The organism is Nitrospinota bacterium (genome assembly GCA_016235255.1).
GTDB lineage: Bacteria > Nitrospinota_A > UBA7883 > UBA7883 > JACRLM01 > JACRLM01.
The window spans coordinates 1-52070 of the sequence record JACRLM010000062.1; the positions used below are offsets into that span (position 1 = coordinate 1).

Consider the following 52070-nt stretch of genomic DNA (forward strand, 5'->3'; position numbering starts at 1 on the left):
AATCCATTCTTCCCTTGCCAGTTTTCCCGTTACCGTTTACTCTTTTCATGTGACCTCCTTGCTTTCCGTTGTTTTCGTTCAAAAACATGGTAGCAGGTGAGGTCATACCTTCGTTTCAACTAAGTTTAGGACACTTTCGCTTCACGGATCTCGTGGAAACGGACAGCGCGCAAAAGACGTATGACCTGATCCTCGCCAACATGGGCCTTCCCGGAAAGAATACGGGCGTTGTTTTCTTCGATATGGCGGCCACCCAGAACCCGGGCCTTAGCCTGGACAAGAAGCTCCGGCGCAACGATAAAACGCATGACATCATCATAATCGCTTTTTCCGACCCGCGGGACCGCCGACAGGCGTCCTTGGCGGCGCAGACGGAAGCGGACGAGATAGTGCCAAAACCATTCTCCCCCTCCACCGTCCAGAACAAGCTTATGGAGGTGATGACCCGCAAGCTGGCGGACATACGCAAAGAGGTGGACGGCTATCTGTACAAGGTGGACCTGGCCATCGAAACACCTGAAACCAGCATCACCCAAAAGAAAAAGGCGGAATTTTTCGCGGGCGGGATTTTGAAACTGGCGGAACTTGCGCCATGGAGCCACCTGCCGGTGCTCGACCTTGGCAAGACGCTGTACAAATTCCGCATGTACACCGAGGCGGAGAAGATGGCCCGGAAAGTGATTTCCGTGGACTTCGGCTCGGCGGAAGCGCACCAGTTGCTTTCGCAGGCGCTAAAGGCGCTTGGCAAGATTCCCCAGTCCATAAAGGAACTGGAGCTTGCGTTGGCGCAAAAACCGAACTCCGCTGAACTGAAGCTTAAGCTCGGCGAAGCGTACCTCAAGGACGGCAAGCCTGAAAAGTCCATCCCGCTGCTTTCGCAGGCCGCGCAACATTTTGCCTCCCGCTTGGACAGCGAAAAAGAGGCCCGTGGACGCAACTTCCTTGGCCAGGCCAAGTTCGAGAAGGGCGAAGCGGCAAGCGACGGGGAGATGATAAACGACGGGATCGAGGACCTGGACAGGGCCACCAGGCTGGATCCGGGGCTTATTTCCGCCTATTACAACCTTGTGGTGGCGTACCAGAAGACCAACCGGCCCGCGGAGGCATACAAGGTGTTCGAGCGGATACAGTCCGTAGAACCGAGGGACGCGGAGGGCTGGGTGGAAATGGGAAAGACCTACCTGATGCGCCATGAGCCTGAAAAAGGGGTGTTCGCGTTCAAAAAAGCGGATTCGATGGGTGAAGGCAAATTTGAAATCTACGAGGAGGCAGCCACGGCCCTTTACCGGCACAAGCTGTACAAGGACGCGCTGGCCTATCTTGCTAAAGCCAAGCGGATCAATCCATCGGACAAATACGCTTACAACCTGTGCGGTGTGATATACCGGATCCTTGGCGAGCGGTTCGCCGCGGTGGACGAATATAAAATGGCCGCAAGCCTGGATCCCAGCGACGCGGCGATAATCTTCAACCTTGGCGTGGCCTATTTCAAGACAAGCCAGGAGGACCTTAGCCTGGAGTATTTCAGAAAGGCCAAGGAGCTCGATCCGAACCTGACCGAAGCGGACAAGTATCTTGATATCCTGGAGGCTGGACAGGAATAGCTTTTCCTTTTCAGCGTCTGAACATAAAGGCGGATCCGTAAATGGCCATCATCTCCGCCTCGCGCCGGACAGACATTCCCGCGTTCCACGGCGCATGGTTCATGGACAAAATCGGCAGGGGCTTTTGCCATGTGGCAAACCCGTTCAACGGCAAGGTGGAGAAAGTCCTTCTTGGACTGGGCGACGTGGACGCTTTCGTGTTCTGGTCGCGCAACTATGCGCCGATGCTCCGCAATCTTGAACGGCTGCGCGCCATGGGCCACCGTTTCTATTGCCAGTTCACCATAAACTGTTATCCGAGGTTTATCGATCCGGCGGCTCCTTCGCTTGCCAAGGCGGCCCGCACCGCCCATGCGCTTTGCCGGATGTTCGGCCCGGACACGGTGGTGTGGAGATACGATCCAGTGATGCTTACGTCCGGCGCCACATTCAAGTGGCATGAGCGCAATTACGCCGCCATTTCAAAAGCGCTGGAGGGGGCGGCGGACACTTGCGTGATATCGTTCATCGACTGGTACCGGAAACTGGACAGGAACCTGCTCCCGGCGCTTGATGCGGGCGGAGCGCAATTGCTTGATCCATCTCTGGATGAACTCAAAAGCCTTGCTTTGTCATTTGCCGGGACAGCGAAAAGTCATGGAATGCGGCTTGAGACTTGTTGCGAGCCGGATTTTGATCTGCCGCAAACGTCCTGCATAGACCGCAAACGATTGAGAGCCGTCACGGGAAAGGACTTTACCGATTTGAAGCTCCATCCCACGCGAAAAGGCTGCAATTGCGCCGTGTCAAAGGACATCGGGGCGTATGACACTTGTGTGATGGGATGCGCCTATTGCTATGCGAACAGGTCGCGCAAATCAAGCTTCAGGAATCTTAAGGAAATCCACACAGGCGATCTTTCCTTGTAACGCACATCTTAAGCGTCACTCTTTCCTCACCTCGCACAGCAATCCCCGCAGGCGGCACGCTCCAAAGGCCGGGTCATACGGGGGCTGGTCCGTGGTAAGGATATTGGCGTTGGATTCAAAGATTCCCCCCAGCGGATCGTCCGCCAGTTCCGGGAACCACCATCCATGCTCCACGTTCACAACATCGGGCCGTATATCATCCGTGACGGCCGCTTTCATCCTGATCTCACCGCGCGGCGAGGCGATAATCACCCAGTCTCCATCGGTTATACCCCTCGCCGCCGCCGCCTGCGGGCTCATCCGCGCAAGGGGATCGGGATGTTGCTTTCGCAGGCTTTCCACCTGCCTGCCGTCACTATGGAAAAACTCCCGCGTCCTGGCGCCGGTGACAAGGATCAGCGGATAACTCGCCGCCACGTCCGGGGAGGCTTCCGGGCTTTCTGGAGGCTCTTCATAAAATGGAAGATGATCGTAACCCATGCGCTTTAAAGCCGGGCAGGAAAGCTCCACTTTTCGCGAGGGGGTCCGAAAACCCTTCTCCTCGTATTTGCGGTATTTTATCGCGGGCGCCAGATACGGCCCGTTTTTCACAAGTTCGTTGAAAGTCATGCCGGTTGGCGCCAGTTGATGGTCGAATATCTGGCGGTATGTCATGCCGCATCCCGGCAGATCGAGCCGCTTCATAAGCTCATCCATTATCCATTCGTCCTGCATCGCCTCGCCTGTCTGCGTGATCTTAGGATGGGCGTACGCAAAGGTTTCCGCCACCAGCGGCATGCCGTTCAAATGTTCGATCTCTGTCCAGAACGCCGCCGGAAGCACATAGTCCGAAAGCGCCGCCGACGGGGTCATGAAAAGGTCCGTTGTCACAAGAAGCTCAAGCTTCATCAACGCGTCATAAACGCCACGGGTGTTGGCCACGGTGGCCATCGGATTGTTGCCGAACAACATCAGCGACTTCACCGGATAGGGGTTCCCCGTCCGCATGGCGTTAAACAGGCCGGGGATATGGGCGGAAGGCATGTATGCCCGCCATCCGCCAAGCAGTTTAAAGGTCTCCCCGCCGATACGCTTCTGCGCTGTCTGCTTTGGCAGTTTATCTTTAAGGGTGGGATATGGATTGAGTATGTTCATCCCCAGCAAGTCGCCGCCGGGCACATCCAGGTTTCCAGTGATGGCGCGCAGTATAGCGATTGCGCGCACGGTCTGGAGCGAGTTGGCGTTCTGCTCGATGCCCAGCCCCCATTCGATCACCCCCGGCTTTATGGTTGCGTAGGCTGTGGCCACTTTTGCGATATCTTCGGCGGAGACCCCGGTGATCTTTTCCGCCCATTCGGGGGTCATGTCCGCCACGCGGCCGCAAAGCTCGTCGAATCCCGAGCACCATTTGGAGACGAATTGCGCGTCGTGCAATTTGTCCCGGATGATCACATGGATCATCGCCAGCGCCAGCGCCGCGTCCGTGCCGGGGCGCACGGCAAGCCACGTTCCGCATTTTTTGCCCGTTTCGGAGCGCTGAGGATCTATCGCCACCGTGACGCATCCATCCCCCATGCCCCGTTGCACGGCCGGGGCCAACTCGCCGTCGGCGCTTGTGACAAGGGGATTGTGCGCCCAGAAAATTATCATCGCAGGTTTCGTGGCGCCGTAATAGTCCGGCGTCACAAAGCCGCCGTAGGTCATGTTGCTCACGGTTATCCGGGGTATGAAGCATTGGGCCAGCCCCGGTTCATACCAGTTGGGAGTCCCCAGCGCGTTGGCGAACCTGACGGTGTGCATGTAGTGGTGGCGGCCGGTCCCCTGCCCGATGGCCAGTGATTCGGCCCCCCATTGGCCTTTGATCCGGCCAAGCCTGTCGGCGATTTCGTCCAGCGCGGTTTCCCACGAGACCTGTTTCCATTTCCCCTCCCCCCTGGCTCCGGACCTTTTAAGCGGTGTTTTGAGGCGGGCGGGATGGTTGGCCATTTCCGCCGAGTGCACCCCCTTGACGCAAAGCCAGCCCCGGCTTATGGGGGATGAAGGGTCCCCCTTTATTTTTTCAACGGCCCCGTCCTTCACATGGACGATCACGCCGCATCCACCGTGGCAGGATCGGCAGACGCTTTTGACCTGAAGCATTACGACGGGGCGCCGGGCAGGCGGCCTTCAAGGAAGGGGACTTCGAACACCTTTTCATGGAAAATCGGGCCGTGGCCGAAATAGCCTCCTTCACCGAAAAGCTCTCCATGGTCTGCGGTGATGATGAAATGAGTGTCCGGCGGGCATTTTTTGTAAAGCGCGCCCAGAATCCCGTCTATATACTCCACGCACTGAACCTGCCTGTTTTTCAGGAACGCCATTTTTTCGCTGTCGAAGAACTCCACTTTTTCATCCCCGGAATCGTCCATATGCTTGAACACCCCATGGACGCCGTGGAGCACCGGAATCTGCTCCTTTGTGAGCATGTACGGATAATGGGTCTCCCCCAGGTTGAGGAAGTAAAACGACGGACGGGCCGGATCAAAGGTCATTTCGTTCACCATCCCGGCGAAGTCGTTATGGTTGTCCATAAGCTTGTATTCGTCGAAATGGGCCGAAATCGTCGTGAACTTGTTGAGCACCGGAAGCGAGACTTTGCCGACGGTTTTGTAACCGAGCTTTTTGAGCTTGCACGGCAATGAAAGCTCCGGGACGAACGACTTGAAGTCCAGGTCCTCCACCCCGAGCCTGTGGCGCCATTTGACGAAGTCTTCCTTATAGACCTCGGAGGCGAAGACCCCGGACGGGGATGTATGCGGGCTCATACCCATCAAAAGGACATAGTGCGACGGGGATGTCCAGGAAGCGAAGCTGTAGCGCCGCTCCCCTTTGCCGATAAGGTCCATATTCGGGGTCGCCGCCGCCGAGTAGGAATCGTAGCGGCAACTGTCCATGATTATGTAAACAAGGTTATTGGGCATCATCACCTTCCGTCGTTGAGTTTGAAACAGGATCGTCACAGGGCGATCCGGCCTTTGTAAGGAAAGATAACCCTTAATTATTGCCCCAGGCAAGGGGGAATAAGGCTGATATGAGAAAAAAACATGGCCGGATAGACAATTGTCCTCTCTTGTTGACGTAAACCGCAATATGCTGACAATGCAACAATTATCCCTTGGCTTACTGGCGCCGGAAAATGTAGAATAATGTAATCGAGGGGAATATTTCGGTGTTGGTGGCGTTTTCCTGGAGTCGGTGGTAAATGAGTTCGCTTACAAATGGCCGCGTTGCGTTTTCCGAGGATTCAGGCCTTGCGGCAATGGACGCGGCCAAAAGGGTGTTTGATCTTTTGTTCGCACCGGTAATTTTGCTGATCTGTCTTCCCATTTTCATCGTTGTGGCGGGCCTTATCCGCATGGGAAGCGACGGGCCGGTGTTTTTCCTGCAGAAACGCTCCGGGCGGAACGGCCGCAGGTTCCGGATGTACAAGTTCCGTACCATGGAAAGGCGCCCGGGGTGGTTCCAGAAAACACTGGCCAGCGACACGGACGGTCCCATGTTCAAGAAAAAAGATGATCCACGGGTCACCCCCATCGGCAAAGTGCTGCGGCGTTTGAGCCTGGACGAGATCCCCCAGCTTATCAATGTGTTAAAAGGGGACATGAGCCTTGTGGGGCCAAGGCCCCTTGCATGGAAGGAAATGGCGGGGCACGAACAGTGGCGCAACGTCAGGCTTTCGGTGCGTCCGGGGCTCACCGGGCTTTGGCAGGTGAAAGGGCGCGGGACCGGCCGTTTTGAAGACTGGGTGAAATACGATATGGAATATGTCGCCAACTGGTCGCTGGCGATGGACATAAAAATTCTGTTCATGACGGCGCAGGCCGTGATCAACAAGAGAGGGGCGCACTGATGATGGGGCCGCAGGTTCCCGTCCACGAGATGTTGGGCCACTGGGCCGCAGTCCATCCGGACAAGGACTTCATCTATCACCACGGGGGCAGCTACACATATTCTGATGTGGAAGGGCTTTCGCTGGGATTTTCATCGTTCCTTTCATGTCACGGCGTGGGCGGCGGCGACGTGGTGGCCATAATGTTACCGCGCGTTCCGGAGCTTGTGGCCGCGTTTGTGGGCGCCTGCCGCACAGGGGCTTTGCCAGCTCCCGTGAACTACCTGTTGGGAGAGGCGGGGGTGGCTGAGTTTCTGGAACGGGCCTCGCCGAAAGTGATAGTCACCAGCGGGAAACTTTCCGGGCTGCTTCCGGACGGAGCCACCGGCAAATCGCTGGTGGTGGTCATAGAAGGGAATATGGCCGGGGCCATCCCTTGGGAAAGGGCGGTGGAAGGGGTTTATGACGCGCGTCTCGGGGTGAGCGACCCTTCAGAGGTCTGTTACCTGAACTACACCACAGGCTCCACGGGAAATCCGAAGGGAGCGCTGGCCACACATTCGAACATATACTGGAACACGGCGTCATGCGTGGAGGCGTTTGGAATGACCCGGGAGGACGTGCATCTTTGCATGTTCGCATCCTTCGCCCATCCGCACGAGCTTTTCGCCCGGGCGTTGTGGACGGGGGGGTCGCTGGCGCTGTTGGAGGAGATAAGCCCCAAGGCCATATCCGGGATGATTTCAAAACGGAACGTCACTTGCGTGATGGGGCTTTCGCCGATGTACAGAATGATGGAAGAGAGCATTTCGGGAAGGAAATTCGCCTCGTTGCGGGTGGCGGAGAGCGGCGGAATGCTCACCGATCCCGGGATCAATAAAGGTTTCATGAAAAGGTTCGGCATCCCCGTCCTGTCGGTATGGGGAAGCACGGAGACGACAGGAGTTGCGCTGGCCAACACACCATCTGCATACAGGACGGACGGTTCCATCGGGCGGCCATGCCCGGGCTATGAAGTGGCGGTGATCGGGGAAGGCTCCGACGACGTGGACAACGGCGGCGTGGGAGAGCTTGCGGTGCGGGGCGGCGGTGTCGTCGGCGGTTACCTGGAGTCCGGCGGCGGGACGGCGGACGGCTGGTGGCGGACGGGGGACCTTGTGCGCCGTGGCGGCGATGGATATTACCACTTCGTTGAGCGCCGCAGCGGGATGATAAAAAGCGCCGGGCTGAAAGTTTATCCTACGCAGATAGAGCTCGCCTTGTGCGCCCATCCGGCGGTGTCGGCGGCGGCGGTGGTGCCTGTGGAGGACCGGCTACGGGGGCAGGTTCCCGCGGCGTTTGTGGAACTTCGCGCAGACAGTGTGGCCGGCGCGGAGGAAATATCGGAGTTTCTGCGCGGGCGGCTGGCGGCGTATATGATCCCGCGGCGGCTTGATATTGTGGACCGGCTTCCCAGGATAGGGAGCGGGAAAATAGACAAAAGAGGGGTCGTGCGCACATTTGTCAAGCCGCTGGAGGCGGCGGGATGACCTTTCAGGCGTTGACGGCCTTTGCCAAATGGGTCCCCCGGGCCGGATATGCCGTGTCACCGGAAGAGTCCAAAAGCTCCCTTGGCCGGGTTGGGAGCATGGTCTGGAAAGACCCGGTCTTCAGGTTCGTGGACACACCCGTTCCAACCCTTTCAGATGACGAAGTCCTGATCCGCGTCCACCGTTGCGGCGTGTGCGGGAGCGACACCCATGTATATGAAACAGACGCTTCCGGTTACATTCTCTTCTCGGGCCCGGTGCGGCTTCCCTGCGTCGTGGGGCACGAGTATTCCGGGGTGGTGGAGGCCGTGGGAGGCGCCGTCAAAAGCGTAAAGCCTGGCGCCCTTGTGGCGGCGGAGAGCGTGCTTTGGTGCGGCCGTTGCCTGGCTTGCCGCAGCGGGGCCGTCAACCAGTGCGAGAATGTGGAGCTTGCCGGGCTCACGGCTCCGGGGGCGATGGCCCGGTACGCCAAAGCCAAGGAATGGCATGTATGGAACATTGACAGCATAAAAGAACGTCATGGACTGGACAAGGCGCTGGACATGGGGGCGCTCATAGAGCCTGTGGGCTGCGCGTTCAACGGACTGTTCGTGGCGGGGGGAGGTTTCATGCCGGGAGCCGCGGTGGCGGTGTTCGGCCTTGGCCCCATCGGTCTTTCGGCGGTGGCGCTGGCGAAAATCGCCGGGGCATCGGTGACGCTCGGGTTTGACGTTGTGCAAGAGCGGCTGGAAATCGCCGCCGGGCTGGGGGCGGACATAGTTAAACTTTCCGGCGGATGCGATCCTGTCCAAGAGATAATGGCGGCCACCGGCGGACGCGGAGCCGAGGTGATGGTGGAGGCGGCCGGGGCGGGAAACGCCACTGTGCCTGTGATGGAGAAGGCGATGTCGCGCAACGGCAAGCTGATCTATCTGGGACGCGCCGCGCAAAGCGTCCCATTGGACGCCAACAGGCTTGTCACCGGCGCCGGGGCGTTCATAGGCGCCCGGGGGCATTCGGGATACGGCATATTCGGCTCCATAATAAAATTGATGGCCGCGGGAAAGCTTGACGTGGCCCGGATGATCACATCCCGGTTCCCGTTTGATAAATCGCTGGAGGCCATCAAGGCGTCCACTTCCCGCAAGGACGGGAAAATCATGGTGGAGATTTAAAGGATCGGCATGGAGTATCCGACGATCAAGGCCAGACTCCGGGCCAATGTTTGCTTGCCCGGAAGTTGTAACGCATGACCTTTTCAAGTGATTCCCCGGCGACTGTTATAGTCGGCGCGGGCATGTCGGGGCTGACCGCCGCCAGCGAACTGGCCAGGGCCGGGCGCCGCTGCCTGCTGCTTGAGTCCCAGGACGGGATCGGCGGCCTGTCGCGCACATACACCATCGACGAAATACCTTTCGACCTTGGTCCCCACGTGTTCTTCAACGATCCGGATTCGGAGGTGGGTGCGTTCACGAACAGACTTATCGCCGGCGAGCCGATGCTTCGCAGGCCGTACCGTTTCGGCATCGAGGCCAAGGGGCGGTACTGGTCTTTCCCCTTGAGCGCGCCGGAGCTGCTCCGTTATCCCTGGCGATACAAACGCCAGATACTATGGAACCGCCTTGTCAAACAAAGGCAGGCAGGGCTGCATCCGGAGAGCCTTGCCTCGTTCATGACCGGCAAAAGCGGGACCGCCTGCTATGACGATGTGTTCAGCCATCTGATCTACAAAAAGACCCTGCTTCCAGGTTCGCATCTGCATTTCCACTGGTGGCTGCGGGTGGATCGCACCGCGGACAACCGGCTTGAACCGCCGCCGGCGAACGTATTGAAACGAGGCCGGTTTTTCGAGCGCATGGCCCGCAAGCTCGCCCCATGGTACATATACCCAAAGGATGGATTCGAGCGCCTGCCGCAACTTTTATGGGAGCGCTACAGGCAGGCCGGGGGCGAGACCATTTTAAATTGCGGCCCGGTCACCCTGGATACGGACGGCCAGACCGTCAAGAGCGTCACCGTGCAGGGGAATACCATGCCTGTGCGGGAAGTGATCTGGACCGGCAACATAAACAGCCTGAATTCATTGCTGGGGGCCGCCGCGCCTAAACTTGACTATGTGGACATGGCGATCATCTGCCTGACTTATAACCAGCAGCGTCAGGCCCACAGGCCTTTCATCTACACATATCATACGGATCCGGAATACGTGTTCAATAGAATATACTATCCTTCGAATATATACGGCCACGCCCTCCCGGACGGGCGTGAAGGGCTTTGCCTGGAGCTTAACCTGGGCGAGGACATTAAAGGATCAAGTCCGGACGAGCTTATAAAACTGGCTGTGGCCAATATTGAAAAAATGGGGCTCCATCCCGGTAAGAGCCTGCGGGAGAGCCGGATTTTCATGATCAAGGACGCCTTGCCGGTGTACGGGCTGGACTACCAGGCTAAAATGGAGGAGGCGTACCGGAGCGTGCGCGTCCATAAAAACCTGTTGGCGGTGGGGCGGCAGGGGGGGTACTTTTTCTGCCTGTCCCCGGCGGCGGTGGGACAAGGGCTAAAGGCGGCCAAAGCGATCCTTGCGTCCGGCCAGCCGGCGGCAAGTGTGTAACCGATAAAGAGGACCATACTTATCATGAATGTGAATCTGGCCACGCTGGGCATGGACCGCAGCACGCATTTAAAAGTGCTCAAGAGGCATTTTCAGGCCTTTTTGCGCCACATGACCGGCCGCAAGCTTTTAAATTTCATCAAGACCGAGATCAACCTCAAGCGCAAATTGGACCTTCTGGACTCTTACCCGTATATCCTTAAAATCGAGTCCACCAACATCTGCAACGTAAGCTGCGCTTACTGCTATGACAACCGCTCCGCCCCGGCCCCGGGGCAGCGTCCATACGGGCGGATGGCCCCGGACGATTTTAAGCGCCTGATAGACGAGGTGGGCCAATATCTGTTCAAGATCAACCTGTACGGTTTTGGCGAGCCTTTCCTGTTTCCCGAAACGTATGAAATGATCAAGTACGCCAGCGAGCGCAACATCGGCGTCGGCGTATCGTCCAACCTGAATGTGGACGAGCCGGATTTCGCCAAGCGCGTTGTCGGCTCCGGGCTGGAGGTGCTCATCTTCTCGTGCCACGGAATCACCCAGGAGACCTATTCAAACTTCATGCGCAGGGGGAACATGGAGCTTGCCATGAAAAATCTGCGGGAGATCATAGCCGAGCGAAAGACGCAGGGAAAGCAGTACCCCATGCTCGACTGGCAGTATTGCGTGACGAAGTTCAACCAGGAAGAAGCCCCCCGTGCGGCCGCCATCGCCAAGGAAATGGGGGTGGACCAGATACGTTTCATCAGGCCCGATTTCCCGGAGGACGCGCCGGAGGAATGGTTCTCCGACCTTTTCCCCCGCAGGGCCCAGGAAGTGGCGCGAAAGGCTCCCGGCGGATGCTCATGGCCATACCGTTCGGCGTATATCAATTACGACGGGGGGATACTCCCTTGCTGCCGCGACGTGCGCAATACCGCCAACGATTTTGGCAACGTGCGCGCCGACGGCTTTGCCGCGGTGTGGAACAATCAGAAATACCGCGCCGCCCGCAAGATGATCGCCGATTCTTCGGGAGGAGCGGAAAAAATCATGTGCGCCACCTGCCCCGCCGTGCAGGCGTGCAAGGATTCCGCGGCGCTCAGCTAAAAGCGGTCAAGCGCACTGCCGCGGCCGATAAGGGCCGCCGTCAGTTGGCGGGGATTGAAATGCTCGTCGAACTGCTTTTCGAAGATCCCCTTAAGACTTCCTCAACCTGGGGGGCGAGAATGATGCCCCCCTCCACCTGGGTGAACGGCGAGAGAATCGTGGTTATGTACGCCATGCTTCTGCTGATGTCGGAAATGGTCGTGGGCGGAACGTACACAATGTCCCCGTTTAACATTGCCACATCCTGGGAAGAATCACCTTCAAGAACTTTCTTTAGGCTTAGCTTGTAGGCTTTCCCTTTCCGTACAACCAGCACTTCAGAAATGTTGGCGTCACGATTCACGCCGTTTGAACGGAGGATGGCCTGCAGAAGGGAAATCCTGTCGTCTATTTTTATCATTCCCGGCGTGTTGACCTCGCCGAGCACATATATTTTCTGGCTTCCGGCCTTGTTCACCGCCACCACTATCCGGGGGTTCACAATATAGGTGGCGTAAAGTTTTTCCAGCGTTTCCCTGGCCTCCGGCACGGTCAGCCCTTCCACCTTCACGTCGCCGATCAACGGCATGCCTATCTGGCCGTCCATCCTGACATACGTCGAGCTGAATGAAAGGTCGCTGTGCCTGTACACAAGAATGTTCAAATCATCGCCGGGCCCCAGCCTGAAGGAACTGTCTCCCTCGGGCGGAATTCCGGGTTTATTGGACGCGTTGCCGGGATTTTGCGCGCCATTCGCCGCAGGGTGTGTTCCGTCAGGGCCGGAGGCGCAGGATGATACCAGCCCGAAGCAAAGCAGGACCCAGAGCAAAACGATAGAATTTCTCATCGCGATAATAATAGGTTTAACAAAGCGATATATCAAGTTGTCCGTAATATGCACGCTCACACACGCGGAATTCCGGATAGCTCCAGCCATCCAAAGCCGATTCCGATTTTATATACTAAGGATTACTTTCACAAGCATTTTCCAAACAACCAGGCTGGGCGAATCGCCTTCATATCGCAGATAACAATATTCAAGCTGGCGCGGATAAGCCCGATTCGCCTCCACAGAACCCGAAAAACCGAAAAGAGGCTTGAATTTTAATGATTTTTAATTATCATGGTGATGCCAACTTTCCGAGGTTGACCGTGCTTTGGCGTCGGTGATTTTGGCGTAATTTGGTGGGAAATCCCGGATCGGAACCGGCCAAGGAGCGGTTTATGGCCGTGCAGGCAAATTGTTATGGGAGAAAGATTTTCCATCCTTAAATAGCCGTTATAAATATTTGAGTTTGCGGCCAGTGCAAGCTTTCACGCGGCCAAAGCCAACCCGGTTGACGGAAGATGCGCTAGACGGCTGACGGCCTGAAGACGGTATTCAACGGATTGTAATGGAGGCGAGGGGTTTGGAAATAAAGGAGCTGTTCGGCGCGCTGATAAGGAGAAAAAATACGTTTCTGGCGATATTATTTCTGACTTTTTTCACGATAGTCGGCGCATCGTTGATCATAATCACAAGCTATAAAACGACCTCGAAGGTGTTCTTGTGGAGGTCGCCAGCCTATTTCTCGATCTTGAACACAATGGGGGTGCCGGGCTCGGCCACCAGCAATTCGCTGGACGACACCGCACGGGCGGACTACCTTGCGCTTTCCACACTAAGGCCGGTGGCCGACCAGGTGATAAAGAAACTGGAGTTAAAACGCAACCGCATCCGGGCCGGCATTGTGAAGACTATCCCGTTCGCGGCCCGCATATTGGGGGCAATTGGCGTTGACTGGGCCAACGCCAAAAAGGACATGACCGCCGAGGACCTGATAGACTCATCCTTGTCCAGCTACATATTCCCGAGGCCCAACATTACGGTGGAACAGCACGAGGATTCCAACGTATTCGAGCTCAAGGCTTATTCGGAAGACCGCATCGAAGCGACGAACATAGCCAACCTGATGGCCGAAGCTTTCATCGACATGGAGAAAGAAAGGCTGAAAAGCGATTTTCTGGCGGCCCAGAAAACTCTTGAGGCGAATTTGGGATCAGCAAACCAGTTGTACGCCAGCGCCTTGAAAGATATGACCGATTTCAAGGAAAAGGAGGGAGTGATAAGCGTTGACTCCCAGACCAGCGCCGCCGTCCAGGCCATAGCAGACTTGAAGAAAAACCTGGACGACACAAAGGGGATGCTGGCCAGAACAAAGGCCTCTTTGGTAAATCTTGAGAAGCAATTCACCAAAATAATAAATGAGAACAAATCCGCCGAGGACTTTCTGGCGGGCGACACTCTGACGACCCTCAAACAGAGCCTGGTGGGGCTGTATTCCACACTCGCCGAGATAAAGACGAAATATACGGACCAGCATCCAGTGTACATCGAGACCGATGAAAAGATACAGGATCTCAGGGCCAGGATTGAAGCGGAGATGGAAAGGTCTCTGTCGGGAGCGCTGATAAGCGTTGATCCGAGCTACCGGGAAATTACCCAGAAAATAGTGACCGCGTATTCCGACGCGGCGGGCTATGAATCGCAGATTTCGGCCTATTCGCGATTGCTCAAAAAGCGCGAGGATGAGATGGCGATTCTCCCCTTCAAACAACAGAGATTTACTCAGTTGACGTCGGCGGTGACCACAGCCCAATCGGCCCTCGAATCCGTGCAGAAAGCCATCTATCTATTGGCCGTGGCGAAGAAAGCCTCGCTGTCGAACATTTACGTGGTGGAGCCGGCCATTGTGCCGGAGGAGGACGACTCCAGGCACCGTTCCCCGAATATGACCATCAACACGATCATCGCCATTTTCCTGTCCACCATTCTGGCGGTATGGGGCGCCCTGTTCGTGGAATATTTTGACGACTCCGTACGGACAGGGAGGGATTTTGCCGGCATCGAAGGAGTGGAGTTCCTGGGATCGGTGAAAAAGCTGGGCGCGAAAGCGGACAAGACAATCGCATCCTCCGGAATTGATCCGGACTTTCAGGAGTCTTTGCGCCTGATCCGGTCTCAAATAGCTTTCAAGGCCGATGGCGGCGATATCTGGAGTCTGGCCGTGTCCAGCGCTTCGCGCAAAGAGGGAAAAAGCCTTATCGCGGCGAACATCGCGATGGCATTGGCCATGGAAGGGAAGAATGTGGCGCTTGTGGACGGCAACTTCCGCGGGGAGGCTTTCGGAAGCTTTTTGAATGTCCCGCGCGGGACCGGTTTGCTTGATTGCCTGCAAGGGGGTGTTACGGCGGATAAAGTCCTTGTGTCCACGGAGACGAAAGGATTGATGGCGATTCCCTCTGGCGGCCAGCAAAAAGGGAAAGGCGCGCTGCTGGCCACGGGAAAAGTGAGGGAAATCCTCAATGGATTGGCCGGACAATTTGACGCGGTAATACTGGACGGGCCGTCACTTGATGCCTCCGCCGACGCAGTGTTCCTTGGAAGAGAGGCGGACGCGGTGGCGCTGGTGGTGGAAAGTGGAGCCAACAGCAATATCAAAATAAGGGACGCCATCGGTTCTTTCCGCAAGTCCGGAGCGAGAATAGCCGGAGCAGTCATAAACAAAACGCCGGATACCAGCGTAAAGGCGCAACTGGCCGGTCTTGCCGCACTTTTGCGCGATAAAATTTCCGGTTGGAAAAAAGATGGCGCCCCTGCATGAGGCGGCGCTAGACGCGGACAGTTTCCCAAGGCGGCTGGCCGCCGGCGCTTTTCCCGTGAACGCGGCGTTGGCCGTGTGCGGCGTCCTGATCGGCCTGTTTTGCGTCCTTGCCCCGCTCAACGTTGCATTGATGGTTCTTCCAGGCATGGCTTTGGTGGCGGCGGTGGCGCTCAAGCCGGAAGCGGGATATTACGTCTCCCTTGCCATGCTGCCGTTCGACCTGACGCAGATTTATCTTTATACCAGCGTCCACCATTACCTGTTCCTCATTTTTCCGTATATGTTCCCGCTTACGCTTACGGCGTGCGTCTGGGGCCTGTACTCGTTGTCCGGGCTGCGCCAGGCCGCGCCGCGCAACGCCATAACGGCCGTAATGCTCATGCTTATCACGTGCGAGGGGCTTTCCCTGATATGGGCTCCACGCACCAACCTGGGAATCCTGCTGCTCGTTTCGCTGTCCATAAACTATCTGTACTTTTCGCTGAGCCAGAAAGTGATCACTTCCCCCAAGGCGGTGGGTTACGCGCTAAACGCCCTGATAATCGCCGCATTCATAACCAGCGCCGGGGTGTTCGGCGCCCAGTGGTATGAATACAAGGCCAAATATTTTCTTGGCGACATGGGCGGGATTGCGCTTCACTTCGGAAAGCACGGCACCAGGCTGGCCGGCTTCGGGTCCGAGAACAACAGCGGCGGGCTTTGCGTCACAGGCGTATTCATGGTGATCGCAAGGATGTATATGAATGGCAAGCCGCGTCCATCTTTCCGGGAGCTGGGGCTGATCGTCCTGTTTGTGTCCGGAATGATATTGACCGCTTCTCGCGGTTCGTTGGTCGGTCTGGTCGCCGGGATTTCCCTGCTCCTGCTTCTAAACGAGGATTTAAGAGGACGGCTGTTCAGGCTTTCCGCCATTTTCGCGGCTATTCTGGGAATCATAGTTCTTTTGACGAAGCCGGGAATGATCGACAGGATGATCGTGGGCATCGGGCTTCCGAGCACCACTATTTTTTCGGAACAAAAAGTCAGCACCGGCGTCAGCGTGGCCGACGAGGGGGTCAGCGGACTGGACCAGCGCAAATACTGGTGGGGGAAAGCCTTGGCCAGGATGACAGAACAGCCTTTCAAACTCCTTTCCGGTCTTGGGATCGGCGGATTCATCCTTTATTCGGGCACCATTTACACGCACAGCCTGCTCCTTTCGTTCTTTTTCGACATAGGGCTTATGGGGGCGCTGATATTGACGGCCGCCCTGGCGATCCTGCTGACCAGCGTTGCGCGGACATTGAGGAACAAGGCTATTCCCCGCAACATAAGGCTTATGGTGATGGCGGTGGTGTGCGGTTTCTTCGCCGAAATCACGGTGCACGGCCTTATAGACTACGATTTCTTTTCATACACCGCCAGGCTTTTCTGGTTTAGATTGGGCTTGCTGGCCGCTGTGATAAACGTGGCGAACCAGATGGCGGCGGTGAACGGCGCAAAGGAGGCAAAGTGAGATCGGCCCGGTCCGTTTTTCATTTGTGCGCGGCGATTCTCCTTTTTCCGGGAGCCCACGCCGCTTCCGGCCAAGAGGATGCGCGCGCGGAGGTAAGCGCTTATATGGATCGCATAGGCCCCCGGCAGACCAATGCGCAAAACGCCGAGGAGCGCCACAACCTCATGGTCCAAATGGTCCAGCGGCTGATGCGCTCGGGCGTCAGGGCCGATGAAATCCTGCCGAGGGCCAAGGGGGAGGTGATATGGAGGTTGCTGCGGGACGGAGACAGACAGTCCGCCGCCAACGAGCTGGAAGGGGTGATAAGCGAGTTAAGAAGTAAGTACCAATACAGCGGTGAAGCCCCGGAAATAAAAGCGGCGGCTGATCGCGGAGCGGTAATGGCGCGCCAGCGGACCGCATTTAAACCTTCGCGCGAGTACGATGACGGTGGATTTTTGTGGGGGACCGAAGGGCTGTTCGATTTGAGCCAGCCGGGCTCCGGCGGCGGGGCGCAGGCGGAAATCATAAACACGGTGCTCCAGGTGAAATATGTGAAGGGCCGCTACAATCAGCGTGCGTTCACATCTGCTGATGGGGCGTTCACTCCCGAAGGATGCATGCCGTCACCCGCCAACTGCATAAGCAAAATAAACCTGGACGAGCTTGCCTCCATTTACAGGCTCAATAACTGGAGCATGGTCCCCATGCTTTCCGCCGACGACTCCATAGGCCAGATTACCGGCGACGATATCGCCCGTTTCGCCGATTTCGCCGATTGGTTCGTCTCCCGCTACAAGGACACGGCGCGGATAAAGTATGTGGAGATGGTAAATGATCCTACGCGATACTGGAAAGGTTCCACCGCCCAACTGTTGAAGCTTGCGAACATGTCATATGACCGCCTTAAGGCGAAGTATCCGGACATAATGGTCGGCTCGCCCGGCTTTGAGTACAGCTTCGATTCTCCCGATGATCCGGAGACAGCTAAAATGACCCAGATGGTGGAATATTTTCTGGACAGGAAAAACGGCGCCAAATTCGATTTCTGGGCTTTTCACGGTTATCCGGCGCTGTTGCGCGGGAAAAGCGTGATTGAGATTTATCCACCGACGAAAGTTCCTGTTTACAATAAATACGCCGGGGTCAGCGGAATAATGGAAATACGGAAGCGAATGGACGAGAACGGTTGGTTCGACCGGCTGATAATTGACACCGAGCATATCGGAGTGCGGCCTGGGCGCGAAAAGTATTCTGTGGAAGATAGCATGGTGGACGCGTCATACATGGCGCAACAGCTGATCCTGAAAAGGACCGTACGCCACAACGGAAGCCCCGCGCTAAACGGCATAATCACGATGAAGATATATAAAAAGGGGGACACACATGAACTGTGGTGGAATTCACTGGATGAAAAAGGAGAAGTCACGCCCGCCGTCGGTGGTGTGGGGCTGCTGATAAACAGGATCAGGGAATTCGTTCCATCGGAACATATAAGCGGTGAATACGGCGCGGACAACATCGCGTGGATCGAGAAGTTTGTTTCAAGGCAGGGCGGCAGGGAGCTTTATGTGTTTTTCAAGCCGTTCAAATCAGCGGAAGCGGACGGCCCGCCGGTGAGCGCCGAACAGGACAAGGGCCGCAAAGGAAAGATGAAAACCTCCATTTTCAGGATGGATGGCGGAAAAACGAGCTATTTGCTTAATCTGCCAGGCATTCCCAGGTCTATCAAGCTGACCCGGCTCAATGGAGACGAGCTTAAGCTGCAACCCGGTCTGGCCATTACTTTGACCGCGGAAAACGAACCTCAACTATTGGAGGTGAATTATTAAGTTGGCTGATGGCAATGGCGACCGCTTAAAAAAATTCCTGACGAACGCTTCGTTGGCCGTGGCGAGTATCATCCTGGTCCTTGCCGTCACAGAAGGCGCCCTGCGGAGCGCCAGGATATATAAGGATATCAGCAAGGGGCGCAAAGTGTGCCGCTTGAGCTCAAATCCCCGGATAGGCTTCGAATTTATTCCCGGATTCACATGGAAATGGTTGCACGTGAACTCCTACGGATTCCGCGGGCCTGACTTCGGCCAGATCAAGCCTGAAAATGTTTTCCGCATCGTCGTCCTTGGCGATTCCATCGCCGTGGCGCCTTACCTGCCGGAAGAACACCTTTTCGCGAATGTCCTCGCACGAAAACTCAATGGAAATGCGCCAAAGACCGTCCGATATGAAGTCCTCAACGCCGCCGTGGGCGGTTATGACACATGGCAGGAACTTGAAGTCTACAAGGAAAAAGTCCGCGCTCTCAAGCCCGACCTTGTGATACTCGGAATCTGCCAGAATGATTTTGTGAAAAACGGGAACCTGTCCACAGACTGGGCCGGTATCGTGCGAGGCGACCTGGACGTGGACGAGAGCGGCGAAAAGCTCGCCGCCGATATCATGATCTACAGAAAAATCAAGCAGGCCATAAGGACGCTGAACCTGGCGAATGCAAGCAAAGAAGATGCGGGGAGATACCTTGCGCAATTGGCCCCGACATTGTCGAAGTTGTGGAACGAGGGGGGCAAGCCGCTTGCCGAACTGTCCCTTGCGCTTAAAAACGACGGCGTCAAATCGCTTTTCGTAATATTCCCCTACAAGTTCCAGATGACGGAAAGCGGCCGCAGGTCATCGGATGAGCGATTCATGGAATTCTGCGAGCAGGCCAACCAGCCTTGCCTGGACCTTTTTGACGTGTATAGATCAAACAGCGATGATTTATACATAAAAAACGACCACATCCATCCGTCAGTTAAAGGACACGAAATAACGGCGGAGGCGATATACCGCAGGATTAAAGACGCCGGATTTATTGAATGATCTCAAGGCCAAGCAAAGTGTCGGATTGCATTGAAAATGCGGAGTTGCCGCTCCTTCTTGCCACGGCGGGTTGGGGCGCGTAAAATATATATTTTGCAGAGGTTTTAAATTAATGCGAGCGCTTCTTATCCGCCCGCCCTATTCGCGGCTGAAAAAGACCGGGCAGGCGCCATATTTCCCGCTTGGAATCGGATATATAGCCGCCACGCTGGAAAAGGCCGGCATAACGGCCGCTATTTACCATGCCGAAAATCCCAGGCTTCCCGAAGAGCGGATAATAGAGGACGAAGAGGCGGTTTTCTATCAGCGGTCGGCAAGCCAGAAAAGATATTTCGAGGCTTTGGACAACGACTCCCACCCCATATGGGAAGAGGTGCGGCAGACAATCAGGGATTTCAAACCCGATATTGTGGGGATATCGGTGCTGACCGTCGAAGTCGGCTCCGCCCTTAAAATCAGCGAAATCTGCAAGAAATATAACCCCTCGCTGCCGGTGGTGTGGGGGGGTGTGCACCCGACCTTCAATCCGGGCGACGCGTTCGTGAACGGGACGGTGGACTTTGTTGTGCGCGGGGAAGGGGAGGAGACCTTTCTGGAGCTATGCCGCAAGATCGAAAAAGGCGAGAAAGATTTTAGCGGAACTCATGGCGTGAGCTTCGTGAAGGAAGGGAAAATCGTACACAATCCCCCGCGCGCCCTGATCGAGGATGTGGACACGATACCGTTCCCCGCGTCGAACCTTATCCTGTATCCAGAATCGTTCGACTATAAATCGATGGGGAGCATGATCGCCTCCCGGGGATGCCCGTGGCGGTGCGCCTTTTGTTCGTCCAGGCTTTTCTGGGAGAAGAAGCTGCGGTTGCGTTCGCCGGAAAACATCATCGAAGAGATCAAGGCCATCAAGCAAAAGTACGGCGTCAATTACATCATGTTCTGGGACGATTCGTTCTCCGTCAGCAAGAAGGTGGCCATCAGGTATTGCAAGCAGATAGTTGAGAGCGGGCTGAATATAACGTGGCGCACGGCCACCCGGGCGGACCTTGTGGACGATGAGCTGCTTTACTGGATGAAAAGGGCCGGCTGCGTGAAGCTGGAAATAGGGGTGGAGACCGGAAGCCCCAGGATGCAAAAGCTCATAAAAAAGGATGTGGACAACGAGCTTGTGCGGCGCGCCTGCTCGATGATAAAGAAAAGCGGAATCGCGGTTGGCGCTTTCTTCATGGCCGGATTTCCGGAAGAGACACTCGATGACATGGAGCAGACCTTCGCCCTGATGAAGGACCTCAACCTTGAGGAAGTGGCGTTCAACATCGTCGATCCGATGCCGGGGAGCGACCTTTTGACAAGCGCCGTGAGCCTGGGGCTAGTGGACGCGGGGGCCGACTGGAGCAGGTTCCGTTTCTGGCCGGACAGGCATTTCATGGCGCATGTGCCGCCGGAGGCCTTTAACCAGAAGGCCAAGGAAATGGGCGCCTGGGTATATAAACACAATAACGATTTCTCGACAAAGTTCAGGAAGCTTAAAAGCCGTGTCTGGTTCTACATACGGCACGACCCGAAGACCCTGGCCATCAAGACGGCGCAGTATATCGGCCGGAGGATGCGGGTGCGAAAACTGAAAACCGGCGGCTATTAGGCGTTACGAAAAGCCGCGGATACGCGCAGGTCAGGACATCCGAGAAGTGACGCTGCGGATGTATTTGAATATCCGGGAAAAATCACCCCGAGCCAAAGCCCTGATCCCTTTGGAGACCACGATAAGCCCTTCTGTGATCCGGTAAAGCGAGGTATAAAGCCCTGAAAGCCAAGGTTTGTCCATTGTCTTGGCAAGCGGCTCCCATGCAAGCGCGTGGATGATCCACCGGGGGAACCGGGAGAAACCGGCCAGGTACATCAGCATGTTCACATACGTCCCCTTGGGGGTGTGCAGATGCTTGGAGAATATCTCCCTTATCTCATCCTCCTCGGTCTTTATTATGCCGTCCGCCTTGGCCCGGGCGTAAAGCTCGGTGCCGGGAAAGCAGACAAGCGACGCCCTCTTCAGCCAGAATGGCGCGGGAAGTTTCAGCACTGTCTTTAGCGTCTGGATATTGTCCGCCGGCGTCTCCCACGGATTGTCCAGGATCACGTGGTAGCACGGCGGCGATATGCGCCTGCCGTGGTTGTGGAATATTCTGGCCGCCTTGAGTATGGCCTCGTCGGAGGTCTTCCTTTTGTACAACGCCTTGGCGCTGTCCGCGGTGGACTGGATACCCATCTCCACGAACGCAAGTCCTGCGTCCAGCAACGCCTCAACTTTCTCCTCGTTCACCGTGGCGGGGCTTACCTGGATGTGGAACGGCATCCCGATGGTCTGCTTATAGACCTTTGAAAATTCCACCACCTCCTTTGTGGGGCGGGCGAGGAACGTGTCGTCGAAAAGGAATATGCTTTCCACGAAGGGAAGCTCCTTTTTCACCCACAGCAATTCTCCCATGATGTGGCCGATGCTCCGTTTGCGAAGGTAGCGCTGGCCGGTGTACAGGTCGGCCAGGGTCTTTTCCGCGCAGAAGGTGCAGTGATGCGGGCAGCCCCGGGTGGTCATGGTCTTGTACGACAGCGTCCTTTTGTACGAGTCGTTGAAAGAGCCCTCGATGTGCGGCTCCATGGGGAACGAGCGCTTGAGAATCTCCTTGGTCACCGGCTCGAGCTTGCAGGTGATATTGTTGTATATATAGTGGCCGTCCGTGCCGAAATCATACGGCGGAAAAATGTCCAGGTCCTGCGCCAATGGCCGCAACGAATTCCTGGTGATCCTGCCGTCCTTTTTGACCCAGAGGTTCTGTATGTCCGAATAGTCCCGCCCGGCCTCGATCCGTTCCACCAGTTCGAGCATGGCCTCTTCCCCCTCGCCGACGCATACGATGTCGGCGAAATTCAGGCAATCCTCCGGCATCACGGTGGGGTGTATCCCGCCCACGGCAATTGGGGCGCCACACCCTTTTTTCACGGCGGCGGCGATCTGCTTCCCCCGGTCCAGGTAGTGGCTCATGAACGAAATGCCGACTAGCCCCGCCCCGGAGCAAAGTTCCACCACAGTGTCCAGAATGGACTTCTCGTACTCATACCGGAACCCGGCCTTGTGCTTGTATTTTTCAACCCCGCCGGGGAGGAAAACAAGGCGGACATCCTTGCCCTTGCTTTTCAGATAGGAGGAAAGGCCGCGTACACCGAAGGCCGCCACATCAGGCGGCGTGGGGGCGATCAATACTACTTTCATCAGGCTCCGATTCCGCGCAAAGCGCCTCCCTGTGCGGCGGCGTCCGCCGTGTCATACATGAACGGAGGCTCGCCGTATATTTCCATATGCTTGCGCCACGCCAGGAAGTTCAGGTAATGGCAGGGATACTTTCTGACGTATTCGTCCAGCCGGGCGGCGAACATCTGGATGTTATGTTTCAAGTCTGTGTCATAATCGCCGCCGGTATGAAGTTTAAGCGGTTCCTCCAAAATCATCCTGCTCCTGCCGTTTTTTTCTCTGATCATAAAGGTTGGCATTACCACACAGCCTGTGCGCATGGCAAGATCCATCGCCCCAGTGGAAAGCTGGAAAGTTTTGCCAAGAATGCCGGCGTGGACACGATTTTTGCCACCGCCACCATCAATTGCAATCCCTAATATATCATTACCTTTCAGGCAATCGTACGCTTTTCTTATGGACTTGAAGAGGTTGATGTGGGTGACTGGCAGGGATAGCTCGCACTCCATCCGCAGTTTGAGCGAGGCCTTTTCCATCCATGAAAACTTTCTTCCGGGCTGGATGTCCGCCCATGTGGTGGCGGGGGCGCTGATTTGGGACATTTTATAGCCCCTGTATCCGATCGCGGGCATTATCAACTGGTTTGCGCCGAAATGAGCGAACAGAAGCATCACCCCCCGCCCCTGTTTCAAGGCCTCGTCCAGCCTCCATAAGTCTTCACAGCTGGAAAAGTCGCCTATGTTGGAACGGTTCAGGCCGGGGTAAACCAGTATTTCAAACTCGTTGAGACAGTGGACCTGGCAGGCGCGTTTGGCCACGCGATTTGCATCGGGAATCCCGAACGCTCCGCACAAGCGTATGAAAGCTTTCCTTTTGTTTTTAGCGGCGCTATAAAGCGCGTATCCGGCAAGATGCGCCAGAGCGTGGATCATGCTCGCCGGCAACCTTCTTAATAGCCAGCGGAACGGCTTCCAGTAAAGCCACATCATCATATCTTTTAACATGGCCTTACGATCCGCTGGTCAACTTGCCGTTTCGGCGTTTCATTCCAGATATCCAAGCTCGATCATCTTTTGCCGTATCTGCTCGGCCTCGTCCTCGGAAAAATCCTTGGCCGATCCGGTCTTAGAAATGGCGTACTCACCGGCGGGACTTTCAACGGGCGCACCTTCGATCGCTTCACTTAGCACCTTGCCGTCGAACTCGTTGCTCACAGGCAGCCCCATCAGGTGGAGCGCCGTGGGGGTTACGTCCATCACGTCGGCCCCGGAAAGTTTCACCCCTTTTTTTACCTTCGGGCCGCGCATCATGAGCACTCCGTAATCGTCGTGCCTGCCGGACCAGCGATGGGCGAAGAACATTCCGGTGTTCTCCATCCTGTAATAGGCCGCTTCCGACGGCGATATGGTGTGATAGCCCATCTTGCACACCACCACTAAATCCGGTATCCCTTCAAGGCCGTCGGGCGAATGATAGATTTCTTCCCGCTTCTGGGCCGATTCGATCACTTTTTCGCCGTTGGCCGGATCCTTTATCTCAAGCAGTTTTGCGATAAGCTCGCCTCGCACGCGTTCATACTCGGCCCCGGGCTCCACCGTCCCCGTCTTTTGCCGCCCCTTCACATTGATGAACACGCCTCCGGCCGCACCTTCGGTGAAGGCCTTGGTGTTCGCCCAGTCCACCCCCCCGAAGAACCTGTTGATCTGTTCGTCCTTGTCCGGGGCGATTCCCAGCGCCTTGCGCTTTATCCTTTGGATGATAGAAGAGATTTTGGAAGGCGCGGCGGATTTGGCCGGATTGTCCGCATACGTTATATAGCCGTTCTCCTCAAGCCATGCTCCTAGGGAAAAGGCCGTGCGTAACGGGCCGAACCCATGGTCCGACACTATTATAAGCGTGTCTTCAGGGCCCATCCTGCGGGCTATCTTGCCGATGGATCCGTCCAGTTTCTTGTAAACGTCCCCGATCATGGAACCGTAGCGCCGCCTGTCGGCGTCGTTGACCGTCGTGTTCTTTTCGTCTATGAATTTCCAGAACTGGTGCTGGATGCGGTCCGTCTCCACATAGACCATGAACAAAAAGTCCGGATCGTCCTTGGCCAGAAGATAATCCAGCACTGCGTCCTTCTGCTCGATGGACTCATAGGTGGTCTTTATGACCCTTTCAAGGTTTTCTCCCTGCACCGCCTCGAAACGGTATTTGCCGAACCTTTTCTGCAGATCGCCCCGAAGCTCCAGGGGCCATGTGAAGTCGTCGGCCGATTCGGGGGTGAACATGCCGGTGATCATGAATCCGCCCACATGCTCCGGCGGATAGGTCAGCGGCACGTTCATCACGCCGGTCTTTACCCCCATGGAGTTTACGATGCTCCATATTGGCTCGTTCTTCCTGTATGTGGAATTCGCAAAACTCATGTGGTAATCGGGATGATGGATGAAAGCGTCGGCGATGCCGTGCCTGCCGGGATTGACCCCGGTGATTATTGAGGACCACGCCACCGGGGAGAAGGCCGGCACGGTGGATTTTAACGGGGCCCATGCCCCTTGAGCCATTACGGAGCCGATATTCGGTAATTCGCCGCGTTCCACCATGGGGGACACTATGTTGAAAGTGGCCCCGTCAATCCCGATTATGTATAAACGGCTTCTTTTCCCCATAACGTGCAACACTCAAAATGATCAAGGACTGGCTTTATGTCCGGTCATCGCAAACCAGACTTTGGCGTCAACGCCAACGGCGGGATGTCGTTCAACGGATGTCAGTCCACAAAACATCAAAACCGGCCAATTCAGGTAATTTTAATTTTGTGGAACTTTTTCAGCGCAAATCCGCATGGGCCGCTCCACCGTTCACAAATATAACATATGCCGGGAAATTCGCCCAAATTTCCGGGTTGATCGAATCTGCCCTCAATGGCAAACCGGCAACTAATGCCTGTCCATAGCAGGAAGTGCCACATCGCCTCCAGCTTGTTTTTAACGTATCGCATTGAAAAACAATGATTATTGTCTTGGCGCCACTGTTGCAAAGATGTCTTGCAGGACTATTACAGGAGATTTGAAGATGCTTCCAGTAGCTTCACAATTGTCGCTTGGCACGTTGGCCGCCTTTAACAGGGTGTGCCAGACCTCGAAGAGCTTGATCGCCGGAATCGACACAAACAGCGACAAGTCCATATCTTCAAGTGAAGCTCCATCGGATTTCGCCGATATTCTTTCGAGCATTGACACGGACAGCGACGGGGCCGCCAATTCAAAAGAGCTCACCGACGCTTATCTGGGCAAGTATCCGGATTCGCCGGCGAGCGGCTACGCTTCAAACATGGCGTCAAGCCAGAGCGCATCCACCGCAAGCACGGCAGACTCAGGTTCATACACCGATTCCCAGCAGGCATCACAACAGGCGGCAAGCGCATCCGCCTATCGCGCCATGGCCCCCGGCGTTCCGCCCATAAGCGAAATGATCGCCAAAAAAGACACCGATTCGGACGGCGCCCTTTCCTCCGGGGAACTTGGGCTGGACTCATCCGTATTCTCGCGGGTGGACTCCGATGGCGACGGAAAGGCGACCGGGCAGGAGCTTGCCGGCGCGTTGGGCGTGAAGAACGGCGCAGCTTCCATGATCTCGCAAAAGGACACGGACAAAGACGGCGGACTTTCCTCAAGCGAACTGGGGATTGATTCGGCCGTGTTCTCCACCATAGACACCAATGGCGACGGAGTGGCCAGCCAGGGGGAGCTTATCGACGCCTATAACGCCCGGCAGGCGGACATGAAAAATAAAATCTCGGCACTGGACACCAACGCCGACGGTTACCTTGCCGCCGATGAACTGAACGCGGATTCAACAACGTTTAACGACGCGGACAAGAACGGGGACGGTAAAATAGACAATGCCGAATTCGGGATATCGTTCAAGACGCTGGAGCAGTATACGTCCACGGCGTACAGCGAATCATCGAAGGGATCTACTGTGTCCGCCACAGCGTGACGGAGTGCCGGGGCAAGGCGGTCAACGCTCATCTTTCCCCGGCATGGCCAGGGCGCGCCGCAGGTTTTTGATTTCCGAAATGGACACTCCCCTTGTCATGAACAGCCCGGCCACATAGACCAACCCGCCAACGGCGGATGCCGCAAGGCCAATATGCGGCTTTAGCCAGAGCGCCGCCATAATGCACACCGCCGCCGGAATTCCCGCCTGAGGCGCCCATGACATGAACGAAAACCTCACTCCCTGTTTCATCAGGAACGCCACCGCGCACACCGGCATCAGGGTGTATGACGCCAAGGCAAGCCATGAGGCGGCGTGGAATCCGTATGCCGGAATGAACGCAAAGGCAAGGGCGGCATTGGCCGCAAGAACCACGGCGGCGCACATCACGCTGAATTTTTGCCGGTTCATCGCCACCAGCGCCCCGGAAAGCGGCAAGTCCATCCATAACGCCGGCAAGGCCCATGCAAGCACGGCCATGGCATAGGCGGAGGGGGCGTACTTGTCGCCATATACAAGCTGGGTCACTTCTCCGGCGAACGCCCACAAAATGGCCGCCGCCCCGGCGCTTATGAAGAACATGATCTTCACCGATTCGGAAAGTATCTTCGCCGCCGCGCCAAAATCCTTGTTTATCAGGCGCGACACCGCCGGAAACACCGCCATGGACAGCGCCATGGGGAGGATCTGGGACTGGATGACAAGGCCGTGCACAGCCTGAAAATAAGCCAGACTCTCCAGGTTTCCAAGCCATTTGAGCGCCAGGGTGTTCACGACGAAAAGGTTCTTGTACAGGATCACCGCGAAACCGACCATCATCGAGTGGGCGAAAAACGTCTTCAGATGGTCCTTGCGCACCAGCGAGAAGTCAACGCGCACCCCGTTTCGCCTCAATATGCCTCCGCCTGCGATAAACTGCGCCGCGTTGGAAAGCAGCGCGGCAGCGAAGAACCATTCATAGCCCCCCTTGGCGTATATCACCCCCACGGCCAGTATCCCGATGGAAACGGACTGGATGAACGTCAGTACAGGCATGTAGCCCATCCGCTCAATCCCCTGGAGCACCGATTTCTGCAAAAGCGTGTACCCTAGCATCGCCTCCGAAGCCGCGGCAAGAAGGACGATCCATAAAGGGATGGACCCGTTCTCCCCTATCATCCAAAGCGCGGCGAGCAGCGACGCCGCCAGCAGCGCCATGATCCCCCGCAATGCCGTGGCGGTGGAATATAGGGTGGAAGTGTCGAACGTCTTTTGAGCGATGTCCCGTGTCAGAATGTTTTGGACGCCAAAATAGCTCAACGCCATCACGGCCGCCGTGAAAGCTCCGATGTATGAATATGCCCCGAAATCCTCCACCGGAAGGTATCTGGCGATGACCATCAGCAGGGCGAAGGACACCGCTATCTGCAGAACCCGCGCGGCCAGGGCGAAAACAAAATTCCAAAGTATAAGCCTGATCATTTGGACATGTTGCCCGATTCTGTATTTGAATGCAAAAACTTAAGGATAGCCCATTGTCCGGCGCGGGAGGGGCGCCCGGGCTTTTCATTGGCTTAAAGGTGTATCTGGAATACAAATTCCCCAATTGTCCGGATGGTGTTAAATTTTTCCAAGAGTGGTGTTCACAGATGCTCCCAGAGGATGATATGACCATTTCACATTCAGCCATGCCTGCCGGATCCAGGGCCAAAGCCAAGGATGTTTCCACGCAAAGTCCGCCAAACGTGGACATATCGCTGGTCAAGTCCCCTGCCGTGGCGGCGCATCTTGGGAAAAAGACCATAATGGACTACGCCGGTTACCTCACAAATCTGGACTCCGGAGGTGACACCGCCCGCGAAAGGCTCATCCAGGAAGTGGCCATCGAGTATGTGAAGGCAAAACGGGACACCATACTGATCCTGCGGCTCCTTGTGGGGGACTATCATTCGCCCCAGAACATACTGGACGATTTTCTGGAAGTGGCGGAGCCAAAGGCTTTTCCCTATCACATATCCCCCACGGCGGTGATAGAGATAGTGAACATCCTGGAAAAAATCTACATGGTGGATCGCAAGGCGATAGCGGACATAATCCACGCCATACTGGACACCCCCTTTTTCCGGTGCGACATGGACGAGATATTCCGCAAGGCCATTAAGGCATACGTCATGCGCGGCGCCAAGTTCGCCGACGCGGTGATGGTCCACTGGGGATTCTGGACGGAGACGTTGCCCGCTTTCACCGACTCATAGGGGCATCGGCGCGGCCGCCTCTTTCAACCCTTGATGTTCACCACTGGTATCAGGTGGTGTTTCACCGTCACCATGTCCGCTTGCAGGCGCATGATCTCGAAAATGTCCTTGTACGCCGCCGGAGCCTCGTCCAGGGTGGACTGGGCCACCTTGGCGGTTATCCCTTCCAGTTGACGGCGGAAATCGTCCATAGTCAGCTTCGCTTTGGCCTGATTGCGGCTCAAGGCGCGCCCGGCGCCGTGGGAAGATGAGTTCAGGCTTTTCGGATTCCCTTTGCCCTCCACCACAAAGCTGCCGTCGCGCATGTTGCCCGGAATCACCCCGGCCATCCCCTCTTCGGCCTGGGTGGCGCCTTTGCGGTGTATCCACAGCCCGTCCTTTTCCTCGGCGTGGTTGTGGTTTCGGTTGATGAACTCCAGTTGCTCGGGCGCATCCCCCGGCTTTGCGTAATAATAAATCTCCCGCAACACCCGCTCGATGATTTTCTTCCTGTTTTCCAGCGCGAACTCCTGGCAGAACTTCATGTCCGTTATGTAATCGCGCCCCTCGCCGCTTTTGGTGTCAAATCCATAATGCCCCTCTTTGGCCTTTTCCGAGCCGGAGGCAAGCTTCATGTAATGCGTCGCCACGGAATGCCCCACGTTCCTGCTGCCGGAATGGACCACCACCCAAAGGTGTTTTTCCTCGTCGTAGCTTAACTCTATGAAATGGTTCCCGCCCCCCAGGGAGCCAAGCTGGCAAAGTCCGTCCCTGCCGAAGATCTTTTTCAAGGCGGGGGTCATGGGAATATGCTCGTGATTCCATTGCTCCGGGCGTTTGTTATGCGCAAAGCCTGTGGGGACGGCCCGGTATATGCTCTGGAAAATCTTTTCACGCAGGGGCATGATCTCGTCCACGGTCATCGGGGTCTTCACGGCGCACATGCCGCATCCGATGTCATACCCCACCCAGGCGGGGAGGATGACCCCCTCGGTTGCCACCACGGCTCCGATGGGAAGCGAATATCCCACGTGCGCGTCCGGCAGGAGCGCCCCTTTCACCACAAAAGGCTGGTCCATGGCGGAGTGGAACTGCCGAAGAGTCTGGTCGTCCGCCTTTTCGGCGAAAATATTGTAATTGCGGCTCATCTGGCTTTGTCCATATGGCAAATGGTGATCCTTTCCTTATATTGATTATATCCCTCCACCCCGCTGGGCGGGTTTTTAAACATTTTTTTGAAAGCCGTTAAAGTTTCACCCAATGGCGCCGAAAAGACAATCAGGGCGTCACTGTCCATTTGACGCCGGTGGTGTCATGTACTTTTGATGGCGGTGGTGTCATGTACTTTTGATGGCGGTGGTGTCATGTACTTTTGATGGCGGTAACTGAAAATGAGAGTCAGCGTAATGGCCCCGGCCAAGACCGAGCAGCACCCCGCGTGGGTGAAGCTGTTCGGTTATGTTCAGGCGATGGGCAACTGCGTGATTTCACGCCTGGTGATCCAGGACAGGGTGCCGATCTTCATGGAGCAATCCTATGAGGACATCAGCCTTTCCGGCAACGGTCACGGGAAGTACAGCCCCGCCCAGCCAGGCCTTGGCTCCTTCCGCGTGATGGAATTCAGCCCCGGATGGTCAAAACTGTTCGCCATCGCCACGGACCTTGTCTATTGCGAGTTCCACGACTTGAAGTTTGAGAACGGCGCGCCGACGCATATCGGGAAACTGGTGAACAAGGAGAAGCTGGTCTAATTAAATCTGTGCCCAGCTACGGCCTCAGAATCCATCCATTCTCACGAAAACACGACAGTCATGTGACCGCCATGCCGGCGGTGGGGCGGGGTCTTCACCACGATCTCTACATCCTTGCCGAGACGGGCGAGGCATTCGAGCATCTTGCTTTCGGATATGCCGCGGAATTTGCCGCGTAGCATGTTTGATAACTTGGATTGCGGCATGTTGAGGATTCCAGAGGCTTCCATCTGCGTCAACCCGCGTTTTTTGATGATTTCGCCGATACCAGCCGCCAATCGGGCCTTGACGAGCATCTCCCCGGCGTTAGCCATGCCCAAATCGGCGTAAACGTTTTTTGAACCTTCTTCCACATCTTTCATTTTTTCCCCCCGGCGTGCTTTGCCGCCAGCTTCAACCGCTCCATTATCAAGTCCATATCCCTCTTGGGCGTTTCCGCTCCTTTGCGTGATTTCTTCTGGAAGCAGCTCAACACATATACCGCGTTGGCGAATCGAACCGTGTAAACAGCCCTGTATGTGGCTGCGCGCCAATCTTCCACCACTTCCATTACACCGGCGTTCCCGAAGCCCTTTAACGGCTTTGTCTGCTCGTGTTTTCCTCCGGTCTGCGCAAGGTAAAGAGCATAACCGAAAGTGTCGAGCACCGGCGCTGGCATTTGAAGGAGGTCCTTCTTTGAGGAACCGATCCATATAAGCGGCTTAGGCTCAAAGGCGCTCATGAATTAATTATATCCAAATGGAGATAATTGGCAAGCTGTAATCATTCCACCCACGCGCGTTTCAAAAAGTCCTCCAGTGTCTTTCCCTTTTCATCCTTAAAGACCTCCTTGCGGACGGTTGCCGATAAAATCCTGTCCACCCGGAATGTCCTGAAGTCTTTCCGGAGCTCGCACCAGGCCGCCAGGGTCCACACCTTCCCCCAGAAATAAAGCCCCAGCGGCCGGATCACGCGGCGGGAACCGGCGCCCTTTTCATCGCTGTACCGCAGCGCCACCCGCTGGGAGCCGTTTATGGCGGAGTGAAGAACGTCCAGCATTTTGCGAAGGTCATGGCGCTCCGGAAAAGAGAGGGAGAAGACCTTGGTCTGTTCCAGGCTGTTGGAAAGGTGGGCGGGGAGGACGCTCTGGATTTTGGACAGCGCCATGGCGGCTCCCCGTCCGTGGGCCATGCCGCCCCACGCTTCCACCATCCTCGCCCCGATGATCAGCGCGGCGATCTCCTCTTCGTTGAACATCAACGGCGGCAGGTCGTATCCGTTCCTGATGGTGTAGCCGACGCCCGCCTCACCCTCTATGGGAACACCGGAAAGGGTGAGGTCGCGTATGTCGCGGTACACTGTGCGTTCGGACACTTCCAGCCGCTCGGCAACTTTGGCGGCGGTGACGACACGGCCGGAGCGGAGAAGCTGGACGATCATGAAAAGCCTGTCCGCCCGGCGCATCGTATTCCCTTTCAAATGGCGTCGTGAAAGCCCACCTTGTTCCCTTCCGTGTCCTCGATAAGGACGTAGGAGCCCATGTCCATTGGCAATTCTATTACGGGGCCGAGAACCTTTCCACCGGCTTGCTGCACCCGTTTGATCGCGTCGTTCAAAAAGCCGTCGGTATTCAGATAGACCACCACGCCGTTTTTCCCCCCGGCGCCCTTTGGGTCTTCCTTCACGCACCCTGTGGTTTCGTTGCAATCCGAATAAGGGAAAACCGCCATTTTCACCGGCATGGCTTTGTCCGCCGTCAGCTTTGTAGCGAAAACCTTTTCATAGAATTCCACCGCCCGGCCAAAATCCTTCGCCGGTATTTCAAACCACACCGCTGTGCTTTTCCTTTTTTCCTTCATCGTCGGGATCCTCCATAAGTAATAAGTGTATGCGTGAACTGTAGCGGACCGCTCCTGACAGCGTTGTGTCAGGAGTGTTTGCGAGGGGGATAATTTTTACCTTATGGCGTAAAATCCGGAGGGTGGCTATAATACGTCATTCATTCCATAAAGGGGAGGCTCGGGCCGTGGCTCAAGAACCGAAAGTCGTCCAGAAAAAGCCGTTGGTGATGGATATGGAACCCGGGTCATACTGGTGGTGCGCCTGCGGCCAGTCGAAGAAACAGCCGTACTGCGACGGTTCCCATACCGGGACGGAGATATATCCTAAAGAAGTGCATATAGCGGAGAAGGGAAAGGTTCCCTGGTGCATGTGCAAGCACACCAAGACGCCCCCATGGTGCGATGGGGCCCATACGAAGCTTCCGGAATAAAAACAAACCACACTTTTTGCGGAGCCGGCGATGCCAAAGGACACAGTCACCATAACGGACAACTCCACCGGAAAAACTGTTGAGCTTCCCATAAAGCGGGGTTCCCTGGGCCCTTCAGTCATAGACATCGGCAAGCTGTATTCGGAACTGGGGATGTTCACTTATGATCCCGGCTTCATGAGCACCGGCGCGTGCGAAAGCTCCATCACGTTCATAGACGGCGACAAGGGGATATTGCTTTACCGTGGCTACCCTATCGAGCAGCTTGCCGATCATAGCGACCATCTGGAGGCATGCTACCTGCTGTGGTACGGCAGGCTCCCTTCGCAAAAGGAGCTGGAGGAATTCAAATGGATCATCTCGCACCACTCGATGGTGCACCAGGGGCTGCACAACTTTTATAACGGCTTCCGGCCGGACGCCCACCCGATGGCGATCACCGTGGGGGTCGTAGGCGCCCTTTCCGCCTTCTATCACGACTCGCTGGACATATGGGACGAGCGCAGCCGCGAAATATCCGCCCACAGGCTTTTGGCGAAGATCCCGACAATCGCCGCCGGGGCTTTCCGCTATTCGCGCGGGGAGCCGTTCGCCTATCCGCAGAACCCGCTTTCATACGCGGAAAATTTCCTGCACATGATGTTTTCCTTCCCAACTGAACCGTACAAGGTGAACTCGGTTGCGGCCAAGGCGCTAGACCTTATTTTCCTGCTTCACGCCGACCACGAGCAGAACGCCTCCACCTCCACGGTGCGGCTGGCCGGGTCGTCCCAGGCAAATCCCTTCGCATGCATATCCGCCGGTGTGGGCACCCTGTGGGGCCCGGCCCACGGCGGAGCCAACGAGGCGGTGATAAAAATGCTTGAGCAGATAGGCGATCCGAAGAACGTGGAAAGCGCCGTGGAACGCGCCAAGAACAAGAACGACTCTTTCAGGCTCATGGGCTTCGGCCACAGGGTTTACAAGAATTTCGACCCGAGGGCCAAGATCATCAGGAAAGCGTGCATGGACGTGCTGGCGGCCATGAAGGTGAACGATCCGCTGTTCGAGATAGCGTTGAAGCTGGAGGAAGCCGCCCTCAAGGACCCATATTTCATCGAGAAGAAGCTGTATCCGAACGTGGACTTCTATTCCGGCATCATCCTTCGCGCCATAGGCATCCCCACCAGCATGTTCACTGTGATTTTCGTCATCGGCAGGACCATCGGCTGGATCAGCCAGTGGAACGAGATGTTAAAGGAAAAAAGCCTGAAGATCGGCCGGCCGCGCCAGCTTTACACCGGCCCGCAAACGCGCGATTACGTGCCGCTGGCAAGAAGGCCGTAAATACCTCGCTGGACCATATGGTCAGCCGAGGAAGGAAACCGCTGGATTGTCTGAAGGGGTCCGGGGGATTGAGCACGCCGAGCGGCGGTGCATCGGCTTGGCCATGGCTATCTTCACGCACCATTGCGCCAATTCCTCGTCCGAAGGGTCCTCCTCGAAAAATGCGTTCAGGCTGACCTGCGTCAGCACGCCTGTGCATACGGACAGCACGCCATCCGGGGATAGCCAAAACCTGTCACACGTGCCGCAGGTCCTGCGGATGTCCGAAGTGAGGAGCTTTAAATGCGTGTCCGTTCCTTTGATCGAGTATCGCGCGCCGGGCTTGGACTTGGCTTCTATTTTTTCAAGTTTAAATTTGGACTCCAGCCGGGCCAGAATCATGCCGGAGGTTATGGCGTCCTTGTCCCCGTCGCATTTGAACGGATCTTCCACAAAAAGGTCCGTCCGGCGCTCCACGGCGAAGTCCATCATGCGCTCGATGCCGTCTATGGTGGCTTCGGCGTGTATGGTCATTTTTATGGTGACCGGTATTTGACGCTCCAGCGCCGCGTCCAGCCCCGCCAGCGCCGCCGCAAGGCCGTCCGATCCGGCGATGGAGGTGAAAACGTCCTTGTCCAGCGATGGAATCGTTATGAGCAGACGGTCAAGCCCGGCGTCTTTAAGCCTCTCAACGAACGAGGGGAGGAGAGCGCCGTTGGTGGCCATGGTCACTTCATCGAATATCCGGCCGGAAGCAAGCCCGGCGACAAGATCGACGATGTCCGGCCGCAAAAGAGGCTCCCCGCCGCCCGTTATGCGCACGCGTTTGAGCCCCAATGTGCCCATCATGCGCAGGAACCTTAGCAGATAGTTTGTGGGAAAAAGCTCATATGCGGGCGCGGGGGCGCCTGCGGCGCAATGCGGACAGGCGTATTGGCACGTCCCGCTTGCCGCGATTTGTATTAGATCGACCGACCGGTTGAATTTATCAGGTAACATAAAACCCACTCATTTAATTATCCCCCCCGCGGCCACTGTTGTCAATGAAACCGGGCGGGGTGGGGGATGGTGGATCAACGTTTGGGAACCGGAGTCCCCCGTTTTGCCGCCTGCAACAGCGGGTTGGCGCCCTGCTTTACCATGAAATTGCCATAGTACAGGTTCTGGACATGATTGGCGTCCGCGAAGAAAAACCATCGCTCCGCAAAATATCCCAGCATCATCACCGCCGCCACGGCCGGGGCGGCCGTCCCGTTTTCCCCGCGAATTAGCGGCATATAGTCGGCCATCAGCGCGATGAACGGCCCGGCGTAGAGCGCCGTCATAACGAATATGCAGATGGAGCCATGGCGCTCCCTGTGCTTGCTGTAATTATATTCTTTTGTGTTGTAGTGATCGTAACTTGAACCAAAGTCCATAAGCCGCACGGTGGAACTGTTCACCCCCAGAGCCGTCTGGACGGACAGGGGGGAATATATCCGGCGATTGCTGATCAACGACAGAAGCTTTATGATCCCGCCCGCCGCAATCACCCCCAGCGCCGCGCGAAGGAGGGCAAGGGTGATAACGGTGTCCGCAACCGAAAGCTCCATCACCGAAAGCGCAATGGCCGAGCCCGCCGAAAGGCCGGTGAATATGAAATTGAGCGGAGTATATGCGTTGGCCCATTCCCGGATAAAGCGCACCTTCGCGTACACCATCCCGGACGAGATGAAAAGGACGGCCGCCACGACACAACCGGCGATTCCCACCAGCATCCGCGCCTTGACAGGATATCCGGCGTACGCGGCGATTCCATACAGCGCCACAAGCCCCTGGAACGCCGGGAGCGACACAACCTCGCGCGAAAGCCACGACTTGCGCCATTGGAGCATCGCCTTCCATCCCCGCTCCGGGTGGGTCAGATGGAAAAAGGAGGCCAGCGTTCCCGCCACCGTCAGCATTAGCGCCACCGCCGAGCCCGCCACCAGCACATCGCCAGGAAGCCCGCCAGCGGCCGCGGCGCGCATATCGCCCCCCACAAGAAAAATAAACAACCCCTGCCCCGCTCCGGCCAGGACGGTCAGTATCACAAGCGACATTTCAGGATGCATATTCGTTTCTCCTTAAGTCTTATCCGCCCAGGCTTACGTCTTCTATCACTGTTTCTTCAATGTTCACGCTGCGGCGGACAGTCTTGATGGTCTCCTGCCTGCGCACGGTTATCTGTTCCTCGTTCACGGTCACTTTCACTTTCCTGCGCGGCAGGTAGTGGTTGCTCGGATTTGTCCCGGCTTCGGGCATGAGTTTGTATCCCATCCCGTCGCGGATGGCGATGGAAGCTTCCGACGCGGGGTCGTTGATGTCCCCGAATATCCTGGCCCCGGAAGGGCAGGCCAGCGCGCAGGCTGGCTTTCGCTCTTCTTCCGGCAGGGCCGCGTCATATATCCTGTCCACGCACAGGGTGCACTTTTTCATCACCCCCTCCGCCGCGTCGAACTCCCTGCAGCCGTACGGGCAAGCCCATGAACAGTACTTGCACCCGATGCAATCGCCGTAATTGACCAGCACCACGCCGTCCTCCAGCCTTTTGTGGGATGCGTTGGTGGGGCACACTTCCACGCAGGGGGCGTCGGCGCAATGCAGGCACGATTTGGGGAAATGCAAGACCTCCACGTTAGGGAACTCGCCTATCTCGTAAGTCTGCACCCGGTTGAACCACACGCCGTCCGGCTTTTCGCCATAAGGCTTATTGTCGGTCAACGGGCCGAACTGTCCGGAAGTGTTCCACGATTTGCAGTTGACCGCGCAGGCATGGCATCCCACGCACTTGTTCAGGTCTATCACCAGCGCCAGTTGCGTCATGATCATTTTCCTCCCTTCCGGGTGGTGTACCGCAGGATGTCCGGCCGTCTGGCCATGTGCGGCAAAGGTTTCAGCGGCTCGTACTGCGGCCAGCTTCCTTCCTCCTCCGCTTTGTATATCCGCACGCGCAGGTCATACCAGGCCGCCTGGCCGGTGATGGGATCGGAGTTGGATACGCGCCCGCCGTGGCCGTCGGCTATCTCCTCGGTGATGCAGTGGTTGAGCAGGAACCCTTTCGTGACTTCCTCGGCCTTTGGATCAAGGTTCCATGCGCCGGCCATCTTGCCGATCCCGTTCCAGGTCCACACCGTGTCCGGCTGGACGGCGTGGGAAAACTTCGCCTGCACCCGTATCTTGCCGTGGGCGCTTTCCACCCATACCCAGTCCATGTCGTTCACGCCAATCTGCCTTGCCTTGACCGGATTTATATAAAGGTAGTTCTGCCCGATGATCTGGCGCAGCCACGCGTTCTGCGAGTCCCACGAATGGTACATCGGCATGGGCCGCTGTGTTATGGCGTGGATCGTGTACTTATTCGTGTCCACCGTCCCGTCCTCCAACGGCGGATACCACATCGGCAGCGGATCGAAGTACTTCAACAGGCGGTCACGCTGTTTCCTGGTGGCCGGTTGCCGGCCCGGCCGCGTCCCCTTGGCCGCAAGGCGGAACCGCTGCATCACCTCGGAATATATCTTCATGATGATAGGGTCGTTGCGGCGGATGAGCTTGTGGTCCAGCGCCCAGTTCAAATAACCCTGGTTGATGTTCCGGTTGTACTGGATGGACTCCTCCAGCTCGAACTGGAAGAAGCATCCGTTCTTTATGTACATGTCCCACTGCTTTTCGTTGGGCTCGCCAACGAGATGGTCGGACCCGTCCTTGCCGCGCCATCCGGCAAGAAAGCCGATGGGCGTGTCCGCCGCCACGGTCCAGTTGGTGACAAAGTCGTTATATCCCTTGAATTTCGGCTTGCCCGCGTCGTCGCAGAACCCTTGCAGCCCGAGCCTGTTTGCAAGCTTGATAAGCGTTTCCTGGAAAGGCTCGCACCCTTCCGGGGCTTCGAATATGGGCTGGCGGATGGAGTCCACCACGCTTGTAAATTCGCTGATCGGCCTGTCCAGAAGCGATATCACGTCGTACCGTTCCAGATAGGTGGTGTCCGGCAATACCAGGTCGGCGAAGGCCACCATCTCCGAGTAAAACGCGTCGGAGACCACGAGAAACGGAATCTTGTGCGTCCCGTCCGGCTCTTTGGCCTTGAGCATGTTTATCATGGCGGAGGTGTTCATGGAGGAGTTCCACGCCATGTTCGCCATGAAGAAGAACAGTGTGTCTATCTTGTACGGATCGGCGTTATGGGCGTTGGTGATGACGTTCTGTATCATGCCGTGGGCCGTGAGCGGGAATTCCCAACTGAATGCCTTGTCTATCCGCACGGGCGAACCGTCTGCGTTGATCATCAGGTTCTCCGGCTTGGTCGGAAATCCAAGCTCCGGATTGGGCAACGGTGTGTTGGGCTTGATGTGCTCCGGCCCGTCAATTGGCTTGGGGCAGGGGGGTATGGGTCTCGGATAGGGGGGCTTATGGCGGAATCCCCCCGGCCTGTCTATCGTTCCCAAAATCATCATCAGCGTGGAAAGCGCCCGCCCGGTCTGGAATCCGTTGGAATGCGCCGCGACCCCCCGCATTGCGTGGATGGACACCGGATTGCCGGTGACCTTGTGGTGATGGTTCCCCCAAACGTCCGTCCATTCTATCGGTAATGTAATCTTCTCGTCGCGGGCGGTGATCCCCATCTCCAGCGCGATGCGCTCGATCTGCTCCACAGGAACGCTTGTGATGCGCGAAATATTTTCCAGCGGATAGTCCGTCAGCACACGCTCGGTCAAAAGCTGGAACGATGTTTTGACATTTTTCCCGTCGGGCGTTTTATATGAGCCCATCAGCGCTGGCTTGGCGCCTTTGCTCATGAACGGTTGGGGTGAGTCGCTGGCGGTGTCCCAAACATGGTTCTGGCTATGGTCGCTGTCCTCGAACTTGCCGGGAGTCCAGAAAAGCCCCTCGTCTTCCCCTCCCTCGTCCACGACGACAAGTTGCGCCGCGTTGGTCTGGGTGACCAGGAAATCCCTGTCGTACAGGCCGTTTTTTATGAGGACGTGGATCATCCCCATCAAAAGGGCGCCGTCGGTCCCGGGGCGTATGGGAACCCACTCGTCCGCCACCGCGCCGTAGCCGGAACGCACAGGGTTGATGACGACAAGCTTGCCGCCGCGGTCTTTGAGTTTGCCAATGCCGATCTTGAATGGATTGCTGTCGTGATCCTCGGCCACGCCGATGAGCACGGTGTATTTTGTGCGGTCCCAGTCCGGCCCGCCGAACTCCCACCCTGTGCCGCCGATGGAATAGATCATGGACGTGGCCATGTTCACGGAGCAGAACCCGCCGTGCGCGGCGAAGTTGGGGGTGCCAAACTGCTTGGCGAAATATGCGGTGAGCGCCTGCATCTGGTCGCGACCTGTAAAAAAAGCGAGCTTCTTCGGGTCGGTGGCGCGGATGTGCTTGAGCCGTCCGGTGAGCATGTCGTAGGCGCGTTCCCAGGATATTTCCTCGAAATCGGCGGCGCCCCGCTCTGCGTTCGGCTTGCGCAGCAACGGCTTTTTGATGCGCGCGGGGGACATCTGCTTCATTATCCCGGCGGAGCCCTTGGCGCAGATCACCCCCTTGTTTGTCGGGTGCGCCGGATTGCCCTGTATATAGCGCGGCATCCCGTTTTCGATGGTGATCTTTATCCCGCACCTGCACGAGCACATGTAGCAGGTGGTGAATTTTGTTTCGGTCCCCCCGTTGTCCTTCGTCTGCGCCGCCGTTGGCATAATCCGCCTCGATTTATGTTTATGGCAAAACAGGAGCGGATACCCCACCCCGTCTGCTGATGGTACGCGCAGGAGGGTATGGAGGGCTAATCAATAAAATTGATGGGGGTATTAGGGGGCGGACCAGGGTGCAGCCGAAAACAGATATTTCAGTGATAGTAGCGTTTGAATCCTCCCTCTCCCAAATTCATCTATAGTAAAGACAACGGTTCATTTGAATAATCGCTCCCTGCAGCTTCGAGGTGGATCATGACCATCAGCAAACACACCATAGGCTTTTCCATAGCCGTATCTCTCTTTCTGATTCTGTTCGTTTCCCTCACCGTGCCGTCGTGCGGCTCGGGAAGTTCAGGTTCGTCCGCATCGTCCTCTTCCGTGGTCTATCCCATGTTCAGCGACGATAACGGCAATGCGATCAACGATTATTTCGAGCGCGATACCCACGACCCTGGCTCCACGCGGACGATGATGGCGTACGGCGGGCATCAGTTCGTTGATGAAAACGGCGACGGGATTTGCGATTACGCCCAGAACGGCTCCGCCACGTGGCACGGGCCGGGATTTGTGGACGACAACGGGAACTACGTGTGCGACTACTGGGAAAGCGGAACGCCCATGTATGCCCAGAACGGAGGGATGATGTTCGTTGACGCGAATGGCAATGGCGTCAACGATTACATGGAGCAGGGGTGGCACATGGGGTACGGCCATGACTTCGTTGACCTTGACGGCGACGGAATTTGCGACTACGCCCAGAACGGCTTGACGGACGTGTTCCACGGTCCCAATTTCAATGACACCGACGGCAATGGAGTTTGCGACAACTGGCAGAGCGGCGGTATGGGGTATGGCGGTGGCATGGGATATGGCGGAATGGGCCACATGTGAGAATGTCAGGCTTAGCTTGCCGAAGCTTAGGCCTGCTTCCCGTCTTCTTTCGCCGGCGGGAAAAAGATGGACGCCGCCGCCGACACCACAAGGATCAATGCGATGATCCCAAGGGCGGCCAGCACCGGCAGATGGACAAACTCCGCGGCCAGCATCTTTGCGCCCAGGAAGACCAGGATCACCGCAAGGCCGTACCGCAGATAGTGGAACATCGTCATCATCCCGGCCAGGGCGAAATACAGCGAGCGCAGCCCCAGGATCGCGAAGATGTTGGAGGTGTACACGATGAACGGATCGAGGGTGACGGCGAATATGGCCGGGATGGAGTCCATGGCGAAGATCACGTCCGAAAACTCTATCAAAACCATTGCGATGAAAATGGGGGTGGCGTGGCGCACGGAGTCCTTTGAAATAAAAAACCGGCCATCGTCCATTTCCGGCGTCACCGGCATGATCCGCCGGACGGCGCGCAGGACCAGGTTTTTCTCGAAATCAATCTCGTCGGACTCTTTGCTCGTGGCCATCTTGATCCCGGAAAACACCAGGAACGCGCCGAAAAGATACAGCGTCCAATGGAACATCTTGATGATGGCCACACCCGCCATGATGAACGAGAACCGCATGACGACGGCGCCCAGTATCCCCCAGAAAAGCACCTTGTGCTGATAGCGCGCCGGAATGGCGAAGTAGGTGAAAATGAGGTGCAGCACGAAAAGGTTGTCCACGCTCAGGGACTTTTCGATCAGGTAACCGGCGATGTAATTGAACGCGTCGTCCCAGCCGCGCACGTAATATACTCCCGCCCCGAAAGCCAGCGACATGAGGATCCATATGGCGCTCCATTTCATCGCCTCGGGGATGGATATGACATGGGCTTTCCGGTTGAGCACGCCTAAGTCGAGGGCGAGCGTGGCCATCACGAAAATATTGAATGCTATCCAGGGCCATATACCGCTCACAGCGCGCTCCTCAAGGTGTGAATTACAGCCACCCTTTGCGCTTGAAATAGAAAAGCAGTCCCACAGCGATGCCCAGGTTCACCACCCAGAAAAGGGGATAGCCATAGGTCAAGTCAAGCTCGGGAAAATGCTTGAAGTTCATCCCGTACACGCCGGCCAGGAAGGTGAGGGGGATGAATATGGTGGATATTATCGTGAGGAACTTGATGACCTCGTTTAGCCTGTTGGAGTTGGCGGAAAGGTATATGTCCAGCATCCCGCCCAGTATGTCCCGGAACGACTCGATGGCGTCCACTATGTAAATAGTATGGTCGTACACGTCCCGCAGATACAGCTTTGTGGCTTCTTTTATCAGGGGCGAGTCGCTCCTTTCAAGCTTGACGATAACTTCCCGGAGCGGCCAAACGGACTTTCGCAGGAATATGATTTCTCTTTTGAGCTTGTTAAGATCCGAAAGCGTTTTTGTGGTGGGGTTTTCCAGAAGCTCGGCCTGAAGCAGTTCGATCCGTTCGTCAAACCTTTCGAGCACCAGAAAATAGTTGTCCACGATGGTGTCCATCAGGCAATAGCCCAGATAGTCCGCGGACATTTTCCTTATCCTTCCGCCGGCGGACCGTATCCTGTCCCTGATGGGATTTAGCGCGGCGCTCTCTTTTTCATGAAAAGTGATTACATATGAGGGGCCGATGACGATGCTTATCGCCTCCGCGTTTATCTCCCCGGTCTCCGGGTGGGAAAGGATCTTCAGGTCCAGGTAGATATATTCATCGTAATCATCCATTTTCGGACGCTGGTCCACACTCTGGATATCTTCCATGGTAAGCGGGTGCATGGCGAAAACGGCGCCCATGCGCTCCAGAAGTTTCACGTCGTGGATCGTGTCCACGTTTATCCATGTGACGGTGGGGGAGGTCTTGAACGGGATGCAGGTCTCCACGGTATGGGTCTGCTCGGCGTGGAAATATTTTTCGTCGTAATCGATTATGGTGATTTTCGACGCCTCCGGCAGCGGCTCCTCCGGATGGAGAAGCGTGCCGGGTGGCATCCCGAATTTCTTCGCCCGCTTTTTTCCGTGTTTTGCCATGGCAAGGCCGCCGTAATCGATGAAAATATCCTGTGATGGTACACCAAAAAAAGCGGCTCAACGCATATTTTTCAATGAATCGGCTCCTCTCCGGAACCGGAAAAAAAACCCGCCCGCTTTAAGGCGGACGGGTATGGCGGCGTTTTAAAACTATTTGCCGTGCTTGGCGAAATAGCTTTGCGAACCTTTCGGGTCGCCTTTCATGGTGTCGGCGCCCGGTTTCCAGTTGACGGGGCAGACCTCGCCGGTCTTTTTCACCGTCTGGATCGCGGCCAGCACGCGCAGCACTTCATCCACGTTGCGGCCGATGCCAAGATCGTGGACCACTTCATAGGCCACCTTGCCGTCCGGATCTATAATGAACAGGCCGCGCAGCGTCATGCCGGCGGGGAGAAGCACTCCATAGGCCTTGCCGACGTTTTTGTTCAGGTCGGCCAGAAGCGGATACGCAAGATCGCCAAGGCCACCTTTGTTGCGCGGGGTCTCGCGCCAGGCAAGATGGGAGAACTTGCTGTCCACAGAGCAGCCCAGCACTTCGGCGCCGAGTTTGGTGAATTCGCCTATCGCTTCCGAGAAGGCGGTTATTTCCGTCGGGCAGACGAAGGTGTAGTCCAGCGGATAGAAAAACAGGACAAGCCATTTGCCCTTAAAGTCCGCAAGGGATATTTCCTTGAAAGACTTGTCCGGCAATACGGCAGTCTCCTTGAATTCCGGGGCTGGCTGTGTGACTAATGACATAAGATTCACCTCCAATAGATACTGGTTTGATCCACCTTGACAGGGAGATTATACTAGGTCTAAATCGCGTGTCAAACATAATTCAAGGGATTTGACCACACCGCGTAACCATACACTAAAAAAACGGTTTTATTCCCGCGCTGGTCAATCGTCCCAAATGTCATCGAATGTGAAAAATCCCGCAGGGAAATTTTTCCCGAAATCCGCCTTTTCCCACCTGATGGTTGCCTTGCCGCCCCCTTTCATTTTGATGACGCAGCCGGACACGTACCTGGATTCCCCCTCTCCGGCCATCGGCCCGAGATCGACGGAAAGCGCCCCCATGTCCCAGCCTTCTATGGTCACTCCGGCAAGCCTTCCTCCTTGCACAAAAAGGTCCATCGCCGGGCCGCTGGTGGTGACTTTGTATCCGGCTCCGGCCCGCGCCACTTGTATCATTTTTTCAAAGGGAGGGGGGGAGCCTGTGACGATAGTTCTTAATAGACCGGCCGGCATGACGATCCCACCGATCTGGATGCTCTTTGCAAAGTTGCCCCGGGCGATGGTTTTTTTCCCGGTATTGCCGTCCACCCTTGTGATGGTCTCCTTGCCGCCAGCAACGGCGGCCACCGCGCGGTTGGCCGCGTCCAGCGCTTCGAGCCTGTAATTGTCCCCTTCAAGCGCCAGCGCAATGGTCCCGGAGAAACTGTCTTCCCCCGCGTCCACTTTGATATGTCCGGACCCGGCGAAGGAGCGCGGCCGGGCCTCGGCCAAAGATTCGATGTCCCTTGTCACAATGTCCATCAAGGGTGGGGCGGTGGCGCAGGAGACCGCCAATACGGCCAACGCCAGCGTCAAAGGGAGGGCGCGTTTTGCCATAATGTCCGAATCAGGTTTGAAAGGCTGTTATAAGGCGGCCGGCCATCCGTCCGGGGGATGGCGAAGGGCGCCGTTACTGGCTGTCCCGCAACTTTTTCTTAAGGTCGCCGATCTTTTTCTTCACGGCGCTCCGGTCCGTTTCCCGCTTGTCTTCCGATTCGGCGGTAAGCGAACGCTCATAGGCGTCGGTGGCGGCCTTGTTTTCTCCCAGAACCGTATAGACATCCCCCAGGTGTTCCAGCACCGTCGGGTCCGGCGGAATGTTGCGCACAGCGGTGAGCAGTTTTTCCAGGGCTTCTTTAAAACGCCCTTGCTTGAAATATACCCAACCCAGCGAGTCAATAAAATAGCCGTTGTCCGGCTCTATGGCCAGCGCCTTTCCAAGATATTCCTCCGCCTCCTTGAGGTTGACGGACTTCTCGGCGTACATGTAGCCGAGATAGTTGAGCGCGTTGGCGTGGGAAGGGTCTATCTCAATCGCCTTTTTCATGGCGGCTATGCAGTTTTCATAGTCCCCCTCGCGCTCATGGACGGCGCCCATGAGGAAATAATATTTCGCCTCGGAAGGATTGAGGCTCACCGCCCTTTTGAACGATTCGATGGCCTCCTTGCCACGGTTGAGCTTGTTTTCGAGCAGGCCGGTGTAATATTGCAGCTCCGGATCGTTCGGGTCCATGTCCCGGGCGATGATGGCGCTCTTGAGGCTCTCCTCCGTCTTGCCGGCGCGCTCATAGAGCTCCGCCATTTTCACGGCGATGTCCCGGGATTCCTTCCCCCCTTCGGCCAGAAGCTGGCTCCACACCTCAATGGCCTCGTCTAGAAGCTTTAGCCGCTCGAATATCGTGGCGATGTAAAAGGCGATGCGCCGGCTTGCCGGTTCCTTCGCCCGAAGAAGCTGGAACTCCTGCAAGGCCTTCTGGTAGTCGTCCGGATTCTGGCTTTCCTCGGCCTGTTTCACATATGAAAGGCCCAGGCGGAAATGCAGGCTGGCGTCCTCCGGCTCTTTTTCCACCAGGCCTTTATATTGGTCTATCGCCTTGGAATACGACTCTTGCAGAAGATAGACCTCAGCAAGTTTTCCGCGCATCTCCTCGTCGTCCGGATAGGACTCCAGGTATTTCCTGTACACTTCGGCGGCCTTTTCCAGGTTCTTGCCCGCCTTGTATGCAAGGGCCAGCCCTTCGTATCCTTTGGAAAATTCAGGGAATCTTTTGATCACGTCCTTATATAGCTTTTCCGCCTCGGCGTTCTTTCCCATCTGGATGTATATCCGGCCTTTGTAGTACAGCCCCACCGGATCATCGGGAAAAACACCGCCAAATTTGTCCAGCGCGGTTATGGCCGCCTCGTACTCTTTGTCCTGCAACAGGGCCAGGGAAAGGTAAATCCACGCTTCCTTGTTCTTCGGGTCCAGCTCGGTGATCCTGCTGAAATATTTGGCCGCCTTTTCAAAGCGGCCCATGCTCGAATGTATCCCGCCGATGATCACAAGGCAGGGCACATAGTCCGGCTCCGATTCCAGCGCCGTTTCGGCGGCCTTCTGGGCGTCTTCCACCCGCCCCATGCGCAGATAAAGCCCGGCCATCCGTTCGTATGACTGCACAAGGCCCTCGTCCTCCTCCACCGCCATTTCATACCGCCTCAGCGCTTCCTTGTAATCCCCGCGTCTTTCGGCCAGCAGCCCCAGCGTGAACTGGTAATAGGCGAAGGAACGGTCCATGGCCGGTTCGGCGATCACCGATTCTGGCTTTGGATCTTCGGACTTGGCCGCTGGCGGCGCCTCGGAAGGCTCCAGCCGGGCCGCCGGAGCGGTGGCGCACGAAGAGGCCAGAAAGAGGGCCAACACGGCCGCCGAGGCGAGGACTTTTTGAAGATTCATGGTTTGATCAAACGGGAACCACCATAGGGGACCAACTTATTGAATACCATCAATGTTTTTTATCAATGTTAGCTATTACGCTTTTTAGCATAACCCGTTTAATTGCCTCGCGCAATTCCGAATCTTCCACTTTGGCGGCCTCCTCCTCGATTTTAAGCAGGGTTTCGGGACTCACAAGGCGTGTGTCCGGTTCTTCCTGCGCCGCAGGTGGGGATGGGCGCGTCCGGTCGAAATCGCGCCGGTACACCACCTTGATTCCGTCCACCACCTTTTTTTCCAAGGCGTTGTTTATCTTGCCGGTGATCTCGTCTTTCAGGTATCCCATGGAATCCGCCCACACCGGTTCTTTGACCCATATGACCAGCTTTTTGCGCTCAAGCTCCGCCGGAAGCGACACCGCCCGGAGCCCTTCGCCCACGATTTCCCCCCATCGTTCCTCGATCATGGCCAGGTCGTAAAGGCTCCCATGGCTTACGGCGGACAAGGCGCGGCCAAGGATGGACCCCAGCGGAGCCATGCGTTTTCCACGTTTTTTAATGTTTGCCACGCTTTTTTTCGTCTTTTAGTTGCTTTAACGCCGGGATTCGTTTATTTTTCTTTTTTCGGCGGCAATGAAAGGGTAACACGCTTCGGCAATGACATTCCATACGGAGTATCTCTGGTTTAACACCGCCAAAAAACGGGAATACATCAATATAACCGGAAAGGTGGAGGAGATACTGGCTAAATCGGGGGTGCGCGAAGGGATGACGCTGGTGTCGGCGATGCACATCACGGCCGGAGTATGGGTCAACGACGCGGAGTCCGGACTGATAGCGGACATAGACGAGTGGCTGGAAAACCTGGCCCCTTACAGGAAGGGATACCGGCATCACGGCACGGGAGAGGACAACGGCGACGCGCATTTGAAGAACCTGCTGGCGCACCACCAGGTGATTGTGCCTGTCACCGGCGGCAAGCTGGACCTGGGGCCGTGGCAGCAGGTGTATTACGCCGAGTTTGACGGCAGGCGGAAGAAACGGGTAATCGTAAAAGTGATGGGAGAATAGCTCTTGAACAATATAAAAAGGACCCCATTGTGGCAGGCGCACCATGCCCTGGGCGCAAGGATGGTGGAATTCAACGGTTGGGAAATGCCTGTGCAGTACACCTCGATAATGGATGAACACAAGGCCACACGGGAAAAGGCCGGGATATTCGACGTGTCCCACATGGGGGAGATAGAGGTGAAAGGGGAGCGGGCGATGGAACTGCTTTCATACCTCACCCCCAACGACGTGGCGGGGCTGAAGGAAAATGTGGTGCAATACTCCGCGCTGCTCAACCAGGCCGGGGGGATAATTGACGACCTGCTCATTTACAAGGTGAGCGACACCCGGTTTTTCATATGTGTCAACGCGGGGAACGCACGCAAGGACTTTGACTGGATGTCCGGCCACGCGGCAGGTTTCCCCGGGGTGGAGGTTGTGAACCTTTCGCGGGACTTCGGGATGATCTCCCTTCAGGGGCCCAACGCCGAAGCGATTTTAAGCTACCTTACCCCCCATCCGATAGGTTCGATGGGCTATTACCACTTTGTCACCACCACCATCGGCGAGTCTTCCGTCCTGCTGTCACGCACCGGATACACCGGGGAGGACGGCTTCGAGCTTTTCGTAAACTGGAACGAGACGGCGGCGATCTGGGACAAGATCGTCACGCGCGGCAAGTCCTTCGGACTCCGGCCGGTGGGCCTCGGTGCGCGGGACACGTTGCGGCTGGAGATGCGCTATCCCCTGCATGGGCATGACATAAATGAGACCACCACCCCGCTGGAAGCCGGGCTTGGCTGGATAGTGAAGATGGACAAGGGGGATTTTATCGGCAGGCAGGCTTTGGCGGTCCAGAAGGAAACGGGATTAAAGCGCAAGCTTGTGGGAATAGAGCTTCTGGACAAGGGGATCCCCCGTGAGGGCTATGAAATCGTGAAGAACGGCGAGAAAGTGGGCAAGGTCACAAGCGGCACGCTCAGCCCCACGTTGAACAAGGGGATCGCCCTTTGCTACGTGCCAGCGGAATATGCCGCCGTTGGGACGAGCCTGCAGGTGGACATAAGAGGAAAGCTTTACGAGGCTCAGATCGTCAAGACGCCTTTCGTGCAGTCCCGGGTGAAAAAGACCGTGGTGGCGGTGGAAGAGGTCAAGGCGGAGTAAACGGATTATTTTTAGGAGCTCGGGCGGAATCTGCGATAATCACGCTTTTAAAACCCGAGTTTAACGGCCGGCAAGAAATCAGGGAGGAAAAATGGACTTTCCCAAGGACAGGAAATACACAAAAGATCACGAGTGGATCAAGGTTGAAGGGGGCGTGGGGACTGTGGGAATCACGGACTTCGCCCAGCACGAACTGGGGGACATCGTGTTCGTGGAGCTTCCGCAGGTCGGCCGCACGCTGGCGGCGGGGGAAGCTTTCGGCGTGGCCGAATCGGTGAAGACCGTTTCGGACCTTTACGCGCCGGCGGCCGGCGAAGTGGTGGAGGTGAACACCGCGCTGGAGAACGATTCCGCCCAGGTGAACAAAAGCCCCTATGGCGCAGGCTGGATGATAAAAATCAAGGTCGCGGACGAAGCGTCGCTGGGCAAGCTTCTTTCCGCCGATGCATATGAAGCAAGCCTTAAAGGGGGACACTAGAAGTTGCGGTACATTCCACTTACCGGCAAAGACAAAGAGGAGATGCTTAAGGTAATAGGAGCGTCTTCGGTTGACGGGCTATTCGCGGACATCCCGTCAAACGCAATGCTGGGGCGGCCTCTCGCGCTTCCCGAACCATTGGCCGAACAGGAGCTTTTAGAGTATTTCGAGGACCTCGCCGGGCGCAACGCCCCCGCCCTCAACCGCAACATGTTCCTTGGGGCCGGGGCCTACGCCCATAACGTTCCCGTGGCGGTGGACCAGCTTTTGCTCCGTTCGGAAATATTCACCGCATACACCCCGTACCAGCCGGAGATCAGCCAGGGGACCCTTATGGCGATCTTCGAATTCCAGACATATACCGCCGCCCTTTTCGGGATGGACATGGCAAACGCATCCATGTACGACGGGCCCTCGGCCCTGGCGGAGGCGGTGATAATGGCCAAAAGGATCACGGGGCGCGGTCAGGCGGCCATGTCAAACCTTGTGCATCCCCATTGGCGCGGGGTGGTGAAAACATACACCCAGCACCTGGGAATGCAATTGGCGGATTTTGATTGTTCCGCCGCCGGTGTGGCCGGGCAGAAAGATTATGAAAAAGCGCTGGACGCGAAGAGTTGCGCGCTGGTGCTGCAATATCCCAATTTCCTGGGGCATGTGGAGGACTTGAAGGCGGCCAGGGCTGCGTGCGACGCGGCCGGGGCGCTTTTGATAGTGGCGGTGGCCGAGCCTGTGGCGCTCGGCCTTTTGGAAGGCCCCGGCAAGTTCGGGGCGGACATCGTCGTTGGCGAGGGGCGCTCTTTCGGCGGATCGCTTTCTTACGGCGGCCCGGCGCTGGGCATGTTCGCCACGCGTGACAAATACGCCCGCCAGATGCCCGGCAGGCTTGTGGGCAAGACGAAGGATGCGGACGGGCGCGACGGTTTTGTGCTTACCTTGGCCACCAGGGAGCAGCATATACGCCGCGAGAAGGCCACGTCGAACATATGTTCAAACCAGGCGCTTTGCGCCACGGCGGCGGCCATCCATTTGAGCCTGCTGGGCAAGAACGGCCTGCGCGAGATGGCGGCCCGGAATTTTTCGGCGGCGCGTTACCTTGCGGAAAAAGTCTCGTCCATCAAAGGTTATGCGAGGGCGCACAAGGCGCCTTTCTTCAACGAGGTGGCTGTGAAAACCCCTGTGGCTCCGGTGATTATCAACGAACGGCTGGCGCGGGATGGGATAGTGGGGGGATACGATCTTTCGAAGGAGTATCCGTCACTGGGCAATTCGATGCTTCTTTGCGCCACGGAAACGCACACGAAAGATTCGATAGACAGGCTCGCCGCGATCCTTTCGGAGTTCGCGCGGTGAGTATGGAGGAAACTGAATAAATGACACAGGCTCAGCGCGGGCTGGTTTTCCAGGAAAAAGAAATATTTGGCCGCGGCTCTTCCGGAAGGAACGGAGTTGATTTCCCCAATTCAGGCATACCGGCGGCGGATATTTCCGCGCTTGCCGGGGCGGACTATATCCGTTCGGAGCTTAAGGGATTCCCGGAACTTTCCGAGCCGGAGGTGATCCGTCATTACACCCGGCTTTCACAGTGGAACTATGGGGTGGACTCGAACATCTACCCTCTCGGCTCGTGCACGATGAAGCACAACCCCAGGGTCAACGAGGCGGTCAGCCGCCTGAAAGGTTTTGCCGGCAGCCACCCCCTCCAGCCCGATTCGGCGGCGCAGGGGACGCTGAAGATGATTTACGACCTGGGCCGCTGGCTTTGCGAAATCGTGGGGATGGACGCGGCCACGCTCCAGCCGGCCGCCGGAGCGCACGGGGAGTTCACCGGATTGTTAATGATCCGGGCGGCGCTGGCAAAACGGGGCAATGCCCGGCAAAAGGTGTTGCTGCCCGATTCCGCCCACGGCACAAACCCGGCTTCGTCCGTCTATTGCGGATACCAGGCGGTGACCATTAAAAGCGGCCCGGACGGCAAGATAGACCTGGTGGAGTTGGACAGGATGATGGACGATTCCGTCGCGGCGCTGATGGTGACAAACCCGAACACGCTTGGCGTTTTCGAGTCGGACATCATGGCGGCGGCGAAGATCGTCCACGACAGGGGCGGATTCGTTTACGCGGACGGCGCCAACCTTTCTGCGCTGATCGGCAAGACGCGGTTCGGCGATTTGGGGATAGACGTCTGCCATATCAATTTGCATAAGACGTTCTCGACGCCTCATGGCGGCGGCGGGCCGGGAGCCGGGCCTGTATGTGTTAAAAAAGAGCTGGAGCCGTTCCTGCCGGTTCCGGTGGTGATGGAAAAGGATGGCAAGTACACCATGGACAACAATATGCCGGACAGCGTTGGGCGTGTGCATGGATTCCATGGCAACGTGGGTGTGTTGCTGCGTGCGGCGGCGTATATCCTTTCGATGGGGCCGCAGGGGCTCAAAGAGGCGACAGAAGCGGCGGTGATAAACGCCAATTACATCAAGGCGCGGCTCAAAGACTATTATCACACCCCCATCCCGGGGCACAGCCTGCACGAATGCGTGTTCAACGACAAGATACAGAGCGAGGGAAACCATATCAGCACGCTGGACATCGCCAAGGGGCTAATAGACCGCGGCTTCCATCCGCCCACGATATATTTCCCGCTGATAGTCAAAGGGGCGCTGATGATCGAACCGACGGAGACGGAAAGCCGCGAGGCGCTGGACGCATTCTGCGAGGCGATGATAGATATAGCGGAAAAGGCGAAGAGCGACCCGGAATCGCTCCATCAGGCGCCGGTTAACGCCGTGCGCCGCAGGCTCGACGAAGCCCAGGCGGCCCGGAACCCGGAGTTGCGGTGCTCGATTTGCGGTTGAACGCCCGCGCATGGTGTTAGCAACAAATAGAAATGTCCGGTTTAGTAGCACATGAATTGTCCGCTTTGTCCATCCGGTGATTTCCGATTAATCCCGGCGTGGCCGCAAGCGGCGGACAGTTACGCCGCGGCCTTCCTTTTCTTTTTGATTTCAA

The 52070-nt window shown here is 56.6% G+C and carries 45 protein-coding genes; 23 read left to right on the forward strand and 22 right to left on the reverse strand.

Annotated features, from left to right (window positions below; translation table 11 throughout):
* The first annotated feature begins 152 nt into the window (after window positions 1-152).
* Window positions 153-1604, forward strand: a complete 1452-nt coding sequence (locus HZB29_07625; protein ID MBI5815465.1) for a tetratricopeptide repeat protein — start codon at window positions 153-155, stop codon at window positions 1602-1604.
* A gap of 41 nt (window positions 1605-1645) precedes the next feature.
* Window positions 1646-2512: a DUF1848 domain-containing protein gene (locus HZB29_07630; protein MBI5815466.1), complete on the forward strand. Its 867-nt coding sequence runs from the start codon at window positions 1646-1648 to the stop codon at window positions 2510-2512.
* Window positions 2513-2527: 15 nt separating this feature from the next.
* Here HZB29_07630 and HZB29_07635 read toward each other — a convergent pair whose 3' ends face one another.
* Window positions 2528-4630, reverse strand: a complete 2103-nt coding sequence (locus tag HZB29_07635; protein ID MBI5815467.1) for a molybdopterin-dependent oxidoreductase — start codon at window positions 4628-4630, stop codon at window positions 2528-2530.
* Entirely contained in the window at window positions 4630-5451 is an 822-nt protein-coding gene (locus HZB29_07640; protein ID MBI5815468.1) for a sulfatase-like hydrolase/transferase, read from the reverse strand. The genes HZB29_07635 and HZB29_07640 overlap by 1 nt, the downstream gene beginning before the upstream one ends.
* A 281-nt stretch (window positions 5452-5732) precedes the next feature.
* Here HZB29_07640 and HZB29_07645 point away from each other — a divergent pair, with 281 nt between their 5' ends.
* The 5 genes from HZB29_07645 (at window position 5733) to HZB29_07665 (ending at window position 11564) form a co-directional block, all read left to right on the forward strand.
* Complete coding sequence (locus tag HZB29_07645) at window positions 5733-6380, forward strand: sugar transferase (protein ID MBI5815469.1); 648 nt, start codon at window positions 5733-5735, stop codon at window positions 6378-6380.
* Window positions 6380-7888: an acyl--CoA ligase gene (locus HZB29_07650; protein ID MBI5815470.1), complete on the forward strand. Its 1509-nt coding sequence runs from the start codon at window positions 6380-6382 to the stop codon at window positions 7886-7888. The genes HZB29_07645 and HZB29_07650 overlap by 1 nt, the downstream gene beginning before the upstream one ends.
* Window positions 7885-9042: an alcohol dehydrogenase catalytic domain-containing protein gene (locus HZB29_07655; GenBank protein MBI5815471.1), complete on the forward strand. Its 1158-nt coding sequence runs from the start codon at window positions 7885-7887 to the stop codon at window positions 9040-9042. The genes HZB29_07650 and HZB29_07655 overlap by 4 nt, the downstream gene beginning before the upstream one ends.
* A 74-nt stretch (window positions 9043-9116) precedes the next feature.
* Window positions 9117-10478 carry an FAD-dependent oxidoreductase gene (locus HZB29_07660; GenBank protein MBI5815472.1) on the forward strand — a complete coding sequence of 454 codons (1362 nt, stop codon included), beginning with the start codon at window positions 9117-9119 and terminating at the stop codon, window positions 10476-10478.
* 15 nt (window positions 10479-10493) lie between these two features.
* Window positions 10494-11564 (forward strand): SPASM domain-containing protein, encoded by a 1071-nt coding sequence (locus tag HZB29_07665; protein MBI5815473.1) that lies wholly within the window; start codon window positions 10494-10496, stop codon window positions 11562-11564.
* A gap of 40 nt (window positions 11565-11604) precedes the next feature.
* Here the strand turns inward: HZB29_07665 and HZB29_07670 are convergent, their stop codons facing one another.
* A complete protein-coding gene (locus HZB29_07670; GenBank protein ID MBI5815474.1) occupies window positions 11605-12207 on the reverse strand; it encodes a polysaccharide export protein in 603 nt (200 codons plus the stop codon).
* Between the two features lie 745 nt (window positions 12208-12952).
* Here HZB29_07670 and HZB29_07675 point away from each other — a divergent pair.
* The 5 genes from HZB29_07675 to HZB29_07695 all read left to right on the forward strand — a co-directional run bounded on the left by HZB29_07675 (window position 12953) and on the right by HZB29_07695 (window position 21156).
* On the forward strand, window positions 12953-15187 hold the full coding sequence (locus HZB29_07675; GenBank protein MBI5815475.1) for a hypothetical protein: 2235 nt from the start codon (window positions 12953-12955) through the stop codon (window positions 15185-15187).
* Window positions 15171-16682, forward strand: a complete 1512-nt coding sequence (locus tag HZB29_07680) for a hypothetical protein (protein ID MBI5815476.1) — start codon at window positions 15171-15173, stop codon at window positions 16680-16682. Before HZB29_07675 ends, HZB29_07680 begins: the two co-directional genes overlap by 17 nt.
* Window positions 16683-16786: 104 nt before the next feature.
* The gene (locus HZB29_07685) at window positions 16787-18493 is read left to right on the forward strand and encodes a hypothetical protein (GenBank protein ID MBI5815477.1); all 1707 of its coding nucleotides are present in this window, start codon (window positions 16787-16789) and stop codon (window positions 18491-18493) included.
* Window position 18494: 1 nt separating this feature from the next.
* Window positions 18495-19520: an SGNH/GDSL hydrolase family protein gene (locus HZB29_07690; GenBank protein MBI5815478.1), complete on the forward strand. Its 1026-nt coding sequence runs from the start codon at window positions 18495-18497 to the stop codon at window positions 19518-19520.
* A gap of 112 nt (window positions 19521-19632) precedes the next feature.
* Window positions 19633-21156: a B12-binding domain-containing radical SAM protein gene (locus HZB29_07695; protein MBI5815479.1), complete on the forward strand. Its 1524-nt coding sequence runs from the start codon at window positions 19633-19635 to the stop codon at window positions 21154-21156.
* Window positions 21157-21186: 30 nt separating this feature from the next.
* Here HZB29_07695 and HZB29_07700 read toward each other — a convergent pair whose 3' ends face one another.
* Genes HZB29_07700 through HZB29_07710 form a run of 3 tightly spaced genes read right to left on the reverse strand, consistent with a single transcriptional unit; the run spans window position 21187 to window position 25415 of the window.
* On the reverse strand, window positions 21187-22779 hold the full coding sequence (locus tag HZB29_07700) for a B12-binding domain-containing radical SAM protein (GenBank protein MBI5815480.1): 1593 nt from the start codon (window positions 22777-22779) through the stop codon (window positions 21187-21189).
* Window positions 22779-23762, reverse strand: coding sequence for a lysophospholipid acyltransferase family protein (locus HZB29_07705; protein MBI5815481.1), 984 nt, complete (start codon window positions 23760-23762; stop codon window positions 22779-22781). The genes HZB29_07700 and HZB29_07705 overlap by 1 nt, the downstream gene beginning before the upstream one ends.
* 39 nt (window positions 23763-23801) lie before the next feature.
* Window positions 23802-25415, reverse strand: coding sequence for an alkaline phosphatase family protein (locus HZB29_07710; protein MBI5815482.1), 1614 nt, complete (start codon window positions 25413-25415; stop codon window positions 23802-23804).
* A gap of 406 nt (window positions 25416-25821) precedes the next feature.
* Here HZB29_07710 and HZB29_07715 point away from each other — a divergent pair, with 406 nt between their 5' ends.
* A complete protein-coding gene (locus HZB29_07715) occupies window positions 25822-26748 on the forward strand; it encodes a hypothetical protein (protein MBI5815483.1) in 927 nt (308 codons plus the stop codon).
* Between the two features lie 21 nt (window positions 26749-26769).
* On the opposite strand, the gene HZB29_07720 is transcribed toward HZB29_07715, so the two are convergent.
* On the reverse strand, window positions 26770-28209 hold the full coding sequence (locus tag HZB29_07720; GenBank protein ID MBI5815484.1) for a flippase: 1440 nt from the start codon (window positions 28207-28209) through the stop codon (window positions 26770-26772).
* Between the two features lie 185 nt (window positions 28210-28394).
* On the opposite strand from HZB29_07720, the gene HZB29_07725 reads away from it, so the two are divergent.
* Complete coding sequence (locus HZB29_07725; protein ID MBI5815485.1) at window positions 28395-28982, forward strand: hypothetical protein; 588 nt, start codon at window positions 28395-28397, stop codon at window positions 28980-28982.
* Window positions 28983-29005: 23 nt separating this feature from the next.
* Here HZB29_07725 and HZB29_07730 read toward each other — a convergent pair whose 3' ends face one another.
* Window positions 29006-30109, reverse strand: coding sequence for an RtcB family protein (locus HZB29_07730; protein ID MBI5815486.1), 1104 nt, complete (start codon window positions 30107-30109; stop codon window positions 29006-29008).
* A gap of 243 nt (window positions 30110-30352) precedes the next feature.
* Between HZB29_07730 and HZB29_07735 the strand changes: the two genes are divergently transcribed.
* Window positions 30353-30712, forward strand: a complete 360-nt coding sequence (locus HZB29_07735; GenBank protein ID MBI5815487.1) for a hypothetical protein — start codon at window positions 30353-30355, stop codon at window positions 30710-30712.
* A gap of 41 nt (window positions 30713-30753) precedes the next feature.
* Here the strand turns inward: HZB29_07735 and HZB29_07740 are convergent, their stop codons facing one another.
* From HZB29_07740 to HZB29_07755, 4 genes are read right to left on the reverse strand one after another with little or no spacing between them, the layout of a single operon-like run.
* Window positions 30754-31074, reverse strand: a complete 321-nt coding sequence (locus HZB29_07740; GenBank protein ID MBI5815488.1) for an XRE family transcriptional regulator — start codon at window positions 31072-31074, stop codon at window positions 30754-30756.
* Window positions 31071-31433, reverse strand: a complete 363-nt coding sequence (locus HZB29_07745) for a type II toxin-antitoxin system RelE/ParE family toxin (GenBank protein MBI5815489.1) — start codon at window positions 31431-31433, stop codon at window positions 31071-31073. Before HZB29_07745 ends, HZB29_07740 begins: the two co-directional genes overlap by 4 nt.
* Before the next feature lie 41 nt (window positions 31434-31474).
* Window positions 31475-32155 (reverse strand): YafY family transcriptional regulator, encoded by a 681-nt coding sequence (locus HZB29_07750; protein MBI5815490.1) that lies wholly within the window; start codon window positions 32153-32155, stop codon window positions 31475-31477.
* 11 nt (window positions 32156-32166) lie between these two features.
* On the reverse strand, window positions 32167-32550 hold the full coding sequence (locus HZB29_07755; protein MBI5815491.1) for a VOC family protein: 384 nt from the start codon (window positions 32548-32550) through the stop codon (window positions 32167-32169).
* A gap of 209 nt (window positions 32551-32759) precedes the next feature.
* Here HZB29_07755 and HZB29_07760 point away from each other — a divergent pair, with 209 nt between their 5' ends.
* On the forward strand, window positions 32760-32963 hold the full coding sequence (locus tag HZB29_07760; protein ID MBI5815492.1) for a CDGSH iron-sulfur domain-containing protein: 204 nt from the start codon (window positions 32760-32762) through the stop codon (window positions 32961-32963).
* A 30-nt stretch (window positions 32964-32993) separates the two neighbouring features.
* Window positions 32994-34289 carry a citrate synthase gene (locus HZB29_07765; GenBank protein MBI5815493.1) on the forward strand — a complete coding sequence of 432 codons (1296 nt, stop codon included), beginning with the start codon at window positions 32994-32996 and terminating at the stop codon, window positions 34287-34289.
* A 21-nt stretch (window positions 34290-34310) separates the two neighbouring features.
* On the opposite strand, the gene HZB29_07770 is transcribed toward HZB29_07765, so the two are convergent.
* The 4 genes from HZB29_07770 to HZB29_07785 all read right to left on the reverse strand — a co-directional run bounded on the left by HZB29_07770 (window position 34311) and on the right by HZB29_07785 (window position 39985).
* Complete coding sequence (locus HZB29_07770; protein ID MBI5815494.1) at window positions 34311-35267, reverse strand: radical SAM protein; 957 nt, start codon at window positions 35265-35267, stop codon at window positions 34311-34313.
* Window positions 35268-35341: 74 nt separating this feature from the next.
* Window positions 35342-36361 carry a dimethyl sulfoxide reductase anchor subunit gene (locus tag HZB29_07775; protein ID MBI5815495.1) on the reverse strand — a complete coding sequence of 340 codons (1020 nt, stop codon included), beginning with the start codon at window positions 36359-36361 and terminating at the stop codon, window positions 35342-35344.
* 19 nt (window positions 36362-36380) lie between these two features.
* Complete coding sequence (locus tag HZB29_07780; GenBank protein MBI5815496.1) at window positions 36381-37112, reverse strand: 4Fe-4S dicluster domain-containing protein; 732 nt, start codon at window positions 37110-37112, stop codon at window positions 36381-36383.
* Window positions 37113-37114: 2 nt separating this feature from the next.
* Window positions 37115-39985 (reverse strand): molybdopterin oxidoreductase family protein, encoded by a 2871-nt coding sequence (locus HZB29_07785; GenBank protein ID MBI5815497.1) that lies wholly within the window; start codon window positions 39983-39985, stop codon window positions 37115-37117.
* A gap of 249 nt (window positions 39986-40234) precedes the next feature.
* Here HZB29_07785 and HZB29_07790 point away from each other — a divergent pair, with 249 nt between their 5' ends.
* A complete protein-coding gene (locus HZB29_07790; protein ID MBI5815498.1) occupies window positions 40235-40873 on the forward strand; it encodes a hypothetical protein in 639 nt (212 codons plus the stop codon).
* Window positions 40874-40899: 26 nt separating this feature from the next.
* Here the strand turns inward: HZB29_07790 and HZB29_07795 are convergent, their stop codons facing one another.
* The 6 genes from HZB29_07795 to HZB29_07820 form a co-directional block, all read right to left on the reverse strand.
* The gene (locus HZB29_07795) at window positions 40900-41790 is read right to left on the reverse strand and encodes a TerC family protein (GenBank protein ID MBI5815499.1); all 891 of its coding nucleotides are present in this window, start codon (window positions 41788-41790) and stop codon (window positions 40900-40902) included.
* A 64-nt stretch (window positions 41791-41854) separates the two neighbouring features.
* A complete protein-coding gene (gene corA, locus HZB29_07800) occupies window positions 41855-42916 on the reverse strand; it encodes a magnesium/cobalt transporter CorA (GenBank protein ID MBI5815500.1) in 1062 nt (353 codons plus the stop codon).
* A 150-nt stretch (window positions 42917-43066) separates the two neighbouring features.
* Entirely contained in the window at window positions 43067-43654 is a 588-nt protein-coding gene (locus HZB29_07805) for a peroxiredoxin (protein ID MBI5815501.1), read from the reverse strand.
* A 144-nt stretch (window positions 43655-43798) separates the two neighbouring features.
* The gene (locus tag HZB29_07810; protein ID MBI5815502.1) at window positions 43799-44512 is read right to left on the reverse strand and encodes a hypothetical protein; all 714 of its coding nucleotides are present in this window, start codon (window positions 44510-44512) and stop codon (window positions 43799-43801) included.
* Between the two features lie 73 nt (window positions 44513-44585).
* On the reverse strand, window positions 44586-46391 hold the full coding sequence (locus HZB29_07815; GenBank protein ID MBI5815503.1) for a tetratricopeptide repeat protein: 1806 nt from the start codon (window positions 46389-46391) through the stop codon (window positions 44586-44588).
* Between the two features lie 49 nt (window positions 46392-46440).
* On the reverse strand, window positions 46441-46908 hold the full coding sequence (locus tag HZB29_07820; GenBank protein MBI5815504.1) for a DUF721 domain-containing protein: 468 nt from the start codon (window positions 46906-46908) through the stop codon (window positions 46441-46443).
* Window positions 46909-47026: 118 nt separating this feature from the next.
* Here HZB29_07820 and HZB29_07825 point away from each other — a divergent pair, with 118 nt between their 5' ends.
* From HZB29_07825 to gcvPB, 5 genes are all read left to right on the forward strand, one after another.
* The gene (locus tag HZB29_07825) at window positions 47027-47440 is read left to right on the forward strand and encodes a YjbQ family protein (protein MBI5815505.1); all 414 of its coding nucleotides are present in this window, start codon (window positions 47027-47029) and stop codon (window positions 47438-47440) included.
* A 12-nt stretch (window positions 47441-47452) separates the two neighbouring features.
* Window positions 47453-48583 carry a glycine cleavage system aminomethyltransferase GcvT gene (gene gcvT / locus HZB29_07830; GenBank protein MBI5815506.1) on the forward strand — a complete coding sequence of 377 codons (1131 nt, stop codon included), beginning with the start codon at window positions 47453-47455 and terminating at the stop codon, window positions 48581-48583.
* Between the two features lie 91 nt (window positions 48584-48674).
* Entirely contained in the window at window positions 48675-49061 is a 387-nt protein-coding gene (gene gcvH / locus HZB29_07835) for a glycine cleavage system protein GcvH (GenBank protein ID MBI5815507.1), read from the forward strand.
* A gap of 3 nt (window positions 49062-49064) precedes the next feature.
* The gene (gene gcvPA, locus HZB29_07840; protein MBI5815508.1) at window positions 49065-50414 is read left to right on the forward strand and encodes an aminomethyl-transferring glycine dehydrogenase subunit GcvPA; all 1350 of its coding nucleotides are present in this window, start codon (window positions 49065-49067) and stop codon (window positions 50412-50414) included.
* A 20-nt stretch (window positions 50415-50434) separates the two neighbouring features.
* Complete coding sequence (gene gcvPB / locus HZB29_07845; protein ID MBI5815509.1) at window positions 50435-51916, forward strand: aminomethyl-transferring glycine dehydrogenase subunit GcvPB; 1482 nt, start codon at window positions 50435-50437, stop codon at window positions 51914-51916.
* Window positions 51917-52070: the final 154 nt, after the last annotated feature.

What these genes read in the sequence shown, in the direction of transcription:
- HZB29_07630 (MBI5815466.1), top strand. Translation starts at nt 1,646, where the DNA reads ATGGCCATCATCTCCGCCTCGCGCCGGACAGACATTCCCGCGTTCCAC.
- HZB29_07635 (MBI5815467.1), bottom strand. Translation starts at nt 4,630, where the DNA reads ATGCTTCAGGTCAAAAGCGTCTGCCGATCCTGCCACGGTGGATGCGGC.
- HZB29_07640 (MBI5815468.1), bottom strand. Translation starts at nt 5,451, where the DNA reads ATGCCCAATAACCTTGTTTACATAATCATGGACAGTTGCCGCTACGAT.
- HZB29_07645 (MBI5815469.1), top strand. Translation starts at nt 5,733, where the DNA reads ATGAGTTCGCTTACAAATGGCCGCGTTGCGTTTTCCGAGGATTCAGGC.
- HZB29_07650 (MBI5815470.1), top strand. Translation starts at nt 6,380, where the DNA reads ATGATGGGGCCGCAGGTTCCCGTCCACGAGATGTTGGGCCACTGGGCC.
- HZB29_07655 (MBI5815471.1), top strand. Translation starts at nt 7,885, where the DNA reads ATGACCTTTCAGGCGTTGACGGCCTTTGCCAAATGGGTCCCCCGGGCC.
- HZB29_07660 (MBI5815472.1), top strand. Translation starts at nt 9,117, where the DNA reads ATGACCTTTTCAAGTGATTCCCCGGCGACTGTTATAGTCGGCGCGGGC.
- HZB29_07680 (MBI5815476.1), top strand. Translation starts at nt 15,171, where the DNA reads ATGGCGCCCCTGCATGAGGCGGCGCTAGACGCGGACAGTTTCCCAAGG.
- HZB29_07685 (MBI5815477.1), top strand. Translation starts at nt 16,787, where the DNA reads ATGGATCGCATAGGCCCCCGGCAGACCAATGCGCAAAACGCCGAGGAG.
- HZB29_07695 (MBI5815479.1), top strand. Translation starts at nt 19,633, where the DNA reads ATGCGAGCGCTTCTTATCCGCCCGCCCTATTCGCGGCTGAAAAAGACC.
- HZB29_07700 (MBI5815480.1), bottom strand. Translation starts at nt 22,779, where the DNA reads ATGAAAGTAGTATTGATCGCCCCCACGCCGCCTGATGTGGCGGCCTTC.
- HZB29_07705 (MBI5815481.1), bottom strand. Translation starts at nt 23,762, where the DNA reads ATGTTAAAAGATATGATGATGTGGCTTTACTGGAAGCCGTTCCGCTGG.
- HZB29_07710 (MBI5815482.1), bottom strand. Translation starts at nt 25,415, where the DNA reads ATGGGGAAAAGAAGCCGTTTATACATAATCGGGATTGACGGGGCCACT.
- HZB29_07715 (MBI5815483.1), top strand. Translation starts at nt 25,822, where the DNA reads ATGCTTCCAGTAGCTTCACAATTGTCGCTTGGCACGTTGGCCGCCTTT.
- HZB29_07720 (MBI5815484.1), bottom strand. Translation starts at nt 28,209, where the DNA reads ATGATCAGGCTTATACTTTGGAATTTTGTTTTCGCCCTGGCCGCGCGG.
- HZB29_07725 (MBI5815485.1), top strand. Translation starts at nt 28,395, where the DNA reads ATGACCATTTCACATTCAGCCATGCCTGCCGGATCCAGGGCCAAAGCC.
- HZB29_07730 (MBI5815486.1), bottom strand. Translation starts at nt 30,109, where the DNA reads ATGAGCCGCAATTACAATATTTTCGCCGAAAAGGCGGACGACCAGACT.
- HZB29_07735 (MBI5815487.1), top strand. Translation starts at nt 30,353, where the DNA reads ATGAGAGTCAGCGTAATGGCCCCGGCCAAGACCGAGCAGCACCCCGCG.
- HZB29_07740 (MBI5815488.1), bottom strand. Translation starts at nt 31,074, where the DNA reads ATGAAAGATGTGGAAGAAGGTTCAAAAAACGTTTACGCCGATTTGGGC.
- HZB29_07745 (MBI5815489.1), bottom strand. Translation starts at nt 31,433, where the DNA reads ATGAGCGCCTTTGAGCCTAAGCCGCTTATATGGATCGGTTCCTCAAAG.
- HZB29_07750 (MBI5815490.1), bottom strand. Translation starts at nt 32,155, where the DNA reads ATGCGCCGGGCGGACAGGCTTTTCATGATCGTCCAGCTTCTCCGCTCC.
- HZB29_07755 (MBI5815491.1), bottom strand. Translation starts at nt 32,550, where the DNA reads ATGAAGGAAAAAAGGAAAAGCACAGCGGTGTGGTTTGAAATACCGGCG.
- HZB29_07760 (MBI5815492.1), top strand. Translation starts at nt 32,760, where the DNA reads ATGGATATGGAACCCGGGTCATACTGGTGGTGCGCCTGCGGCCAGTCG.
- HZB29_07765 (MBI5815493.1), top strand. Translation starts at nt 32,994, where the DNA reads ATGCCAAAGGACACAGTCACCATAACGGACAACTCCACCGGAAAAACT.
- HZB29_07770 (MBI5815494.1), bottom strand. Translation starts at nt 35,267, where the DNA reads ATGTTACCTGATAAATTCAACCGGTCGGTCGATCTAATACAAATCGCG.
- HZB29_07775 (MBI5815495.1), bottom strand. Translation starts at nt 36,361, where the DNA reads ATGCATCCTGAAATGTCGCTTGTGATACTGACCGTCCTGGCCGGAGCG.
- HZB29_07780 (MBI5815496.1), bottom strand. Translation starts at nt 37,112, where the DNA reads ATGACGCAACTGGCGCTGGTGATAGACCTGAACAAGTGCGTGGGATGC.
- HZB29_07785 (MBI5815497.1), bottom strand. Translation starts at nt 39,985, where the DNA reads ATGCCAACGGCGGCGCAGACGAAGGACAACGGGGGGACCGAAACAAAA.
- HZB29_07790 (MBI5815498.1), top strand. Translation starts at nt 40,235, where the DNA reads ATGACCATCAGCAAACACACCATAGGCTTTTCCATAGCCGTATCTCTC.
- HZB29_07795 (MBI5815499.1), bottom strand. Translation starts at nt 41,790, where the DNA reads ATGGCCACGCTCGCCCTCGACTTAGGCGTGCTCAACCGGAAAGCCCAT.
- corA (MBI5815500.1), bottom strand. Translation starts at nt 42,916, where the DNA reads ATGGCAAAACACGGAAAAAAGCGGGCGAAGAAATTCGGGATGCCACCC.
- HZB29_07805 (MBI5815501.1), bottom strand. Translation starts at nt 43,654, where the DNA reads ATGTCATTAGTCACACAGCCAGCCCCGGAATTCAAGGAGACTGCCGTA.
- HZB29_07810 (MBI5815502.1), bottom strand. Translation starts at nt 44,512, where the DNA reads ATGGCAAAACGCGCCCTCCCTTTGACGCTGGCGTTGGCCGTATTGGCG.
- HZB29_07815 (MBI5815503.1), bottom strand. Translation starts at nt 46,391, where the DNA reads ATGAATCTTCAAAAAGTCCTCGCCTCGGCGGCCGTGTTGGCCCTCTTT.
- HZB29_07820 (MBI5815504.1), bottom strand. Translation starts at nt 46,908, where the DNA reads ATGGCTCCGCTGGGGTCCATCCTTGGCCGCGCCTTGTCCGCCGTAAGC.
- HZB29_07825 (MBI5815505.1), top strand. Translation starts at nt 47,027, where the DNA reads ATGACATTCCATACGGAGTATCTCTGGTTTAACACCGCCAAAAAACGG.
- gcvH (MBI5815507.1), top strand. Translation starts at nt 48,675, where the DNA reads ATGGACTTTCCCAAGGACAGGAAATACACAAAAGATCACGAGTGGATC.
- gcvPB (MBI5815509.1), top strand. Translation starts at nt 50,435, where the DNA reads ATGACACAGGCTCAGCGCGGGCTGGTTTTCCAGGAAAAAGAAATATTT.